Source organism: Kitasatospora sp. NPDC054768, from assembly GCF_053612025.1.
The window spans coordinates 1-57,313 of record NZ_JBSHBN010000043.1 but is presented as its reverse complement, the minus strand read 5'-3'; the positions used below and the strand labels follow the sequence as shown (position 1 = coordinate 57,313).

47 protein-coding genes and 3 riboswitches (1 of these 50 cut by a window edge) are annotated in these 57,313 nt (G+C 74.2%); of the genes, 25 read left to right on the top strand and 22 right to left on the bottom strand.

Features of this window, described 5'->3' with window-relative positions:
* Positions 1-716, top strand: the 3' portion of a protein-coding gene (polX, locus tag ACWGKU_RS15970) for a DNA polymerase/3'-5' exonuclease PolX (RefSeq protein WP_452178267.1). It extends 1,015 nt beyond the left edge of the window; 716 of the gene's 1,731 nt are visible here — the last part of the coding sequence; its start codon lies off the left edge, out of view; the stop codon is at positions 714-716.
* A gap of 9 nt (positions 717-725) precedes the next feature.
* Here the strand turns inward: polX and ACWGKU_RS15965 are convergent, their stop codons facing one another.
* Positions 726-1,604: a carbohydrate kinase family protein gene (locus ACWGKU_RS15965; RefSeq protein WP_452178266.1), complete on the bottom strand. Its 879-nt coding sequence runs from the start codon at positions 1,602-1,604 to the stop codon at positions 726-728.
* 3 nt (positions 1,605-1,607) lie between these two features.
* Positions 1,608-2,600 (bottom strand): pseudouridine-5'-phosphate glycosidase, encoded by a 993-nt coding sequence (locus ACWGKU_RS15960; protein ID WP_452178265.1) that lies wholly within the window; start codon positions 2,598-2,600, stop codon positions 1,608-1,610.
* Positions 2,601-2,738: 138 nt separating this feature from the next.
* Here ACWGKU_RS15960 and ACWGKU_RS15955 point away from each other — a divergent pair, with 138 nt between their 5' ends.
* The gene (locus ACWGKU_RS15955) at positions 2,739-3,641 is read left to right on the top strand and encodes a LysR family transcriptional regulator (RefSeq protein WP_452178264.1); all 903 of its coding nucleotides are present in this window, start codon (positions 2,739-2,741) and stop codon (positions 3,639-3,641) included.
* A 236-nt stretch (positions 3,642-3,877) separates the two neighbouring features.
* Positions 3,878-5,527: a peptide-N4-asparagine amidase gene (locus ACWGKU_RS15950; protein ID WP_452178263.1), complete on the top strand. Its 1,650-nt coding sequence runs from the start codon at positions 3,878-3,880 to the stop codon at positions 5,525-5,527.
* Between the two features lie 389 nt (positions 5,528-5,916).
* On the opposite strand, the gene ACWGKU_RS15945 is transcribed toward ACWGKU_RS15950, so the two are convergent.
* On the bottom strand, positions 5,917-6,606 hold the full coding sequence (locus ACWGKU_RS15945; RefSeq protein ID WP_401046018.1) for a response regulator: 690 nt from the start codon (positions 6,604-6,606) through the stop codon (positions 5,917-5,919).
* 88 nt (positions 6,607-6,694) lie between these two features.
* Between ACWGKU_RS15945 and ACWGKU_RS15940 the strand changes: the two genes are divergently transcribed.
* Complete coding sequence (locus ACWGKU_RS15940) at positions 6,695-8,278, top strand: purple acid phosphatase family protein (RefSeq protein ID WP_452178262.1); 1,584 nt, start codon at positions 6,695-6,697, stop codon at positions 8,276-8,278.
* Between the two features lie 170 nt (positions 8,279-8,448).
* Here the strand turns inward: ACWGKU_RS15940 and ACWGKU_RS15935 are convergent, their stop codons facing one another.
* Positions 8,449-9,756 carry a sensor histidine kinase gene (locus ACWGKU_RS15935; protein ID WP_452178261.1) on the bottom strand — a complete coding sequence of 436 codons (1,308 nt, stop codon included), beginning with the start codon at positions 9,754-9,756 and terminating at the stop codon, positions 8,449-8,451.
* 226 nt (positions 9,757-9,982) lie between these two features.
* Between ACWGKU_RS15935 and ACWGKU_RS15930 the strand changes: the two genes are divergently transcribed.
* Both ACWGKU_RS15930 and ACWGKU_RS15925 read left to right on the top strand, forming a co-directional pair.
* Positions 9,983-10,597, top strand: coding sequence for a hypothetical protein (locus ACWGKU_RS15930; protein ID WP_452178260.1), 615 nt, complete (start codon positions 9,983-9,985; stop codon positions 10,595-10,597).
* Positions 10,598-10,775: 178 nt separating this feature from the next.
* Positions 10,776-11,510, top strand: a complete 735-nt coding sequence (locus ACWGKU_RS15925) for a (2Fe-2S)-binding protein (protein WP_401048896.1) — start codon at positions 10,776-10,778, stop codon at positions 11,508-11,510.
* 40 nt (positions 11,511-11,550) lie between these two features.
* On the opposite strand, the gene ACWGKU_RS15920 is transcribed toward ACWGKU_RS15925, so the two are convergent.
* Together ACWGKU_RS15920 and ACWGKU_RS15915 are read right to left on the bottom strand one after the other, a co-directional pair.
* Positions 11,551-12,372, bottom strand: a complete 822-nt coding sequence (locus tag ACWGKU_RS15920; protein WP_452178259.1) for a cache domain-containing protein — start codon at positions 12,370-12,372, stop codon at positions 11,551-11,553.
* Positions 12,373-12,423: 51 nt separating this feature from the next.
* Positions 12,424-13,176: a FadR/GntR family transcriptional regulator gene (locus tag ACWGKU_RS15915; protein ID WP_401048900.1), complete on the bottom strand. Its 753-nt coding sequence runs from the start codon at positions 13,174-13,176 to the stop codon at positions 12,424-12,426.
* A gap of 265 nt (positions 13,177-13,441) precedes the next feature.
* Here ACWGKU_RS15915 and ACWGKU_RS15910 point away from each other — a divergent pair, with 265 nt between their 5' ends.
* From ACWGKU_RS15910 to ACWGKU_RS15900, 3 genes are read left to right on the top strand one after another with little or no spacing between them, the layout of a single operon-like run.
* The gene (locus ACWGKU_RS15910; protein ID WP_401048902.1) at positions 13,442-14,965 is read left to right on the top strand and encodes an APC family permease; all 1,524 of its coding nucleotides are present in this window, start codon (positions 13,442-13,444) and stop codon (positions 14,963-14,965) included.
* A complete protein-coding gene (locus ACWGKU_RS15905; RefSeq protein WP_401048904.1) occupies positions 14,962-16,212 on the top strand; it encodes a CaiB/BaiF CoA transferase family protein in 1,251 nt (416 codons plus the stop codon). Before ACWGKU_RS15910 ends, ACWGKU_RS15905 begins: the two co-directional genes overlap by 4 nt.
* Positions 16,209-17,399, top strand: a complete 1,191-nt coding sequence (locus ACWGKU_RS15900) for an acyl-CoA dehydrogenase family protein (RefSeq protein WP_452178258.1) — start codon at positions 16,209-16,211, stop codon at positions 17,397-17,399. The genes ACWGKU_RS15905 and ACWGKU_RS15900 overlap by 4 nt, the downstream gene beginning before the upstream one ends.
* A 136-nt stretch (positions 17,400-17,535) precedes the next feature.
* Here the strand turns inward: ACWGKU_RS15900 and ACWGKU_RS15895 are convergent, their stop codons facing one another.
* From ACWGKU_RS15895 to ACWGKU_RS15875, 5 genes are all read right to left on the bottom strand, one after another.
* Positions 17,536-18,597, bottom strand: coding sequence for a hypothetical protein (locus tag ACWGKU_RS15895; RefSeq protein ID WP_452178257.1), 1,062 nt, complete (start codon positions 18,595-18,597; stop codon positions 17,536-17,538).
* Positions 18,598-18,767: 170 nt separating this feature from the next.
* Positions 18,768-20,372 (bottom strand): alpha-amylase family glycosyl hydrolase, encoded by a 1,605-nt coding sequence (locus tag ACWGKU_RS15890; protein ID WP_452178256.1) that lies wholly within the window; start codon positions 20,370-20,372, stop codon positions 18,768-18,770.
* A gap of 252 nt (positions 20,373-20,624) precedes the next feature.
* Positions 20,625-21,353, bottom strand: a complete 729-nt coding sequence (locus ACWGKU_RS15885; protein WP_452178255.1) for a bifunctional 4-hydroxy-2-oxoglutarate aldolase/2-dehydro-3-deoxy-phosphogluconate aldolase — start codon at positions 21,351-21,353, stop codon at positions 20,625-20,627.
* A complete protein-coding gene (locus ACWGKU_RS15880; RefSeq protein WP_452178254.1) occupies positions 21,350-22,996 on the bottom strand; it encodes an N-acyl-D-amino-acid deacylase family protein in 1,647 nt (548 codons plus the stop codon). Before ACWGKU_RS15880 ends, ACWGKU_RS15885 begins: the two co-directional genes overlap by 4 nt.
* The gene (locus ACWGKU_RS15875) at positions 22,996-24,297 is read right to left on the bottom strand and encodes an amino acid deaminase (RefSeq protein ID WP_452178253.1); all 1,302 of its coding nucleotides are present in this window, start codon (positions 24,295-24,297) and stop codon (positions 22,996-22,998) included. The genes ACWGKU_RS15880 and ACWGKU_RS15875 overlap by 1 nt, the downstream gene beginning before the upstream one ends.
* A gap of 230 nt (positions 24,298-24,527) precedes the next feature.
* Between ACWGKU_RS15875 and ACWGKU_RS15870 the strand changes: the two genes are divergently transcribed.
* The 4 genes from ACWGKU_RS15870 to ACWGKU_RS15855 all read left to right on the top strand — a co-directional run bounded on the left by ACWGKU_RS15870 (position 24,528) and on the right by ACWGKU_RS15855 (position 27,759).
* A complete protein-coding gene (locus ACWGKU_RS15870; protein WP_401048843.1) occupies positions 24,528-25,667 on the top strand; it encodes a sugar kinase in 1,140 nt (379 codons plus the stop codon).
* A 31-nt stretch (positions 25,668-25,698) separates the two neighbouring features.
* Positions 25,699-26,448, top strand: a complete 750-nt coding sequence (locus ACWGKU_RS15865; RefSeq protein ID WP_359907796.1) for an IclR family transcriptional regulator — start codon at positions 25,699-25,701, stop codon at positions 26,446-26,448.
* A gap of 34 nt (positions 26,449-26,482) precedes the next feature.
* Positions 26,483-26,911 (top strand): RidA family protein, encoded by a 429-nt coding sequence (locus ACWGKU_RS15860; RefSeq protein ID WP_359907799.1) that lies wholly within the window; start codon positions 26,483-26,485, stop codon positions 26,909-26,911.
* 128 nt (positions 26,912-27,039) lie between these two features.
* Positions 27,040-27,759 carry a DUF2470 domain-containing protein gene (locus tag ACWGKU_RS15855; protein WP_452178252.1) on the top strand — a complete coding sequence of 240 codons (720 nt, stop codon included), beginning with the start codon at positions 27,040-27,042 and terminating at the stop codon, positions 27,757-27,759.
* A 63-nt stretch (positions 27,760-27,822) separates the two neighbouring features.
* On the opposite strand, the gene ACWGKU_RS15850 is transcribed toward ACWGKU_RS15855, so the two are convergent.
* Positions 27,823-29,373: an APC family permease gene (locus ACWGKU_RS15850; protein ID WP_452178251.1), complete on the bottom strand. Its 1,551-nt coding sequence runs from the start codon at positions 29,371-29,373 to the stop codon at positions 27,823-27,825.
* Positions 29,374-29,760: 387 nt separating this feature from the next.
* Positions 29,761-30,753 carry a M23 family metallopeptidase gene (locus tag ACWGKU_RS15845; RefSeq protein WP_452178250.1) on the bottom strand — a complete coding sequence of 331 codons (993 nt, stop codon included), beginning with the start codon at positions 30,751-30,753 and terminating at the stop codon, positions 29,761-29,763.
* Positions 30,754-30,755: 2 nt separating this feature from the next.
* Positions 30,756-30,893: riboswitch (cyclic di-AMP (ydaO/yuaA leader) on the bottom strand.
* Positions 30,894-31,247: 354 nt separating this feature from the next.
* On the opposite strand from ACWGKU_RS15845, the gene ACWGKU_RS15840 reads away from it, so the two are divergent.
* Positions 31,248-32,789, top strand: a complete 1,542-nt coding sequence (locus ACWGKU_RS15840; protein WP_452178249.1) for an MFS transporter — start codon at positions 31,248-31,250, stop codon at positions 32,787-32,789.
* A gap of 7 nt (positions 32,790-32,796) precedes the next feature.
* On the opposite strand, the gene purB is transcribed toward ACWGKU_RS15840, so the two are convergent.
* Positions 32,797-34,236, bottom strand: coding sequence for an adenylosuccinate lyase (purB, locus tag ACWGKU_RS15835; protein ID WP_359907812.1), 1,440 nt, complete (start codon positions 34,234-34,236; stop codon positions 32,797-32,799).
* A gap of 109 nt (positions 34,237-34,345) precedes the next feature.
* Between purB and ACWGKU_RS15830 the strand changes: the two genes are divergently transcribed.
* Entirely contained in the window at positions 34,346-36,475 is a 2,130-nt protein-coding gene (locus ACWGKU_RS15830; RefSeq protein WP_452178248.1) for a HelD family protein, read from the top strand.
* 49 nt (positions 36,476-36,524) lie between these two features.
* On the opposite strand, the gene ACWGKU_RS15825 is transcribed toward ACWGKU_RS15830, so the two are convergent.
* The 3 genes from ACWGKU_RS15825 to ACWGKU_RS15815 form a co-directional block, all read right to left on the bottom strand.
* A complete protein-coding gene (locus ACWGKU_RS15825; protein ID WP_359907818.1) occupies positions 36,525-36,980 on the bottom strand; it encodes a MarR family winged helix-turn-helix transcriptional regulator in 456 nt (151 codons plus the stop codon).
* Between the two features lie 82 nt (positions 36,981-37,062).
* Complete coding sequence (locus ACWGKU_RS15820) at positions 37,063-37,479, bottom strand: DUF3037 domain-containing protein (protein WP_401048041.1); 417 nt, start codon at positions 37,477-37,479, stop codon at positions 37,063-37,065.
* Positions 37,476-38,231: a HipA family kinase gene (locus ACWGKU_RS15815; RefSeq protein ID WP_359907824.1), complete on the bottom strand. Its 756-nt coding sequence runs from the start codon at positions 38,229-38,231 to the stop codon at positions 37,476-37,478. The genes ACWGKU_RS15820 and ACWGKU_RS15815 overlap by 4 nt, the downstream gene beginning before the upstream one ends.
* 203 nt (positions 38,232-38,434) lie before the next feature.
* On the opposite strand from ACWGKU_RS15815, the gene ACWGKU_RS15810 reads away from it, so the two are divergent.
* Positions 38,435-39,793 (top strand): NAD(P)/FAD-dependent oxidoreductase, encoded by a 1,359-nt coding sequence (locus ACWGKU_RS15810; RefSeq protein WP_452178247.1) that lies wholly within the window; start codon positions 38,435-38,437, stop codon positions 39,791-39,793.
* Between the two features lie 80 nt (positions 39,794-39,873).
* Here the strand turns inward: ACWGKU_RS15810 and ACWGKU_RS15805 are convergent, their stop codons facing one another.
* Together ACWGKU_RS15805 and ACWGKU_RS15800 are read right to left on the bottom strand one after the other, a co-directional pair.
* Positions 39,874-41,064 (bottom strand): GDSL-type esterase/lipase family protein, encoded by a 1,191-nt coding sequence (locus tag ACWGKU_RS15805; protein ID WP_452178246.1) that lies wholly within the window; start codon positions 41,062-41,064, stop codon positions 39,874-39,876.
* A gap of 273 nt (positions 41,065-41,337) precedes the next feature.
* On the bottom strand, positions 41,338-42,675 hold the full coding sequence (locus ACWGKU_RS15800; protein ID WP_452178245.1) for an aminotransferase class I/II-fold pyridoxal phosphate-dependent enzyme: 1,338 nt from the start codon (positions 42,673-42,675) through the stop codon (positions 41,338-41,340).
* 34 nt (positions 42,676-42,709) lie between these two features.
* Here ACWGKU_RS15800 and ACWGKU_RS15795 point away from each other — a divergent pair, with 34 nt between their 5' ends.
* The 6 genes from ACWGKU_RS15795 to ACWGKU_RS15770 all read left to right on the top strand — a co-directional run bounded on the left by ACWGKU_RS15795 (position 42,710) and on the right by ACWGKU_RS15770 (position 48,441).
* Positions 42,710-43,381, top strand: coding sequence for a pyridoxamine 5'-phosphate oxidase family protein (locus ACWGKU_RS15795; protein WP_452178244.1), 672 nt, complete (start codon positions 42,710-42,712; stop codon positions 43,379-43,381).
* Positions 43,382-43,395: 14 nt separating this feature from the next.
* Positions 43,396-44,145: an FMN-binding negative transcriptional regulator gene (locus ACWGKU_RS15790; protein ID WP_401045551.1), complete on the top strand. Its 750-nt coding sequence runs from the start codon at positions 43,396-43,398 to the stop codon at positions 44,143-44,145.
* Positions 44,146-44,262: 117 nt separating this feature from the next.
* Complete coding sequence (locus tag ACWGKU_RS15785) at positions 44,263-45,675, top strand: sugar porter family MFS transporter (RefSeq protein WP_401045554.1); 1,413 nt, start codon at positions 44,263-44,265, stop codon at positions 45,673-45,675.
* A gap of 57 nt (positions 45,676-45,732) precedes the next feature.
* A complete protein-coding gene (locus ACWGKU_RS15780; RefSeq protein WP_401045556.1) occupies positions 45,733-46,434 on the top strand; it encodes a dienelactone hydrolase family protein in 702 nt (233 codons plus the stop codon).
* A gap of 110 nt (positions 46,435-46,544) precedes the next feature.
* A complete protein-coding gene (locus ACWGKU_RS15775; RefSeq protein ID WP_401045559.1) occupies positions 46,545-47,813 on the top strand; it encodes an MFS transporter in 1,269 nt (422 codons plus the stop codon).
* A 100-nt stretch (positions 47,814-47,913) separates the two neighbouring features.
* Complete coding sequence (locus tag ACWGKU_RS15770; protein ID WP_359907848.1) at positions 47,914-48,441, top strand: HAD domain-containing protein; 528 nt, start codon at positions 47,914-47,916, stop codon at positions 48,439-48,441.
* On the opposite strand, the gene ACWGKU_RS15765 is transcribed toward ACWGKU_RS15770, so the two are convergent.
* Together ACWGKU_RS15765 and ACWGKU_RS15760 are read right to left on the bottom strand one after the other, a co-directional pair.
* A complete protein-coding gene (locus tag ACWGKU_RS15765) occupies positions 48,419-49,207 on the bottom strand; it encodes a CPBP family intramembrane glutamic endopeptidase (RefSeq protein WP_380352367.1) in 789 nt (262 codons plus the stop codon). The genes ACWGKU_RS15770 and ACWGKU_RS15765 overlap by 23 nt on opposite strands.
* A 106-nt stretch (positions 49,208-49,313) precedes the next feature.
* Positions 49,314-50,819 carry a glutamate--cysteine ligase gene (locus ACWGKU_RS15760; protein WP_401045569.1) on the bottom strand — a complete coding sequence of 502 codons (1,506 nt, stop codon included), beginning with the start codon at positions 50,817-50,819 and terminating at the stop codon, positions 49,314-49,316.
* A gap of 378 nt (positions 50,820-51,197) precedes the next feature.
* On the opposite strand from ACWGKU_RS15760, the gene ACWGKU_RS15755 reads away from it, so the two are divergent.
* Positions 51,198-51,770 (top strand): hypothetical protein, encoded by a 573-nt coding sequence (locus ACWGKU_RS15755; protein WP_401045563.1) that lies wholly within the window; start codon positions 51,198-51,200, stop codon positions 51,768-51,770.
* Positions 51,771-52,226: 456 nt separating this feature from the next.
* On the top strand, positions 52,227-52,418 hold the full coding sequence (locus tag ACWGKU_RS15750) for a DUF5999 family protein (RefSeq protein ID WP_188300053.1): 192 nt from the start codon (positions 52,227-52,229) through the stop codon (positions 52,416-52,418).
* A gap of 120 nt (positions 52,419-52,538) precedes the next feature.
* Here the strand turns inward: ACWGKU_RS15750 and gcvP are convergent, their stop codons facing one another.
* Complete coding sequence (gene gcvP / locus ACWGKU_RS15745; protein WP_452178243.1) at positions 52,539-55,439, bottom strand: aminomethyl-transferring glycine dehydrogenase; 2,901 nt, start codon at positions 55,437-55,439, stop codon at positions 52,539-52,541.
* Positions 55,440-55,542: 103 nt separating this feature from the next.
* Positions 55,543-55,675: riboswitch (glycine riboswitch) on the bottom strand.
* A 1-nt stretch (position 55,676) separates the two neighbouring features.
* A riboswitch (glycine riboswitch) is annotated at positions 55,677-55,780 on the bottom strand.
* A gap of 226 nt (positions 55,781-56,006) precedes the next feature.
* Here gcvP and ACWGKU_RS15740 point away from each other — a divergent pair.
* Entirely contained in the window at positions 56,007-57,263 is a 1,257-nt protein-coding gene (locus tag ACWGKU_RS15740) for a PRC and DUF2382 domain-containing protein (protein WP_452178241.1), read from the top strand.
* Positions 57,264-57,313 lie beyond the last annotated feature (50 nt).

The following is a 57,313-nucleotide window of genomic DNA, read 5'->3' as shown; positions in this document are numbered from 1 at the left end:
GCGGCGACCTGCACACCCACACCGACCTGACCGACGGGCTGGCCACCCTGGAGGAGATGATCGACACCGCGGCCGCCCGCGGCTACTCCTACTTCGCCGTGACCGACCACGCCCCGGACCTGGTGATGCAACGGATGACGGACGAGAAGATGCTCGCCCAGCGCGAACAGCTCCGGCAACTCGCCGGCCGGCACAAGAAGTTGCGCCTGCTGCACGGCACCGAGCTGAACATCGGCCCGGACGGCGGGGTGGACTGGCCACCGGAGTTCCTGGCCGGCTTCGACGTCTGCGTGGCCTCCGTGCACTCGCACTTCACCCTGGACCGGGCCGCCCAGACCCGTCGGCTGATCCGCGCCTGCGAGAACCCGTACGTGCACGTCATCGGGCACCTCACCACCCGCCGGATCGGCCGGCGCGGGCCGATCGACGTCGACCTGGACGCGGTGTTCGAGGCCGCCGCGCGCACCGGCACCGCGATCGAGATCAACAGCTCCCCGCAGCGGCTCGACCTGCGCGACGAGGACGTCCTGCGGGCCCGGCGGCACGGCGTGCGCTTCGCGATCGACAGCGACGCCCACGCCACCGGCCAGCTCGGCTACCCGCGCTACGGCATCGGCACCGCGCAGCGCGGCTGGCTCACCGCCGAGGACGTGGTCAACACCTGGACCTGGCAGAAGCTGAAGCACTTCCTCCGCAAGGACGCGGTGCCCGGGTAGCCCCGAACGTCACTCCCCGCCGCAGGAGGCCCCGGGCGAGGCCAGCACCCGGGCCGCGCTGCGGTGCCCGAGCCCGGCCGCGCGCCCGGGGTCCCCGGTGTCCAGGAAGCCGGCCAGGAACCCCGCCGCGAAGGCGTCCCCGGCCCCGGTGAGGTCGCGCACCTCGGCCACCGGCGGCACCGGCACCATGACCAGCGGCTCGCCGGGCACGTCGACGGCGGTCGCCTCGGCACCCGCCTTGGTGACCACCGTGGTGGCCGCCAGCCGGGCGCGCTCCGGCCCGGGCAGACCGCCGACCAGCAGCCCGAGGAACTCCGACTCGGAGCGGTTGGCGAACACGAAGGTCGGCGCCAACTCGGCCAGCAGACCGAGGAAGCGCTCCCGTCCGAACCGCTCCAGCATGCCGGTCGAGGAGGCGTCCACCGAGGTGGTGCCGCCCGCCCTCCGGACCCGGGCGAGCGCGTCCACCGCCGCACCGCCGACCGGCTCTCCGTCGAAGGAGTAGGCCGGCACGTGAAGGTGGGTCAGTCCGGTCAGCCACTCGTCCGGGACCCGCTCCAGCAGGGTGGCGGCGCCCCGGTCGGGCAGCATGGTCCGCTCGCCGTCCTGGTCGATCAGCACCACGACGCTGCCCGTCCGGCCGCGCCGGGAGACCCGCACGTCGACGCCGTGGCCGGCCAGTTCGGCGACCACGCCGTCCCCGACCGCGTCCTCGCCGACGCAGCCGAGGAAGCGGGCGGGGTGCTGCCCGGCGGCGAAGCAGGCGACGTTGGCCGCGCTGCCGCCGCGCCGCCGGAAGATCCGGGCACCGGAGTCGGTGCCGTGCCGCAGCGGGCCGTCGGCCCAGACCACGATGTCCTCGACGAGGTCGCCAAGCACCCCCAGCACGGCTCAGGCCCCGCCGTCGGCGACGACGGCCGAAGCGGCGTCACCCGCTGCGGCGTCACCGGCACCGGCCCCCGCAGCCAGCGCGGTCGCGATCTCTCCGCCGAGCCGGACGTTGCCCCGGTACACCTCGACGTTGACCTCCAGGCTGCGCCCGCCGGTGTCCCGCTGGATGAAGTCGAGGAGGAACGGCGTGGAGGCGTTGCCGGTGACGCCCCGGCGCTCGGCCTCCGCCCAGGCGCGGGCGAGGATGCCGTCCAGCTCCTCGGGCGGCAGCTGCTTGGCCGGGTCGACCGGGTTGGCGATCAGGACGGCCTGCGGCAGTTCGAGCCGGTCCCGGGACTCGATGATCCTGGCGGCCTGCTCGGGCGACTCCACGCTGAAGTTGATCTCGTGGCCGGAGTCGGTGACGTAGAAGCCGGGGTACTTGCGGGTGCGGTAGCCGATGACCGGGATGTTGTAGGTCTCGAAGCGCTCCAGGGTGGCCCTGATGTCGAGGATGGACTTCACGCCGGCGCTGATCACGGTGACCGGGGTGGCGGCCAGGGTGGTCATGTCGGCCGACTCGTCGAAGCTCTCCGAGGCGCCGAAGTGCACGCCGCCGAGGCCGCCGGTGGAGAAGACCCGGATGCCCGCGCGGTGGGCGAGGAAGGCGGTGGCGGCGACGGTGGTGCCGCCGTGCCGGCCGAGCGCGGCGACCACCGGGAGGTCGCGCAGGCTCACCTTGTCCAGGCCGTCGACGGCGGACAGTTCGGTGATCTGCTCGGTGCTCAGCCCGACCGTGGGCACCCCGGCGTGCACCCCGATCGTGGCCGGGACGACGCCCGCCGCCCGCAGCTGCCGCTCGGCCTCCAGCGCGACGGCCAGGTTGCGCGGCCGCGGCAGTCCGTGGGTGAAGATGGTCGACTCCAGGGCGACCACCGGCCGGCCTTCGGCGAGGGCCCGGGCGACCTCCTCGGAGACCTGGACGGCGGGAGCAGTGGGGCGAAGTCCGGTCATGATGCGAACTCTCTGTGAGGTTGCCACTGCGGTGGGGCAACGTGCTGCTCAGCGTATGGACGGCTCGCGTCGGAATCCAGAATGAGTCCTGAGGTTTCCGATAGGCCTGCGCCTATTGGCTCGTCCACCCTGACAACCATGGGTCTCACCTTGCGTCAGCTCCAGGTCTTCCTGACCGTCGCCGAGACGCTGCACTTCGGGCGGGCCGCCGAGCGGCTGCACATCTCGCAGCCGACGGTGAGCCAGGAGGTCGCCCGGCTGGAGCGGACCGTCGGCGTCGAGCTGTTCGACCGCAGCCGCCGCTCGGTGGCGCTCACGGAGGCCGGCGAGGTGATGGCCACCGAGAGCGCCCGACTGCTGCGGCAGGCCGAGACGCTGCTGACCCGGGTACGGCTGCACGAGGAGTCCCGGCTGGGCACCGCTCGGATCGTCGCCTCGCCGAGCGTGGTGAACCGGCTGCTGCCCGCCGTGGTCAGCCGGGCCGAACAGGAGCTTCCCGCGCTCGACACCACCGAACTCGCCGTGGACACCGGGCAGGTCTCCGCCACCCTGGCCGCCGAGCCGGCCGACATCGGGCTCGGCCGCTTCCTCGACGAGGTGACCGGCTACCGGCTGGAGCGGATCGCCGACGAGCCGGTCCTGGTGGCGCTCGGCCGGGACCATCCGCTGGCCCGCCGGAGCAGCCTGGGCCTGGCCGAACTGCGCGACCTGCCACTGCTGTTGTGGCCGCGCGAGCAGCACCCCCGCTACTACGACCACGTGCTCGGCCTCTGCGCGGACCACGGCGTGGACCCGCCGGTGCTGGTCAGCCCGCCGCGGATCGTCGGCTCCCGGCTCTACCTGCTCGCCCGCAACCGCGCCTTCTCGCTGGTGCCCGGCTCGATGACCGGCCACCTCACCGAGGACGTGGCCACCGTACGGCTGGAGGGGCGGGCCACCCTTCCGCTGGAGATGCAGTGGCGGACGGACGACCGGCGGCCCCGGCTGGCCTCGCTGCGGGACCTGATCCGGCAGGAGGCCGCGGAGCTGGAGGACGTCTGACCCGCCCCGTCGCGCGGCCCGAGCCCGGGTCCGAGCCGGGTCCGAGCCGGGTCCGAGCCGAGTCCGGGTCCGGGTCCGGGTCCGGGTCCGGGTCCGGGTCCGGGTCCGGGTCCGACCGAACGGAATCCTTGACGCTGGCATGCCACCACCGGAAGGATTCCCGGATCATCCGACCGGCCCGCGGCACCCGCCCGCGGGCCGCCGAACCCCGGGAACCCGCCTTGACCCTGCGCCCGTTGCTCCGCCACGCCGCCGGTCTGATCGGCGCCGCCGTCCTCACCCTGGCCGGCACCCTCACCGCCGCCGGCCCGGCCCACGCCGACTTCGGCACCGACTACCACGACCCGGTCACCGCCACCAAGCCGCTCACCCGCCCCGACACCCGCTCCTGCACCGTCGAGGCGATGCACGAACGCGAGTTCCGCAACGGGTACGGCAACCCGCCGGACACCCCGTACACCACCACCCTCACCCCGCCCGCCGACTGCGCCGGCCCCTGGTCCGCGGTGGTCCTGGACCTCCACGGACAGGTCGCCGGACGGCAGTTCGACCGGATCTTCAGCGTCCGCGTCGGCGGCGTCCAGGTGCTGCTCTCCTCCACCCCCGAGCCGTCCAAGGACGGCATCGCCTGGAACGTCGAGCACGACGTCACCCGCTACGCCCCGCTCTTCACCGGCGGCCCGCAGGAGTTCTCCTTCGACCTCGCCAACGTCACCGACGCCACCTACACCGGCGTCTTCACGATCAGCGCCAACCTGACCTTCTACACCGCCGACGCCCACTGGCCGGCCGCCCGCGCCGCCGACCGGCTGCTCACCACCGGACCGTTCGGGCTCACCAGCACCTCCCCCGCCGCCGGGCGCGACCTCACCTTCCCGCAGAACCTCGAACGCCTCACCGCCGAGGTCTACGCCCGGGGCGGCGGCGCCTGCGAGGAGTTCGCGTACGCCTCGGCCCCGGACGCCTTCGCCGCCGCCAACCCGGGCACCGGCATCTGCGGCAAGGGCCCGTTCCGCGAGCTGCGGCTGACCGTGGACGGCCGGGTGGCCGGCGCGGTCTGGCCGTACCCGGTGATCTACACCGGCGGCTGGGACCCGCTGCTCTGGCGGCCCGTGCCCGGCGTCTTCGCCTTCGACCTGCCCGCCTACCGGCTCGACCTCACCCCGTACGTCGGGCTGCTGCTGGACGGCCGGCCGCACGCCGTGGGCGTCACCCTGAACACCGCCGAGGCGCAGAGCAACGACGCCTGGACCGGCCAGGTCAACCTCTTCGCCGAGACCGACCACGGCGCCGCCCGCACCACCGGACAACTCACCGACCACCGGGTCGCCCCGGACGCCACCGTCGCGACCGACCTCGCCGACCACGGCGGCGGCAGCGGCGACTGGACGGTCACCGCTGCCCGGAACGACCTCGCCCGGGGCTGGGTGCAGACCTCGCACGGCCGGATCACCACCGAGGTCCGCGACGAACTCGCCTTCCGCTCCACCCAGCGACTGCGCGACGCGGGCAACGACGTGACGCTGCACAACGGTGCCGACCTCACCCGCACCACCGCCACCTGGGGCGGCGGCCCGCACCGCACCACCACCGTCCACGAGGGCGAACCGCTGGACGTCAGCTACCGGGTGAGCCGCGACGCGGCCGGCAACACCGACCAGACCACCGCCATGGACCTCGGCTACCACCGCGACACCACCGCGGCGACCGGCGGCCACGTCACCGAGCGCTCCACCGTCGACCACACCCTGCGCCCCACCGCCACGCGGCACGACGGGGACCGCACCGTCCGGACCGGCAGCAGCGCCGAGGAGTACCGGAGCACCGGGCCCGAGGGGCCGTACCGTCGGACGCTGAGCTTCGTGGACGGCTGGCCGCGGCCCTGACGGCCGCCGCTCGCCGTGCCTCTGCGGCACGTCGCCGCCGCTCGCCGGCACGTCGACGCCCGAGTTGCGAAATTGGTCGGATTCATACCGTTCACCCCTGGTGCACGGCCCGTAGGAGGCGCATGATGGGAGGTGGACCTGCGAGGTAGCTGAAGGAAGTTCGACCGCAGGAGGCAGTGGCGACGGATCGAGACGGATCAGGGTCTGCCGCTGGGACTACCTCGGTCGACGATCGAACTACCGGCCGGAGGACGTCACGTCCGGAGGCCACCCCCACCTCGTAGGTTCCGCGCGTCCACGGAGCATCCCCTCGGCCCGTGGACGCGCACCTTTTCCCGCGCGCCGCGCCTCCCGTGTCCTGTCCCCGCGCCGCACCTCCCGCGCCCCGGCTACCGCGCGCCCGCCCAGCCCATCTCCCAGGCGTGCACCGCGATCCCGACCCGGTTCGCCACCCCGAGCTTGCGCTGGATGCTGGCGACGTGGGTCTTCACCGTTCCCGGCGAGATGAACAGCTCCGCGGCGATGTCCGCGTTGGTGCGGCCCGCCGCGACGTGCCCGGCGATCTCCACCTCCCGCTCGGTCAGCGGCACCACCGGCGCAGCCCGCCGGCGCTCCGGGCGGAGCGGCTGCGTCACGTGCCGCAGCAGCCGGACCGTGACCGACGGACTGATCAGGCTCTCCCCGTCCGCCGCCGCCCGTACCGCCTCGGCCAGCAGGGACGGGCCGGAACGCTTCAGCAGGAAGCCGGACGCCCCGTGCCGCAGGGCCGGGTACACGTACTCGTCCAGGTCGAAGGTGGTCAGCACCACCACCCGCACCGGCTCCGCCACGTCCGGCCCGGCCAGCCGCCGGGTCAGCTCCAGTCCGTCCATCCGCGGCATCCGGATGTCCACCAGCGCGACGTCCGGCCGCAGTTCGGCCGCCAGCTCCAGCGCGGACAGCCCGTCCACCGCCTCGCCCACCACCTCGATGTCCGGCTGGGCCGTCAGGATCCGCCGGACACTTCGCCGGACGGCCTCCTGGTCGTCGGCGATCAGGGTGCGGATCACCCGCCGGCCCCCACCGTTCGCACTCGTCACGCCCAGCAGTGTGGCGCACGGGTGGCGGACGGGAAAGTTCACGCGGTGGAACCGGCCCGGTTCACCTTCGTCCGGTGAGCTGGCCGCCATGAACGATTCCAGTGGACGTCCCTCCGTCAGCAGGCGCGGGCTCCTGGCCGGCGCGACCGGCGTCGGCCTCGGCGGTGCCGTGTCCCTCGCCGGCGTCCAGGCCACCCCCGCCGCCGCCTCCCCGGTGCTCTGGCAGCGCCCGGACCGCTCCGGCGCGCCCCGCGTGGCCGGCCTGCACCTCCAGTTCGGCTCGGACGCCTCGCGCGAGGTGGTGGTCTCCTGGCACACCACCAGGTCCGTCGGCAACCCGCGTGTGATGTACGGGACTTCGAACAACGGCTTCGGCCGGACGGTCCAGGCCTCGACCCGCACCTACCGGGACGCCGCCTCCGGCACCGAGGTCCAGGTGCACCACACCCGGCTGACCGGCCTGCACGCCGACACGGACTACGTCTACGCCGCCGTCCACGACGGCACCACCCCCGAGCTCGGCACCGTCCGCACCGCACCACGCGGCCGGTCCGCCTTCACCTTCACCAGCTTCGGCGACCAGGGCACCCCCACCCTCGGCAGGAAGACCGCCAACGGCTACGTGAACGACAACCTCGGCAGCCCCGCCGCCGGCGACACCACCGCCGGGGTCGAGCGGATCGCCCCGCTGTTCCACCTGCTCAACGGCGACCTGTGCTACGCGAACATCGCCACCGACCGGGTCCGCACCTGGTCCGACTGGTTCGAGAACAACAGCCGCTCGGCCCGCCACCGCCCCTGGATGCCCGCGGCCGGCAACCACGAGAACGAGAAGGGCAACGGCCCGATCGGCTACGGCGCCTACCAGGCGTACTTCGAGCTGCCGGACGCCCGCTCCGACGCGGAGACCCACGGCCTGTGGTACTCGTTCACGGTCGGTTCGGTACGCGTGATCAGCCTCAACAACGACGACGTGGCCTACCAGGACGGCGGCAACAGCTACGTCCACGGCTACTCCGGCGGCGCCCAGCAGCGCTGGCTGGAGCGGGAGTTGATCGCGGCCAACGCGGACCCGGGGATCGACTGGATCGTGGTCTGCATGCACCAGGTGGTGATCTCCACCGCCGACAGGTTCAACGGCGCCGACCTCGGCGTCCGCGAGGCCTGGGTACCGCTGTTCGACAAGTACGGCGTGGACCTGGTGGTCTGCGGCCACGAGCACCACTACGAGCGCTCGCACCCGATCCGCGGCCAGCAGCCGACCGACACCCGCACGCCGATCCCGGTCTCCACCGGCACCGAGACCATCGACACCACCAAGGGCACCGTCCACATGGTCATCGGCGGCGGCGGCACCTCCGCCCCGTCCAACCAGCTCTTCTTCAGCCCCGCCAAGGCGCGGGTGATCACCGGCGTCGGCGCCGTCGATCCGGCCACCGGCAAGCGCCCGCCGGTGTACGTGATCGAGGACGCCCCCTGGTCCGCCTTCCGGGACGCCGACAACCCGTACGGCTTCGCCTCCTTCGACGTCGACCCGGGCGGCCGCAACGGGCAGACCACCATCGGCGTCACCTACTACTCCGTCAGCGGCCCGTACGGGGACCTCGTCCCGGTCGACCGCTTCACCCTGACCCGCCCGCGCGGCACCCGCGGCGGCGGCCGGGGCCACTAGGGCGGGGCCACCGGGCGTACTCGGCGGCAGCCGTCCGACCGGCGGAGACCTCCGGTACGCCCGTACGCCCGCCCCACCCGGTAGCCCCTCCGCCGCACGCGCACGCGGTGCACGGACACAGCGCACGGACACGGCGCCGACTCGATCGGATCGGCGCCGCGGGGCGCGCCTCAGCGCCCCGGCAGGGAGCAGCCGACCCGCCAGCCCGCGGGCGTGCCCGGGCCGGCGGTCAGCGAGCCCCCGTGGGCGGCGGCCCGGGCGGTGAGTCCGGCCAGGCCGGTGCCACCGGTGCCCGGGCGGCGGCGCAGCAGCGGCTTGCGGGCGGGGCCACCGTCGTCGGTGACGGTCAGCTCGACGGCGCCGCGCTCACCGGGGGCCACCCGGACGGTGACCTCGGTGGCCTGCGGGGCGTGCCGGCGGATATTGGTCAGCGCCTCCAGGACCACGGCGTACGCGGTCGCCTCGGCCTCGGCGGAGAGCCGGCCCGCGGTGCCGGGCGCCAGCTCGACGGTGGCGCGCAGGGCGCCGGTGGTGCCGAAGCGGGCGACGAGCTCGGGGAGGTCGGCCAGGCCCAGCCGACGCGTGGTCGCTCCGCCCGCCCGGTCCGACCCGTCGGAGCGGTCGCCCTTGAGGTCCTTGCCACCCTTGCCACCCTTGCCACCCTTGCCGTCCCGGCCCTCCCGGCCCTCCCGGCCCTCCCGGCCGCCCGGCTCGCGCAGGGCGCCGACCATCTCGTCCATCGAGTCCAGTGCCCGCAGCCCGGCCTCCTCCAGGCGGCGCAGCAGTGCGGTCGTCTCCTCCGGCTCCTGGCCCGGGAGTTGGCCGGCCTGGGCCTCCAGCACGATGCCGGTGATCTCGTGGGCGACGAAGTCGTGCAGTCCCCGGGCCACTTCCAGCCGCTGTTGGCGCCGGGCCCGGGCCACCGCCCGCTCCCGGCGGGCGTCCAGGACGCGCAGGTAGAGGGCCGCCGCCGCGACACCGAGCAGTGGCAGCAGCGAGAGCAGCACCCCGACCACCGGCCCGGCCGCACCGCCCTGCGGCGTCCGCAGGGCGAACCGCAGCGGCAGCAGCACCGCCGCCAGCCCCACCAGCCCGCCGACCGGACCGGCCGACCGGTCGGGCAGCCGCCGAACGGCCCGGAAGAGCAGTCCGAGCAGGGCGAGCCACTCGAACGGCAGCCAGAACGCGGGCAGCCGGTACGGCCCCGGGTAGACCGCGTCGACCAGCAGCGAGGCCCCGGCCACCGCTCCGGCGGCCGCACCGAGCGTGATCCGACCGGCGGGCCAGGGCAGCAGCGCCGCCACCGCGGCGAGCACCGCCGTCAGGGCGAGCAGCGCGGCCGCTCCCCGGGCGTCCGGTTGCGCCAGCAGGACGGGCGCCAGCAGGGCGAGCGCGGAGACGGCGGCGAGCGGCCGACGGATCCGGGCCGGTCGCGGCCGTGCGGGCTCGGGGTGAGCGAAGGGAGAGTCGGTGGGCACCCGGCCGAGCCTACGGGCAGCTCTCCCGGGGGAGGCGCGGTCCTCCTCAGGAGGGAGCGGTCCGCCGTCAACTCCCCTCCGCAGCAGGAGGTCTGCGCGACCGGGCGGGAGCATGATCGGTGGCATCGGAACACCCGCAGAGGACACCCGAACCGGACGCCCACGCCGGCCCCCGCACGGGAACAGTCACCCGTGAACACCCGCGCCGAAGGAGACCCGAACCGCCATGAACCGCCGCCTCGCCACCGCCGCACTCTCGCTGCTCCTGCTGGCCGCGACCGCCGCCACCGCCGCACCGGCCGCCGTCGCGGAGCCGGCCCCCGCCGCACCGGTCACCGCCCCGGAACCGGCCCCCGCCGCACCGGTCACCGCCCCGGAACCGGCCGCCCCAGCAGGCGACTTCGGGCCGGTCGGTGTACGCGGCACCGGCAACACCGTCCTCACCACCGGGTTCCAGGGCTTCGAGGGCGACCCGGTGCGGATCTCGGTGGACGCCCGTGCCACCACCAACACCGATCCGCGCGGCACCACGGGCCACTTCCACGTCCGTCACGTGCACACCGACGGCCGGCTGGTCGCCGACTTCGAGGGCGACATCACCTGTCTGGCCGTCGGCGGCCGGGAGGCGATCGCCACCGGGGTGGTCACCAAGGGCGACGCGCCGTGGTTCCCGGGCCTGGAGCTGATCGGCCGGAAGGTCTCGCTCTCGGTGGAGGACGACGGGCGGCGCGGGGACCGGATGGGCTGGGTCTGGGGCGCGCTCGGCCAGCCGGTGTCGGACTGCCAGGGCACGGTACCGTTCATCCGCGCGACCAGTGGTGACTTCTCCGTGCGCAGCTGACACCCGACCGACCGGGCCGACAGGACCGGTCAGGGCCTCCCGGGCCGACCGGGCGACGGCCGGGGCTGCGCACCGCCACCCGAGCACCCGCAGACCTGGAGGCCCCGTTGTCCCTCGACCGTCCGACCGCTCCGCCACCGCCGGGCGCGGGGTTCAACGACCTGACAGGGGAGGGCCGTTGAACCCCGCGCCCGACCGGCATTCGCCCGACTACGCCCGGCTCGCCGCCGTCGGGCCGTACTTCGCGCTGGACACCTCGCCGGCCGGCCGGCCGCCGGAGGGCTTCCGGCCGCTGGCCGAGCTGTACGGCACCGGACCGGACGCGCCGTTGGCGGCGCGGCTGCGGGTGGTGGCGCAGCGGCTCGGCACCGGGGAGCCCCGGGTCGCCGCCTCGATCCTGCACCTGGGGCTGGCCGCCCGTTTCTGGTCGGTGGGGCTGGGCTCGGCGGTCCTGCTGGGGACGGTCCCGACCTTGGAGCACGCCTGGGTGCGGATCCCGGACCAGGGCCCGCTCGACCTGTGGGCACCGCCGGAGCCCGCCCGCCCGGACGCCGGCTCGCTCACCGACCAGCTCCACGAGGCCGTCCTGCTGGGACAGTTGACGCCGCTGGCGGAGGCCGTCCGGGCCGCCGCCCCGCTCTCCCGCCGTCTGCTGCTCGGCAACGCCGCCTCCGCACTGGCCGGGACGCTGCGGGTGCTGGACGCCCACGCGCCGGACGCCGCACGGGCGTTGGCCGCGGAGCTGCTGGACCGTCCGCCACTGGCCGGGTCGGGCATCCTGCGCGCCGGGCCGGGTGGCACGGCGTTCCGGCGGAACAGCTGCTGCCTCTACTACCGGGTGGGTCCGGGTGCCGGGCTCTGCGGGGACTGCTGCTTCAGCACGCCGCCCGGCCGCGGGAAGCGGAACGAGTAATACCTTCACAAATGAAGGTCATACAGATCTCCGGCCGCCGTCAGCCGCGCACCACCGCCCAGTCCACCGCCGCGGACGGCACCCCGGCCCGCTCGGACGCCGGGTCCGCGAGCAGTCCGCGCGCCAGCGAACCCACCGGCAGGGCCGGGGTGGTGGCGGCCAGCACCCTGCCCTCGCCGTCGAGCAGCGCCGCGTCGCCTGACAGCGCCCGCAGCGGGGGCACCAGCAGCCGCTCCAGCACTGCCAGCGGGACGTCCCCGGCCACCACCCCGACGAAGCCCGCACCCGGGACGACCACCGGCCGGGCGCAGCACAGCACGTACCGGTCGGCACAGAGCAGGTCGACCTGCGGCCCGGCCACCGCGGCCCGCCCCTCGTCCCGGGGCCGGGCGAACCAGGGCAGCACCCGGTAGTCGTAGAACTCGGCGTCCGCCGGGTCGAGCGCGAGCCGCAACCGCCGCTCCCCCGCCCCGCGCGCACCGCGGCACCACCACTCCACGTGCAGGTCGGCGTCGGCGAGCGCGCCGGGTGCCACGACCGCTCCGCAGCCGAACCAGCGCGAGCCGGGCCGCGCCAGCAACTCGCTCACCACCCCGTGCACCACGGCGAGTTCGGCCACGGCGGGCCGGCGCCCCTCGGCGGCCGCCCGGGCCCAGCAGCCCGCCGCGGCCGCCCGCAGGCCGTCCAGTTCGGCGAGCACCGCGTCGACGGCGGCGGCGACCTGCCGGGCGCACCGCTCGACGGCGGCAGGGTCACCGGCGGCGGGCCCGCCCAGGACGGGCCCGCCGGCGGCGGACTCACCGGCAACCGGCACACCGGCGGATCGGGCCACGGGCAGGGTGGTGCTGAACGCGCTGGTCATGACGGCTCCGGCGGCGAGGGAGGGATCCGGGAACGGTGGCGCGGCCCCGGCTCAGCCGTCGTCCGCCAACTCCAGGTGCCGCCGGACCAGATGGTGCACGCAGGCCACGGCGTGCGTCTCGGCGGCGGCCCGGGCGCCGGCCGCGTCGCCGGCCAGCACGGCGACCAGGATCTCCCGGTGCTGCTCGGCGAAGCGCTCCTGGTCCGGCCCGTGCGGGGCGGGCAGCCAGAGCAGCGGGCCCAGTTCGGCCTGGAGCCGGACGGCGAGCTGGGTGAGCCGCACCGACTGCGCGGCGACGGCGAGTTCGATGTGGAAGCGGGCGTCGGCGCGGCGCTGCTCGGCGGGCCCGGCGGCGTCGCGCAGGTCGTGCACCAGTCGGGTGAGCCGGGGGCCGAGGTCGGCCGGGGCGCGCTCGGCGGCGAGCCGGGCGGCGGTGCCGAAGACGGCCAGCTCCTCGTCGCCGAGGTCGCGCAGGTCGACGGTGGCGAGGTCGCGCAGCCGGGCGAGCTGGAGGTGTTCGGAGCCCTCGGCGGGGATGCGGACGAAGCTGCCGCCGTTGCGGCCGCGCCGGGTCTCGATCAGTCCGGCCTCGCGGAGCAGGGCGAGGGCCTCGCGGACGGTGCCGTTGGCGACGCCGAGCTGGTCGGCCAGGTCGTTCTCGCTGGGCAGCTGGTCCCCGTCGGCGACCAGTCCGAGGGCGATCGCCTCGGTGATCCGGCGGGCCACCGCGTCGGCGCGGCCGAGGTCGGCGAGCGGCGCGAGGACGGCACTGAGCAGCGGGGTCGCACTGCCGATGGTCGTCACGCCGTTCCCCTCCCCGATCGCCGTCGCCGGATCCTCGCCGGATCGCCGCCCGATCACTGCCCGATCGCCGCCGGATCGCCGCCGGATCCTCGCCCGATCACTGCCCGATCACTGCCCGACCGGATGTTTCCCGCAGGGTACCTCCAGGTCCGACGCGCACTCTTGCCCCTAGAAACTCAATCTCGTATGTTTTCCCGCAACCTCGGCCCGAGCCGCACCCCGCAGTGCTCCCCCACGCATCACGACACGTTCCCAGGAGCAGGTCATGACCGATGCCAGTGCACGTGCCACCGTCCACTCCCCCGACCCGGACGCCGAACGGCTGGCCGCCCTCGGCTACACCTCCGAGTTCAAGCGCGACATGAGCCTCTGGGCGAACTTCTCGCTCGGCTTCACCTATCTCTCCCCCGTCGTTGGCGTGTACACACTCTTCGCCACCTCACTTCAGACCGCCGGGCCGCCGATGGTCTGGAGCTTCCTGATCGCGGGCCTCGGCCAGCTGCTGGTGGCCCTGGTGTTCAGCGAGGTGGTCGCCCAGTTCCCGGTGGCCGGCGGGGTGTACCCGTGGGCGCGCCGGCTCTGGGGCCGCACCTGGGGCTGGCTGACCGGCTGGACCTACCTGCTGGCACTGATGTCCACCATCGCGGCCGTCTCCTACGGCGCCGGCCCGTACGTGGCCGCCCTGCTGGGCGTCGAGCCGAGCACCGCGACGACCGTCTGGTGCGCACTGGGCCTGCTGGCGCTCGCCACCGTGATCAACCTCGGCGGCACCCGGGTGCTGTCGGCGGCGGCCGTGTTCGGCTTCGCCGCCGAGTTGCTCGGCGCCCTGGCGGTCGGCGCCTGGCTGCTGCTGACGCACCGCTACCACGGCCTCGGCGTGGTCCTCGACCGCTTCGGCGCGGGCGGCGACGGCGACTACGCCGACGCCTTCCTGGCCGCCGGGCTGATCGCGGTCTTCCTGTTCTTCGGCTTCGAGGCCTGCGGCGACGTCGCCGAGGAGGTGCCGGACCCAGGTCGACAGATCCCCAAGTCGATGCGGCGCACCATCTACGTGGGCGGCGCTGCGGCGATCGGGGTCAGCCTGGCCCTGGTGATGTCGATCCAGGACATCGGCGCGGTGGTCTCCGGCGACGACAAGGATCCGGTCGCCAAGGTGCTGCACGACGCCTTCGGCGCGGTCGGCGCCCGGGTGGTGATCGGCGTGGTGCTGATCTCCTTCCTGTCCTGCGTGCTCAGCCTCCAGGCGGCGGCGAGCCGGCTCGCCTACTCCTTCGCCCGGGACCGGATGATCGTGGGCAGCCGGCTGCTGGCCACCGTCTCGGACCGGCTGCGGGTGCCGCCGTACGCGCTGCTGCTCGCCGCGGCGCTGCCCGGTGTGATCATCGTGGGTGCCTCGGCGCTCTCCGAGGGCGCCCTCACGAAGATCATCTCCTTCTCCAGCATCGGCATCTACCTGGCCTTCCAGATGGTGGTGCTGGCCGCCCTGCGGGCCCGGCTGCGCGGCTGGCGCCCGAGCGGGGACTTCCGGCTCGGCCGCTGGGGCCTGGCGGTGAACATCGGCGCGCTGGTCTACGGCGTCGCCGCGATCGTCAACATCTGCTGGGGCCGCACCCCGGACGCCGCCTGGTACGACAACTACCTCGTGCTGCTCTCGGCGGTGGTCGTGCTCGCGGCCGGCGGCCTCTACCTCCTGCTGGCCCGCCCGCACCTGCGCGGCGACGCCCCCTCGGGCGACGCGACGGCCGCGCCCGGGGCCACCTCCGCCGAACCGGCCCGGGGGCGGGCATGACCGGACTCCCGCTGGACGGCGTCCTGGTCGCCGACTTCGGCCGGGTGCTCGCCGCGCCCTACCTGACCATGCTGCTGGCCGACCTCGGCGCCGACGTGATCAAGGTCGAGCAGCCCGGCACCGGCGACGACACCCGCGCCTGGGGCCCGCCGCACGCCCAGGGCGAGGCCACCTACTTCCTCTCCGTCAACCGCAACAAGCGCTCCCTCACCCTCGACCTGCGCGAACCGGCCGACCATGCCCGCGCCGTCGAACTCGTCCGCCGCGCCGACGTGCTGGTGGAGAACTTCCGCCCCGGCACGATGGCCCGCCACGGCCTCGACCCCGACCGCGCCCAGGCCCTCAACCCGCGGCTCGTCTACTGCTCGATCACCGGCTTCGGCCCCGGCAAGGGCGCCGAACTGCCCGGCTACGACCTGCTGGTGCAGGCCGTCGGCGGTCTGATGTCGGTGACCGGCCCGGCCCCCGGCGAACCGGTGAAGACCGGCGTCGCACTGGTGGACGTGCTGACCGGGCTGCACGCGGCGGTCGGCGTGCTGGCCGCACTGCGCGAGCGCGAGACCACCGGCCGGGGCCAGCTGGTGGAGCTGAACCTGCTCTCCACGCTGCTCTCCGGCCTGGTCAACCAGTCCGCCGGCTACACCCTGGCCGGCGCGGTGCCGGGCATCCTCGGCAACCGCCACCCGTCCATCGCCCCCTACGAGTTGTTCACCGCCGCCGACCGCCCGCTGGTCGTCGCGGTCGGCAACGACCGGCAGTTCGCCGCGCTCTGCCGGGGCGTGGGCGCCCCCGAGCTGGCCGCCGACCCCCGCTTCGCCTCCAACTCCGACCGGGTCGCGCACGTCACCGTGCTGGCCCGCGAGCTCACCGCCCGGCTCGAACGCCGCACCGCCGCCGAGTGGTTCGCGGTGCTCACCCCGCTCGGCGTGCCCTGCGGCCCGGTCAACGACCTGGCCGAGGCCTTCGACCTCGCCGACTCGCTCGGCCTGCGGCCCCGGGCACCGCTGCCCGGCCCGGACGGCCGCCCGCTGGACCTGGTCGCCAACCCGATCGGCCTCTCCCGCACCCCGCCCCGCTACCAGCTGCCCCCGCCCCGGCTCGGCGAGCACACCGCCGAACTCACCGCCTGGCTGGACACCCCGCACGACCGGCCTCCGCACGGCGGGTCTCCCTACGAGCAGCCTCCGCACGACCGGCCGCCGCACAACCCTCCCCCGCACGACCAGGACTTCGAGGACCGCCCATGAGCACCCCGCACGGCACCGGCACCGCCATGTCCGACCCGCTCGACCTGATCGACTTCGCCACCCTCCTCACCGAGGAGGAGCGCGAGATCCAGGCCACCGTCGCCCGGTTCCTCGCCGACCGGGTCCGCCCGCACCTGCCGGAGTGGTTCGACAACGCCCACTTCGCCCGCGAACTCGCCCCCGAACTCGGCGCGTTGGGCCTGCTCGGGATGCACCTGGAGGGCTACGGCTGCGCCGGCACCAACGCCGTCTCCTACGGCCTGGCCTGCCTCGAACTGGAGGCCGCCGACTCGGGCTTGCGCAGCTTCGTCTCGGTCCAGGGCTCGCTCTCGATGTACTCGATCCACCGGTGGGGCTCGGAGAAGCAGAAGCAGGAGTGGCTGCCCGGGCTCGCCGCCGGCACCGCGATCGGCTGCTTCGGCCTCACCGAGCCGGACTTCGGCAGCAACCCGGCCGGAATGCGCACCCGCGCGGTGCGCGACGGCTCGGACTGGATCCTCGACGGCACCAAGACGTGGATCACCAACGGCGGCATCGCGGACGTCGCCACCGTCTGGGCGAACACCGAGGACGGCGTGCGCGGCTTCCTGGTGCCGCGCGGCACGCCCGGCTTCACCACCCGCGACATCGGGCGGAAGCTGTCGCTGCGCGCCTCGGTCACCTCCGAGCTGCACCTGGACGGCGTCCGGCTGCCCGCCGAGGCCCGACTGCCGGGAGCGAAGGGGCTGCGCGGCCCGCTGTCCTGCCTGAACGAGGCGCGGTTCGGCATCCTGTTCGGCGCGGTCGGCGCAGGCCGGGACTCGCTCCAGGCGGCGCTGCGGTACGCGGACTCGCGGGTCCAGTTCGACCGGCCGATCAGCGGTTTCCAGCTGACCCAGCGCAAGTTCGCCGACATGGCGCTCGCGCTCGGCAACTCCGCGCTGCTGGCCGTCCACCTCGGCCGGCTCAAGGACGGCGGGCGGCTGCGTCCCGAGCAGGTCAGCGTCGGCAAGCTCAACAACGTGCGGGAGGCGCTGGCGATCGCCCGCGAGTGCCGCACGGTCCTCGGGGCCAACGGCATCTCGCTGGAGCACTCGCCGATCCGGCACGCCAACAACCTGGAGTCGGTGCTGACCTACGAGGGCACCAGCGAGATCCACACGCTGGTGGTCGGCCAGGCGCTCACCGGGCAGGCGGCCTACCGGTAGGGACGCCCCGGGCCGCCCCCTCCCCGGGACGCGCCGAGGCCCGCGTCCGGCTTGTCCAGAGCCGGGCGCGGGCCGCCCCGTTCCCACCCGGTGCCGATGCCCGTGGCGCCGGGTGGAGTCTCTCCGGGGAGTCCGGTCAGACCGCGACCGTCTCCTCCATCTCCTCCTCGGCCTCCTCGGCCTCCTGCGGCGTTTCCACCGGACGGCGCCCACGCCCCTCGTACATGGCCGCGGCCACCAGGGCGGCCCCGCCGAGCAGCAGCCAGACCAGCAGGGTCACGACGTGCCCGCCGAGGCCCGCGCCGCCGTCGAAGTACATGATGCTGCGAGCGCCCTCCAGGAAGCCCGCGCCCGTCCAGAAGCCGTGCAGGCCTCCGAAGAATCCGTTCTGCAGTTCGGGCCGGTAGATGCCGCCGGAGGAGGTGAAGTTCAGCATCACGAACAGCACCATCAGGGCCAGCGTGGTCCACTTCTTCAGGAAGCTGTGCAGGCCGATGCCGATCAGCACGATGCCCGCCGAGTAGAGCCAGCCGAGCGCCCAGATCGCCGCGCAGTCGTGGTCGACCACGTGGAAGACCGGCCCGGCGGTGACGATCCCGATCACGCTGACCACCAGCGAGACGGCCACTCCGACCAGTGCCCGGATCTTCACACTCAGCCCCGCGCCGGCCGCGCCGATCGCCGCGACGCTGGCGTAGGAGCCGATGCTCAGCGCGACCAGCAGGAAAAACAGGCCCTGTCCGGTCGGGTCGCCCTTGGCCGGGGTGGTCAGGTCGGTCACGTGCAGCGGCACGCCCTGCCTGTCGGTGACGTTGGTGAACACCGCGGTGGCGGCCACCACGGAGGTGTCCGAGTTGCCCTTGGCGACGATCAGTTCGGGGCTCTTGGCGTCCGGGACGAAGGCGCCCACCAGGTCCCGGTCGCGCAGTTGCTGCTCGGCGGCGGCCCGGTCGTCCACGGTGCGGACGTCGAGCGCGTCCCCGGCCTTGCCCTGGATCGCCTGCGCCAGGCCCTGCGCCTGCGGCGTGGTGCCGACCACGGCCACCTTGAGGTGGTGCGGCTCGGGCTGGTGGAAGGCGCCCTGGTAGGCGAGCGCCATGCCCAGGCACATCAGCAGCGGGGTGATCAGGTGGGTGGCCAGGTGCTTGAGCGAGTGCCCCAGGGTGGGCGCTGCGGCGGGGTTCCGGGGTGTGCTCATGGCGTTCGTACCGTCCTCCGGTGGTGTTCTCTCGGTGAGGAGAAGGTGGGAAATGCAACCAATGCAGGTGGTAAATGCAACCATCTATCGATGTAGCTTACAACTATCCGACATCATTCGGAAGCCCGGCCGGCGACCGACCGGCGGCCAGGCCCTGCCCGGGGCGACCGTCAGCCCAGCTCGAACACCCCGTACGAGAACCCGTCCGCCCGCAGCTCCCCGTCCACCAGCCGCACGCCCTGCACCTCCAGCGGCCGGACACCCCGCGCCCACCGGTCACCCTCCGGCAGACCCGGCAGCCGTACGGACGCCGGCTCCCGGCCCGGGTTGACCGCCACCAGGTACCGCCCGGCCCGGGTGTACACCAGCGGGTAGCCGGCGTGGCGGACCTCCAGCCCACCGGCCGCACCCAGCCCCGGGTGCGCCCGGCGCAGTGCGATCAGCCGCCGCACGGTGTGCAGCAGCGAGGTCGGGTCGGCGCGCTGGGAGAGCACGTCCGGGCGGTGCGGGTCCGGGTCCACCGGCAGGTACAGCCGCTCGGGCGGGGCGCTGGAGAAGCCCGCGGTCGGGCCGGGCGTCCACTGCATCGGGGTGCGCGAGCCGGCCCGGTTGAACCGCGGGCCGAGCACGCTGCCCTCGGTGTCGGGCAGGCCCGGCAGGTAGCGCATACCGATCTCGTCGCCGTAGTAGACGGCCGGGAGGGTGGGCCAGGTGAGCAGGAAGGCGAAGGCCGGGGCGAGTTGCTCCGCGCCGCGCGGGCCGGTGGCCAGGCGGGAGAAGTCGTGGTTGGCGGTGGGCAGCACGATGTGCCCGCCGCCCTCGGTGAGTTCGGCCGCCGAGCGCCAGGCGTCCAGGAAGGGCTGCGGGGTGCCGCGGCCCTCGGCCTCGAAGTAGCAGGCCTCCTGGTGCCAGAACTCCTCGACCGTCCCGCCGTTGTTGTTCCAGAGCGAGCGCAGCGGCAGGCCGTGGTCCTCCCCGCCGAAGTGCAGGAAGAAGTCCGCATGGAAGCCCGCCGCGACGGCGGCGGCCGGGTCGCCCCACTCGGCGAGCAGGGCGGCCTCGGGGTGGCCGCGGTCCAGCCAGTCGCGCAGCTCGGTCCAGAGCTTGGCGGTCTCCACCTTGCCCGGGTCGTCCTTGACCAGCGAGTACGCCATGTCCACCCGGAAGCCGGACACCCCGAGGCCGAGCCAGTGCGCCATGATCGCGCGCAGCGCCGCCCGGTTGGCGCGCGGGCCGTCCGCGTCCACCGCCTGCCGCCAGGGCTCCTCCGAACTGCTGCGCGCATAGCCGAAGTTGAGCGCCGGCTGACAGTCGAAGAAGTTCGGCCGGTACCAGCCGGGGCGGCTGCCGGGCGAGGCCACGAAACCGTCCACCGGGCGGTCGGACCAGATGTAGCGGTGGTCGGACGGGTCCTCGGCGGACGCCAGGAACCAGGGGTGGCGGTCGGAGGTGTGCCCGGCCACCAAGTCCAGCAGGACCCGGACTCCCCTGCGGCGGGCGGCCTCGACCAGGGCCACCAGGTCATCGGTGCCGCCGTAGCGCGGGGCGGGGGCGAGGTAGTCGGTGACGTCGTACCCGGCGTCGCGGAACGGCGAGGCGAAGCAGGGGTTGAGCCAGACGGTGTCGATGCCGAGCCAGGCGAGGTGGTCCAGGTGCCCGGCGATGCCGGCGAAGTCGCCGATGCCGTCGCCGTCGGAGTCGGCGAAGCTCTGCGGGTAGATCTGGTACAGCACGGCGTCGGCGAGCCAGTCGGGGCCGGGGCGGGTCGAGGTCATGGGGGGTTCCTCCTGCCGGGGTCCGGGGGCCCGGGGCTGACCGGGCGGGGCTGAGCCGGGACGGGCTCGGCCGGGGCCGAGCCGGGTGCCCCCGATTCTCGTCCAATCCCGGCCGTCCCGACAGCCCGCCTCGCCCCGTCACCGCCTTCTTCACGGGGCCCGCACCCGCGCCGCCTTCTTCACGGGACCCGCGCCGCCTTCTTCACGGGACCCGCACTGCCTTCTTCACGGGCCCCGCGGCGACGGCGCCCCCTACGAGGCCGCCGCCGCGCAGGCCGACATGAACGCCCGGGCCCGCCGGGTGATCTCCGCCCAGTCCCCCGCAGCGACCACGTCCGGCGGCACCACGTCCGTCCCCGCGCAGACCGCGAGCGCGCCGTGCGCCAGGAACGCGGCGGCGTTGCCCGCGTTCACCCCGCCGGAGGCCACCAGCGGCACGTCGGGGTAGGGGCCGCGCAGGTCCTTGAAGTAGCCGGGGCCGAAGGCCCGGGCCGGGAAGATCTTGACGGCGGCGGCGCCGAGGTCCACCGCGTGCGCGACCTCGGTCGGGGTGAGCGCCCCGAGCACCACCGGCACCCCGGCGGCGGCCGCCGCCTCGGCGACCTCGGGCCGGCAGCCGGGGGTGACCAGGAAGGCCGCCCCCGCCTCGACCCCGCGCCGGGCCTGCTCCGCGGTCAGCACCGTCCCGAGGCCGACCCGCCAGCCGGCCTTCGAAGCCTTCAGTAGATGGTCCGTCACATCCGGTGTGGTGCAGGTGAATTCGGTGAGGTTGATGCCTCCCTCGGCGAGGGCGGCGCAGAGCGCGGCGGCGTCCGGGATCCGGGGTGCGCGGACCACCGCGATCACCGGTTCGTCGCGCAGGAAGGAGCAGCCGGTAGCGGCGGCGGAACCGGTCGCGGAGAGATCGGCGGTCGCGGACGGACCCGTCTCGGACGGACCGGCCGGGGCCGGGAGATCGGTCGGGGCGGAGAGCTCGGTCATATGGCCAGGGTTCCTCGATCGGTGCGGCGCAGGGCGCGCCCGGGGCGGGCGCCGGTGGTGCGACCCTGCCGGACGACGGCGGTGCCGTTGACGTACACGTACTCGATGCCCTCGGCGGGCAGCCGGGGGCGCTCGAAGGTGGCGGCGTCCCGGACCTTCCCGGGGTCGAGGAGCACCAGGTCGGCGTGGTGGCCGGGGGCGATCCGGCCGCGCCGGTCCAGCCCCAGCCGGGCTGCCGGGCGGCCGGTCATCCGGGCGATCGTCTCCTCCAGCGTCAGCACGCCCAACTCCCGGCTGTAGTGGCCGAGGTAGCGGGGGAAGGTGCCCCAGGCCCGCGGGTGCGGCCGGGCCCCGACCAGCAGTCCGTCGCTGCCGACGGTGTGGGCGGGGTGGCGCATGATGGCCCGGACGTTCTCCTCGTGCCCGACGTGCTGGAGGATCGTGGTGGAGAGTTCGTCCCGGCGCAGCAGGTCCAGGAACACCTCGGTGCCGGTCCGTTCCTCCTCCTCGGCCAGTTCCGCGACGGTGCGGCCGACCGCGCCGTCGAGCGCGGCCGAGCGGACGCCGGAGATCTGGATCGTCGTCCAGTCGGTGACCACGCCGTGGCAGCCGTCGCTGCCCTTCTCCTCCACCTCGTACCGGATCCTCGCGCACTGCGCGGGGTCGGCGAGCCGTGCCAGCGTCGCGGCCGGGCCGCCCTCGGTGGCCCAACTCGGCAGCAGGGCGGCCAGGGTGGTGGATCCGGGCAGGTAGGGGTAGCTGTCCAGGGTGAGGTCGACGCCGTCGGCGAGCGCCCGGTCGAGAAGCTCCAGCAGCTCGCCGGCCCGGCCCCGGTTGACCCCGAAGTTCATCGTGGCGTGGGTCAGGTGCAGCGCGCAGCCGCTCCGCCGGGCGATCTCCACCATCTCCGCGTAGCCCTCCAACGCCCCGGCGCCGTAGGAGCGTTGGTGCGGGGCGTGGAAGCCGCCGTAGGCCGCGACGACGGTGCACAGCTCGATCAGCTCGGCGGTGTCGGCGTACATCCCGGGGGTGTAGCTGAGGCCGCTGGACATGCCGACAGCGCCGTCCAGCAGGCTCTTCGCCAGCACCTGCCGCATCCGGTCGAGTTCGCCCGGGGTGGGCGGACGGTCGGCCCAGCCCATGGCGAGCATCCGCAGCGTTCCGTGCGGGACGAGGTAGCAGGCGTTGACGGCCGTTCCGGTGCGGTCGATCCGGTCCAGGTAGCCGGCGACGTCCCGCCAGTCCCAGTCGAAGCCGTCCGGATCGCCGTTCCAGCCCGCTGTCTGGCGGCGCAGCGCGGGCAGCGTGACGTCGTCCACCGGGGCGTAGGACAGGCCGTCCTGGCCGAGGACCTCGCAGGTGACGCCCTGGGTGACCTTGGCCGGGTGCTCGGGTTCGAGCAGCAGGGCGAGGTCGGAGTGGGCGTGCATGTCGATGAAGCCGGGGGCCAGCACCAGGCCGTCGGCGTCGACCTGGTCGGGCGCGTCGAGGCCCTCGCCGATCTCGGTGATCAGACCGTCGGCGATCCGGACGTCGGCCCGGTAGCGCTCCGCGCCGGTGCCGTCCACCACGGTGGCGCCCCGGAAGACCGTCGCGCCGCCGCCGTCCCGCCCACCCCTGGCGGCCGTTCTCTCCCCGGGCATCAGAAGAACGTCCTGACCAGGCCGGTGACCTTCGGCTCGGCCGCGTCCGCGGAGTCCAGCACCGGGATCGCCGTCCACTTGTCGAAGGCGGTGCACGGGTGCGAGACGCCCAGCCGCAGCACCGCGCCGATCGGCGCGAGGTCGCCCGCGTCGCGCAGGAAGGCGTGCTGGTCGTTGAGCGCGGTGATCCGCGCCGCCGTTCCGGCCAACTCCACTCCGCCGCGCACCCGTTGCGGCTCGGGCAGGCCCTCGTCGAAGGGCAGGTCGCGCTTGCCGGCGTCCAGCAGCGCGAGCTGCGGCTCGGGCCGGGACACCACCCGGGCCCAGCCGTGCAGCGCACCGCGGAACGGCGTCCGCCCACCGTCCCGGGCGAGCGGCGAGATGCCGCGGTAGAAGCCGTCGTCGTGGGCGATGTACGCGCCCGAGCGCAGCACCGTGAACGCCTCCGGCAGGTCCGCCAGCTCCTCGACCACCAGGTCGAAGTAGGCGCTGCCGCCGGCCGAGACCACCGGCCGGGTGCCGTCCGGGTAGGCGCTCGCCAGCCGGCCGTGCAGGTCGCCCAGCTCCCGCAGGTAGCGGCGGACGGCGGCGAGTCCCTCGGCCGAGGCGTCGTGCGCGATCGCGCCCTCGTACCCGCCGACGCCCGCCAGGCGCAGGGTGGGGGCGCGCAGCACGGCGGCGGCGACCTCGACGGCGGCGTCCACGCCGCGGGCGCCGGTCCGTCCGCCGGGGCCGCCGAGCTCGACCAGCACCTCGACCGGCCGCTCGGCGCCGGCGGCGCGCAGCGCCTCGTCCATCAGCCGGACGCTCTCGGTGGAGTCGACCCAGGACAGGAAGGCGAAGTCCGGGTCGGCGGCGAGTTCGTCGGCGAGCCAGGCGAGGCTGGCCGGGTCGAGCAGGGTGTTGGCGAGCAGGATGCGCTGCACCCCGAAGGCCCGGGCGACCCGCACCTGGGGCAGGTTGGCGAGGGTGATGCCGTGGCTGCCGGCGTCGAGCTGCGCCTGCCAGAGGGCGGGCGCCATGGTGGTCTTGCCGTGCGGGGCGAGCGCGACGCCCGCCTTGGCGCACCAGTCGGCCATGGTGCGGACGTTGTGGTCGACGGCGGCGCCGTCGAGGGTGAGCATCGGGGTGCCGAGCGAGGAGAGGGTGGGGCCGGTGACGAGCCATTCCCGGGTGCTGCGGCCCCACGACTGCGGTGGAGCGGCCTTGAACCGCCAGTCGAGCGGTTCGTCGGCCAGGGCGGCCACCGCGCCACGGGCGATGCCCGGTCCGGTGACACTGCTTGCGAAGGTCTGCTCCACCGTGTTCCTCCATCCGCACAGGTTGCAACATGCGCAACGAGGGTTGCACATGCTGGCAACACGGTTCTAGCATCGGCGCCGGATCAAGGTCAACGGACCCGACTCCCGGTCAACGGGGTCGGCTCACGTGAGCGCTCTCGGACGACGCGGCACTCACACGCTCACACGCAGCGGAGTCGGCCCGGTGGGCCCGCTCTCGACGGAACGGCCGCAGACGAGGAGCCCCGCACATGCCGCGACAGGACACCCAGGGCCCGACCCGCCCCGGTCCTCCCCCGACGGCCGTGTGCGTGGGCGAGTCGATGGCCGTCCTGCTGCCGGACCGCCCGGGCCCGCTGGAGTCGGTGGAGAGCTTCCGGCTCTCGGTCGGCGGAGCGGAGTCCAACGTGGCGGGCGCACTGGCCGCCCACGGCGTGCCGACCGCCTGGATCAGCCGGGTCGGCGACGACGGCTTCGGCCGCCGGCTGCTCGCCGAGGTGGCCGCCCGCGGCGTGGACGTCTCGGCGGTCGCGGTCGACCCGCACCGCCCGACCGGCCTCTACCTCAAGGAGGTCGGCGGAAGCACCGGCGACCACCACGACCTCGGGCCCGGCCGCAGCAGGCTGCACTACCACCGGCGCGGCTCCGCGGCCGCCGCGCTCTCCCCCGACCTGCTCGCCGACCCGGCCGCCGCCGCCCTGCTGGCCGGCGCCCGGCTGCTCCACCTGTCCGGGATCACCGCCGCGCTCTCCGACGACTGCCTCGCCCTGCTGCGCGCCCTGCTCGCCGACCGCCGCCCGCACCGCCTGGTCAGCTTCGACCTCAACTGGCGCCCCTCGCTCTGGCGCGAGCGCGACCCGGCCGTGCTGCCGCCGCTGCTGAACGCCGCCGACCTGCTGCTGCTCGGCGCCGACGAGGCCGAGGCCGCCTTCGGCACCGGCGACCCGGCCGCCCTGCGCCGCCGCTTCCCCGCCCCGGCCACCCTCGTGGTCAAGGACGCCGCCCGCCAGGTGACCGCCCTGGAACGGGACGGCACGGCGGTCACCGAGCCGGCCCTCGCGGTCGAGGTGGTCGAGGCGACCGGCGCGGGCGACGCCTTCGCGGCCGGCTACCTGGCCGGCACCGTCCGGGGCCTGGACCAGCGGCGCCGGCTGCGGCTCGGCCACCTGAGCGCCGCCTGCGCGCTGACCGCCCACGGCGACCAGGCCGAGCTGCCGGACGCCGCCGTGGTGGCCGCGCTGCTCGACGCCTCCCCCGCCCAGTGGGCCGCCACCCGGGTCACCGCGGAGGGCATCACCGGCCCGGCCCTGCCCACCGACGGCGCGCGCCCCGCCGACCGCACACCGTCCGCCGGACCGCCACCGTCCGCCGACCGGGCCCGGGCACAATGAGCGGGAACCCCGGCCCTCGAAGCGGAGCACGATGAGTCAGACCGTCACCCGCGCCCTGCGCATCCTCGCCGAGCTCGGCGAGGGCGAGCGTTCCCTCGACCAGCTCGCCGAGGTGCTCGGCGTCCACAAGACGACCGTCCTCCGACTGCTCCAGAGCCTCGAAGAGGAACGATTCGTCTATCGCGACGCGAGCTACCGCTACCACCTGGGCGCCGGCCTCTTCGCACTCTCCGGCCTGGCCCTGGAGCAGCGCGGCGTGCGCCGGATCGCCGCCCCGCACCTGGCCGAGCTGAACGCCGCCACCGGCCAGACCGTGCACCTGGCCGCCTACGAGGGCGGCGAGGTGGTCTACATCGACAAGTTCGACTCCCGCCACCCGGTGCGGATGTACTCCCGGATCGGCCTGCGCGCCGCCCTGCACAGCGCCGCCGTCTCCAAGGTGCTGCTCGCCGACCTGCCGCTGCCCGAGCGGCGCCGGGTGGTGGCCGGGATCGACTTCACCCCGCACACCGCGCGTACCCTGACCACCCCCGAGGCCCTGCTCGCCGAGCTGGAGAAGGTCGCCGCCCAGGGCTGGGCGCAGGACCACGCCGAGCACGAGGCCTTCATCAACTGCGTGGCCGCGCCCGTCCGGGACGCCAGCGGCCGGGTGGTGGCCGCCGCCTCGATCTCCGTTCCGGACGTCGTCCTGCCGTACGAGCAGGTGCTGGACCTGCTCCCGCAGCTGCTCGCCACCACCCGCGCCGTCTCGGCCGACTGCGGCCGCCCCGACCACAACTGACGAACCGTCGACACAGTTAAGGAATCCGAATCCCATGACCTCCGAGCACCTCCGGAACGGCGAGAAGACCGAGATCCGCACCGACGGCGCCCCCGCTCCCGCCTGGATGTTCTCCCAGGGCGTCCGCAAGGGTCCGATCCTCCAGGTCTCCGGCCAGGGCCCGCAGGACCCGGCCACCGGCGAGTACCTGCACCACGGCGACGTGAAGGCGCAGACCCGCCGCACCCTGGAGAACGTCAAGGCCATCGTCGAGGCCGGCGGCGCCACCGTCGAGGACGTGGTGATGTTCCGCGTCTACCTGACCAAGCGCGCCGACTTCCCGCTGATGAACGAGGTCTACGCCGAGTTCATCGACGAGAACATCAAGCCCGGCGGCGTGAAGCCGTGCCGCACCACCGTCTTCGTCGAGCTGCCGCAGGAGCCGATGCTGGTCGAGATCGACGCCCAGGCCGTCGTCGGCTGACGCACCGCCGCACCGAAGGGCCCGGACGCCGCAGTCGCGTCCGGGCCCTTCGCCCGTCCGGCGGCCTGCTTGCCACACCCCCATCCGCACATTAGGTTAGGCTCACCTAACTAACTGGAGGTCCGTCCATGAGCCTGCCCACCGGCGACACCGAGGTCCCCGAGCCCACCACCGCCGAACGGATCCACAGCCTGCTCGGCACGACCTCCTCACTCACCGTCCGCGCCCTCGGCGAGCACCACCACCTGAACACCCCGGTCTCCGTGCACGGCTCCCGGCTGCGCCTGCGCACCGCCCTGGACGACCCGCTCACCACGGCCGTCATCGGCGCCGCCGACGGTCTCGCCGTCGTCCTCGACGTCACCGACATCGCCCCCGTCGCCGTCCGCGACCGGGTCCGCGCCCGCCTCACCCTGGCCGGCCGGCTCCACCTGGCCCACCTCGCCGACGACGGCCTCGGCGTGCACCTGCGGGTGGACGTCGCCCACGCCGTCCTCGCCACCCCGTACGGCACCGGCGCGATCACCGCCGCCGACCTCGCGCTCGCCGGCCCCGACCCGCTGGCCCGGCACGAGGCCGCGCTGCTCACCCACTTCGCCGACGACCACGCCGAGGCGCTCGACGTCCTGACCCGGCTGCTCGACCCGGCCGTGCTCACCCACGACCCCGAGGTCCGCCCGCTCGCCCTGGACCGCTACGGCCTGGTGCTGCGCCTGGACCACCCGCACGGCCACCGCGACGTCCGCCTGGTCTTCCCCGAACCGGCCCGGGACACCGAGGACTTCGGCCACCGGATGCACGCGCTGCTGGCCGCCGCCCAGTACGGCCTGCCGGTCCACCGGCGCTGAACCCGGCGCACCGCGAGCGCCGGCCGGTCACCCCTCGACCGCGCCCCAGCACCACCCGCCCGGTCACCGCTCGACCGCGTCCTCCAGCACCACCCGCCCGATCCGCGCGTACAGCTCCGGCCGCCAACGGCGCACCGCCAGCGCCAGCCCGACCCCGCCCGCGAACACCCCGATCACCAGGTACGGGATCAGCCGGAACAGCAGCGTGTGCGCCGCCGCCCCGGCCGCGGCGTCCTTGTTGAGCACCAGCAGCACCACCACCCCGGCCATCGCCACCCCGCCCACCAGCGGTGCGGCCAGCGTCCGGAACCAGTGCGCGGTCTCCGGGTGCCGCCCCCGCACGTGGAAGTACCCGACCACGGCGAAGGAGCAGAGCGTCTGCACGACCAGGATCGCCATCGTCCCGAGCAGCGCCAGCAGCGTGTACAGGTGCACGTACGGGTCCATCCCGGCCGCCAGGAACCCCGCCACCAGCCCCACCGCGATCACCGACTGCACCACCGAGGCGACGTGCGGCGAACCGTGCCGCGCATGGGTGCGGCCGAGCGCCGGGTGCAGCAGCCCCTCCCGGCCGATCGCGTACAGGTACCGGGCCGCGCACTGGTGGAAGGCCATCGCGCAGGCGAACGAGCCGGTGACGACCAGCCATTGGAACACCTTCACCGCCCAGGCCCCCAGGTGCGCGCCGAGCGGGTCGAAGAACAGGCTGTTGCCGTCCTTGCCCGGCACGGCGCCGCTCGCCACCGCGACCGCCCGCCCGACGCCGTTGCCGGACACGATCATCCAGGACACGAAGACGTAGAGCAGCCCGACACCGATCACCGACACCAGCGTCGCCCGCGGCACCACCCGCTTGGGGTCGCGGGACTCCTCGCCGTACATCGCGGTGGACTCGAATCCCACCCAGGACCAGAACGCGAAGAACAGGCCGAGCCCGGCCGCCGCCGCGCCCGAACCCCCCACCCCCCTCAGCGCGTTCAGCGGGTTCACGGCCTCGACCACGATCCCGTCCGGCCCGCCGCCGGAGAACAGCACCGCGAACGAGACCGCCCCCAGCACCCCGATCTCCAGCACCAGCGCGACCCCGAGCACCTTGGCCGTCAGGTGCAGGTCGAACCAGGCCATCACCCCGATCACCGTCGCCCCGAACAGCGCGTACCAGCCCCAGCCCAGGTCCACCCCCAGCTGCGAACGGACCAGTCCGCGCAGCGAGTACGCGAAGAAGCCGAGGGCCGAGGCCTCGGTGACGACGTACGCCAGCACCGCGAGCAGCCCCGAGGCCATCCCGACCACCCGGCCCAGCCCGTGCGAGACGTAGCCGTAGAACGCGCCGGCCGCGGTGATGTGCCGGGCCATCGCCACGTACCCGACCGAGAACACCGTCAGCACCACGGTCGCCACGATGTACGCGGCGGGCGCGCCGACGCCGTTGCCCTGCCCGACGATGATCGGCAGGTTGCCCGTCATCGCGGTGATCGGGGCGGCGGTGGCGAGTGCCATGAACACCACGCCGACCAGGCCGACCGAGTCCGCCTTCAGCCGGTCGACGCCGCCCGTCCCCGGCCGCTCCCGCCCGGCCCTCTCCCCCGCCACGTCCCCGCTCCGGACCGCCATCCGGCCTCCTCGCCTCCCGGACCCGCCCGACCGCCGGACCGGCCGGACGCTGACCGTCCGACAGCATGGCGCGCCGGAGCAGCCCAGCGATCGGGCCGACGGCCCGCCGGAGCAGTCGAGTTGACGCCACGTTCGACCGGTCGAACGACGCTCCGGAACCCGCCGGACGGCCGGGGCACGACCGGACGGGCCCGGAAACGGCAGCGGCCGGCCCGGCTGCACGAGGAGGTCCTCGTACGGCCGGGCCGGCCTGGGCGTGTCCCGCGCCCATGTCCGCCGTGCGGCGATCACCCGGTCGAGCGGTCACCCGACATGACCATCCCGGAGGATCGATTCGCCCCGCAGCAGCGGTGGTTCCGAAAACCCTCGGGGCTCAGCGGCCCCGGGTCAGAGCGCGACGCCGTGCGCGCGCAGGTAGGCGACCGGGTTGATGTCCGAGCCGTACTCCGAGCCGTTGCGGATCTCGAAGTGCAGGTGCGGGCCCGTCACGTTGCCGGTGGCGCCGGAGAGGCCGATCTGCTGGCCGACGGTGACGGCCTGACCGATCCTCACGCCGATCGAGGAGAGGTGCGCGTACTCGGCGTAGTGGCCGTCGGCGAGCTTGATCTCGACCTCGTTGCCGTAGGCGCCGCCGTTGCCGGCCTTGACCACGACGCCGTTGGCGACGGCGCGCAGCGGGGTGCCGGTGGAGGCGACGAAGTCCTGGCCGGTGTGGTGGCCGGAGGCCCACATCGAGCCGGCCACGCCGTAGGCGGTGCCGAGCTTCGGGTTGGCCAGCGGGGCGACGAAGCCGGAGGTGGCGGCGGCGACCGGAGTGGCGGTCACGACCGCGGCCGGAGCGGCGACCTGCAGCTGGGTCTGGAGCTGGGCGGAGGGCTTGGCGGCCTCGGTCTTCACCTGGACCTGGGCCTGCGGCTTGGCGGCCTGGGTCGCCGGAGCGGCCGGCTGGGCGGGCTTCGCCGGGGCGGCCGGCTTGGCCGGGGCGGCGTCGGCGGCCGGCGCGGCGGCGTGGCCCGACAGCGCGAGCTGCTGGCCCGGGAAGATCAGGTTCGGGTTGGCACCGACGACCGAGCGGTTCTGCTCGTACAGCGCGTGCCAGCCGCCCTCGACGTTCTTGGCGTCGGCGATCTTGGACAGGGTGTCGCCGCTGACGACGCGGTAGCTCTCCTGCGCGGCCGGGGTGGCCGGGGCAGCGGCCGGCGCGACCGACTTGGCGTCCGTGGAGGCGGCGGCCTGCGCGGCCGGGGCGGCCGCAACGGTGTGGGCCTGGGCGCTCACCGCGGTGACGAGCGGGAGGGCGAAGGAGACACCGGTGACGGCGGTCGCGATGCCGATACGGGCGGCGCGGGGCAGGGCGATACGACGAGCCTGAGCAGGCATGGAATTTTCCTCTCCGACGCCTGCGAGGTGAGCTGTCGGGTTCGGGCTGGAGTTGCCCGGCCGCATGCGCGGCTTCACCCCTAGCCGGTCCTGGACGCCCGCGCCCTGAGGCGCGAACTCCGGTCCGGCGACTTACCTGTGGGTCCCCCGCTCCTGCCGTACAGAGTTCGTTTCGAACCACCGGGCAGCGGCAGGACTCGGCGTTCCACCCGGTGGATCCGTCCGGACTGGCCGGGCGGTCGCTGAACTAAAACCCATCCGTTCGGGTGAAGCAATGTCGATCTCTTGAAAGGGCAACCATCTCCCCCGTTCCGGTGACCCTCCGCAGACCGGACCCCACGGTGCGTACACAACCCATTCACCCCCCGCCACTGATCCACGACCCTGCGCCGAGATCGGCGACGGACCGCAGCCACCCGTTCACGCACCGCCGACCGTCAACACACCCACCGGTGACCCTTGTCACGTGCGCCCCGGCAGCGCAGGATTCGCCCGTGGCCACCTCCGAGGCCGGCACCCTGCGCCTGGGCACCGCGCAGGGTCGCTGGGTACTACTGGCGACCGTGCTCGGCTCCAGCATGGCGATGCTCGACGGCACCGTGGTGAACGTCGCCCTGCCCCGGATCGGCGCCGACCTCGGCGCCTCCCTGGCGTCCCTGCAATGGACTCTGAACGCCTATCTGCTCACCCTGGCGGGCCTGATCCTGCTCGGCGGCGCGCTCGGCGACCGGTACGGGCGGCGCAAGGTCTTCCTGATCGGCGTGGTCTGGTTCGCCATCGCCTCCGCGGCCTGCGCCGCGGCGCCGAACATCCACGTGCTGATCGCCGCCCGCGCCGTCCAGGGCATCGGCGGGGCGCTGCTCACCCCCGGCTCGCTCGCCATGCTCCAGGCCGTCTTCCACCCCGACGACCGCTCGGCCGCGGTCGGGCTCTGGTCCGGCCTCGGCGGGGTGTCCGCCGCGATCGGCCCCTTCCTCGGCGGCTGGCTGGTGGACGGCCCCGGCTGGCGCTGGATCTTCCTGTTGAACCTGCCGCTCGCCGCCGCCGTGATCGCGGTGACCACCCGGTCGGTGCCGGAGACCCGGGACGAGGCCGCCACCGGCCGCTTCGACGTGCTCGGCGCCGTGCTCGCCGCCCTCGCGCTCGGCGCGATCACCTACGCGCTGACCGCGGCGGGCGAGGGCCTGTCCCCGGCGGTCTGGGTCAGCGGGGTGATCGGGGTGGTGCTCGGCGTCGCCTTCGTGGCCGTCGAGCGCCGGGCGCCCGAACCGATGCTGCCGCTCGGGCTGTTCTCCTCCCGGCTGTTCACCGCGGTGAACCTGGTCACCCTGTGCGTGTACGCGGCGTTCAGCGGCGTCTTCTTCCTGCTGGTGGTGCAGCTCCAGATCGTGTCCGGGTTCTCGCCGCTGGTCTCGGGCTTCGCCCTGGTGCCGATCACCGTGCTGATGCTGGCGCTGTCCGCGCGCGCCGGGCGCCTCGGCAAACGGATCGGCCCGCGCGTCCCGCTGACCGTCGGCCCCCTGCTGTGCGCCGCCGGGGTGCTGCTGATGCTGCGCATCGGCCCCGACTCCTCGTACTGGGTGGACGTGCTGCCCGCCGTCACGGTGATGGGCTGCGGGATGACGCTGCTGGTCGCGCCGCTGACGGCGACCGTGCTGGCCGCCGTCGAGGTCCGGCACGCCGGCATCGCCAGCGGGGTCAACAACGCCGCCGCCCGCGCGGCCGGCCTGCTCGCGGTGGCCGCCCTGCCGGCGCTGGCCGGGCTGAGCGGCGACGCCTACCGGGTGCCCGCCGCGGTCGACTCCGCCTTCCACACCGCGATGCTGATCTGCGCGGGCCTCCTGGTGGCCGGCGGGCTGATCGCCTCCGCGACCGTACGGGGCAATGTGCTCGCCCCCGAGGAGCAGCCGGTGGCCGAGCCGAACTGCGACTGGCCGTGCGGACCGACCGCCCCGCCGCTCGACCCCGGCCACGTCCCCACGACGCGCGAGGACCCCGCCACCGGTCCGGCGGCAGGGCCCTCGACTCTGAACTGACCGAGCGTCAAAGGATGTCGGCCGGCGCGTACTTGGCGGCCTCCGGGTAGGCGGCCGCGACGGCCTCCACCTGGCGGACGACCTCGGCGACCTGGGCACCGGCCGCGCCGGTGAAGGACAGCCGGTCGGCCAGCAGCGCGTCCAGCGCGGCCCGGTCCAGCGGGATCCGCTCGTCGGCGGCCAGCCGGTCCAGCAGCTCGTTCTCCCGGGCGCCCGCACGCATCGCCAGCGCGGAGGCGACGGCGTGCTCCTTGATGACCTCGTGCCCGGTCTCCCGGCCGACGCCCGCGCGCACCGCGCCCATCAGCACCTTCGTGGTGGCGAGGAACGGCAGGTAGCGGTCCAGCTCGGCCTCGATCACGGCGGGGAAGGCGCCGAACTCGTCGAGGACGGTCAGGAAGGTCTCCAGCAGGCCGTCGAAGGCGAAGAACGCGTCCGGCAGCGCGACCCGGCGCACCACCGAGCAGGAGACGTCGCCCTCGTTCCACTGGTCGCCGGCCAGCTCGCCGGTCATCGAGGCGTAGCCGCGCAGGATGACGGCCAGGCCGTTGACGCGCTCGCAGGAGCGGGTGTTCATCTTGTGGGGCATCGCGGAGGAGCCGACCTGGCCCTCCTTGAAGCCCTCCGTGACCAGCTCGTGGCCGGCCATCAGGCGGATGGTCTTGGCCAGGCTGGACGGCGCGGCGGCCAGCTGGACGAGGGCGGTGAGCACCTCGAAGTCCAGCGAGCGCGGGTAGACCTGGCCGACGCTGGTCAGCACGTTCTCGAAGCCGAGGTGCCCGGCGACCCGGCGCTCCAGCTCGGCCAGCTTGTCGGTGTCGCCGCCGAGCAGGTCCAGCATGTCCTGGGCGGTGCCGACCGGGCCCTTGATCCCGCGCAGCGGGTAGCGGGCGATCAGCTCCTCCAGGCGGCGGAAGGCGACCAGCAGCTCGTCGGTGATCGATGCGAACCGCTTGCCCAGGGTGGTGGCCTGCGCGGCCACGTTGTGCGAGCGGCCGGCCATGACCAGCTCGGAGTGCTGGGCGGACAGCTTGGCCAGACGCACCAGGACGGCCACCGTGCGGTCGCGCACGTGCTCCAGGGACTGGCGGATCTGGAGCTGCTCGACGTTCTCGGTCAGGTCCCGGGAGGTCATTCCCTTGTGGATCTGCTCGTGCCCGGCGAGGTCGCTGAACTCCTCGATCCGGGCCTTGACGTCGTGGCGGGTGACCCGCTCACGGGCGGCGATCGAGCCGAGGTCGACCTGGTCGATCACCCGCTCGTAGTCGGCGACGGCGGTGGCCGGCACCTCGACGCCGAGGTCCTGCTGGGCCTTCAGGACGGCGAGCCACAGGTGGCGCTCGAGGACCACCTTGTGCTCGGGGGACCACAGCTGGGCCAGGGTCGCCGAGGCGTACCGGGAGGCCAGGACATTGGGGATCTGGGGCTTCGCGCTCACGCTTCGCAAGAGTAACAGCCGAGGTCACGCCGAACGTCGGCGGCCGGGGTAGGCTGGGTCAATTGAGCGCCTTTCAGATGGCGCACCACAACCTTCTCACCGCAAGGATACCACACCGATGAGCGAACATCCAGCGGCCGCGGGAAACCCCGGCGACGCCCTCGCCGCGGCCCTGCGCACCGAGCAGGCCCGCCTCACCCGGCTCTACTCCCGGCTCGACACGGTGCGCGAACGGGCCCGCCGCATCGCCGACGGCGCCCACGACGGAGCCACCCCCGGCGGCACCCACCAGGCCCGGCTGGAACGCGAGGTGCGCGCCCGCGAGGCCGCCCGCCACGCGGCCCGGCTGGACGCGGTCGAACGCGGCCTGTGCTTCGGCCGCCTCGACGAGCGCGACGGCACCGTCCACTACATCGGCCGCACCGGCCTGACCGACGACGCGTACGAACCGCTGCTGCTCGACTGGCGCACCCCGGCCGCCCGCCCCTTCTACACCGCGACCCCCGCCCGTCCGGGCCCGGTCGTGCGCCGCCGCCACCTGCACACCCGGGGCCGCACCCTCGCCGGTCTGGACGACGAGGCGCTCGACCTCGCCGGGCTGGACGAGTCCGGCCGGCGCGGCCTGGTCGGCGAGGCCGCACTGCTCGCCGCCCTCGGCCGCGAGCGCACCGGCCGGATGGGCACCGCCGTCGCCACCATCCAGGCCGAGCAGGACCGGGTGATCCGCTCCCCGCTGCCCGGCGCCCTGGTGGTCCAGGGCGGCCCCGGCACCGGCAAGACGCTGGCCGCCCTGCACCGCGCCGCCTACCTGCTGTTCACCCACCGCGCCGCACTGGAGCGCCGGGGCGTGCTGGTGATCGGCCCCAACCCCGGCTTCCTGCGGTACATCGACCAAGTGCTGCCCGCCCTCGGCGAGACCGAGGTGGTGCTGCGCACCGTCGGCGAGCTCCTCCCCGGCGTCACCGCCACCCGCACCGACGCGCCCGCCACCGCCCTGGCCAAGGGCGGCCCCTGGATGGCCGGGGTGCTCCGCCGCGCCCTGGCCGCCCACCAGACGGCCCCCGACGACGGCCTGGACCTCGGCGACGGGCTGCGGGTCTCCGCCCGGGCCTGCGCCGAGGCCCGGGACGCCGCCCGCGGCCTGCGGCTGCCGCACAACCGGGCCCGCCGCTTCTACCTGAGCACCCTGCTCGACGCCCTCGCCATCGCCCAGGCACTCACCCTCGGCCGCCCGTACGACGACGAGGAGGCCCACTACGCCCCGCGCGAGCTGTGGGAACGGCCGGACGTCCGCGCCGCGCTCGACCCGCTCTGGCCCCGGCTCACCGCCCGGCAACTGATCGAACGACTGCTCACCGACCGGGAGTTGCTCACCGACACGGCCCCCGACCAGGCATCCGCCCTGCTCCGCCCGCCCGGCTCGGGCTGGACGGTCGAGGACGTCCCACTGCTCGACGAGGCCGCCGAACTCCTCGGCACGACAGGGGAATCCACCCCGACCGACGACGACCCGGACGAACTCGCCTTCGCCCAGGGCGTGCTGACCATCACCGGGCAGACCGACGACGCCCTGCTGGACTCCGCCGCCCTCGCCGAGCGCTTCCGTGACAACGGCCCGTACCGCTCCACCGCCGAACGCGCCGCCGCCGACCGCACCTGGGCGTACGGCCACGTCGTCGTGGACGAGGCGCAGGAGCTGTCCGCGATGGCCTGGCGCGCCGTCCTGCGGCGCGTCCCGACCAGCTCGCTCACCATCGTGGGAGACCTCGCCCAGACCGGATCGCCCGCCGGCGCCCGCAGTTGGGCCGACATGCTCGACCCGCACCTGCCCGGCCGCTGGCGCGAGGAACGGCTGACCGTCAACTACCGTACGCCGGAGCCCGTCATGGCCCTCGCCACCGCCGTGCTGCGCACCGCCCTGCCCGACCACCGGCCGCCCGGGTCCATCCGCCCGGGCACCGAGCGGCCCCGCGCCGTCCCCGTCCCGGACGGCGACTTCGCCGCGGCGCTCACCCGGCTGCCCGGCGGCCCGGGCACCCTGGGCGTGATCGCCCCGGCCACCCTGGCGGCCGAGCTGGACGCGCTCACCGTCGCGGACGCCAAGGGGCTGGAGTTCGACGCGGTGGTCGTCGTCGAGCCGGCCGGACTCGCCCCGCGCGACCTCTACGTCGCCCTGACCCGGACCACCCGCTCACTCACCCTGCTCCACCACCGGCCGCTGCCACCGGAACTCGCCGGGCTGCTCTGACCGGGACGGCGCGCGGGCGGCGCGGGCGGCGCGTTCTCTTCTGCGCGCGCTACTGCGCGCCGCCCGTACGGCCGGCCAGCACCGGCAGCACCTGGGCGCAGATGGAGTGCAGCGCGATCCGCTGCTCGTCGTCCATCGCCTCGAAGGCCTGGTGGGTCCGGGCCATCTCGCCGCGGATGCGGTTGAGGATCTCCCGGCCCTCGGCCGTGATCACCACGATCTTCACCCGGCGGTCCCCGGCCGCCGCCTCCCGGTTGGCCAGACCCAGCGACTCCAGCCGGTCCACGATCCCGGTGACGTTCGACGCGTCGCAGCCCAGCCGGCCGGCCAGCGCCCGCATCGGCACCGGCTCCTGCACCGCGCCCAGCGCCTTGGCCTGCGAGGAGGAGAGCCCGTGCCGGGCCGCGGCCGCCGCGAAGTCCTGGAAGTACGCGGCACCGACGGCGGCCAACGCCTCCATCAACTCGGCGTTGGTCGGTACGGTCGTCGTCGCTGTCGAACCCATGGGGCCAGCGTACGGCCAGGTGCTTCAGTATCTCAAGCTTTGACCAGGGCAACCGTCGACGAACCGCCCCGGCCCCCAGGTGTCAGAGCACCAGTTGGTCGAACAACCGCCGCAGCTCCGCCTCCGGATCCGCGGTCAGCCCGGTGTGCACGGACCCCGGCTGGACGATCGCACTGCGCGGCGCGGTCAGCCAGCGGAACCGCTGCCCGGGGCTGTCCCCCGCCGCCGGACCGGCCTGCGGCCCGCCGTGGCAGACCGCCTCGATCCCGTGCAGCGCCCGCCGCACGCCCTGGACGTCCGCCACCGGGTCCAGCGCCAGCAGCCGGGCCTGGTCCAGATGGGTACGGGCCGCCAGGTGCGAGCTCTGCCGGCAGTACAGCAGCACCCCGACGTTGACGCACTCGCCGCGCTCGACCCTCGGCACCGCGCGGATCACGGCGTACTCGTAGTCGTGCAGTTCGACGGTGGCCGGCAGCGCGGACAGCGCGGGCTCGGTCATGCGGGCACCTCCGGCAGCCAGTCGCGCGGACCGGCCAGTCGCTCGGTCAGCTGGGCACGGTACGCGGCGCGCACCTCGTCGGGCGAGTCGAAGCCGAACTCGTCCACCAGCCAGACCTCGGGGATCTGCGCCACCGCGCCCTCGATCGCCGCCTCGGCGAGCGGCGCGAGCGCCTTGTCGGCCGCCGCCAGGTCCGGCCGGGCCCGCAGCAGCGCGTGGTCGGAGGCGTCGTACGGACGGCGGACCCAGGACGCGGCGCCCGGCCAGTTGTGGTGGAAGATCAGGCTCGCGCCGTGGTCGATCAGCCGCAGCCCACCGGTGGCCACCAGCAGGTTGGGGTTGCGCCAGGAGCGGTCGACGTTGCCGATCAGCGCGTCGAACCAGAGCACCTGCCCGGCGAGCTCCGGCTCCACCTCGAAGCAGAGCGGGTCGAAGTTGAGCGCGCCGCTGACGAAGGCCATCCCGAGGTTGGTCCCGCCGCTGGCCCGCATCTGGTCCTGGACCTGGTGGTCCGGCTCGCTGCGCGCGAGCACCGGGTCCAGGTCGATCGTCACCAGCTCCGGCACCGGCAGCCCGAGCCGCCGGCCGAGTTCCCCGGCCAGCACCTCCGCGACCAACGCCTTGCGGCCCTGCGCCGCACCGACCCATTTCAGCGCGTACAGCCGCCGATCGTCGGCCTCGACCAGGCCCGGCATCGAGCCGCCTTCTCGCAGTGGCGTCACGTACCGGATCGCCGTCACCTCGGGTAGCACGGCCGACAGCCTATCGGTGTCACCGCCCCACCCGCTCCGACCCCACCGCCGCGCCGCCGCTCTCCCCCACCCGCCCCGCTGCTCCCCCACCGCCGCACCACCGCTCTCCCCCACCCCCACGGCCCCACCCCGGTGGCAGCCCCCGCTGCTCCGTGCGAGTGTGGCGGACAGTAATGGGGACCTTCACGGCAAAGGGATGAGCGATGGAACGACCTCGGATCCTGATCGTGGGCGGTGGCTTCGCCGGCCTGGAGTGCGCCCGCCGACTCGAACACAAGCTGTCACCGTCGGAGGCCGAGATCTCGCTGGTCACGCCGTTCAGCTACCAGCTCTACCTCCCCCTCCTCCCCCATGTCGCGGCCGGCGTCCTGACCCCGCAGTCCGTGGCCGTCTCCCTGCGCCGCTCGCTGCGCCGCACCCACATCGTCCCCGGCGGGGCCATCGGCGTGGACCCGGCCTCCAAGGTGTGCGTCGTCCGCAAGATCACCGACGAGGTGGTCGCGCAGAAGTACGACCACCTGGTGCTCTCCCCCGGCAGCGTCACCCGCACCTTCGACATCCCCGGCCTCACCGACTACGCCCGCGGCATGAAGACGCTCGCCGAGGCGGCCTACGTCCGCGACCACGTGATCGCCCAGCTCGACCTCGCCTCCGCCACCCTGGACCAGAAGGAGCGCGAGTCCCGGCTCCAGTTCGTGGTCGTCGGCGGCGGCTACGCGGGCACCGAGACGGCCGCCTGCCTCCAGCGCCTGACCACCGCCGCCGCCCACCGCTACCCGCGCCTGGACGCCCGGCAGATCAAGTGGCACCTGATCGACATCGCCCCGAAGCTGATGCCGGAGCTGGGCGATCCGCTCGGCGAGGCCGCCCTGGAGGTGCTGCGCGAGCGCGGCATCGAGGTGTCGCTGGGCGTCTCGGTGGCCGAGGTCGGCGCCGAGACCGTCAAGTTCACCGACGGCCGGGTGCTCCCCTGCCGCACCCTGATCTGGACCGCCGGCGTGGCCGCGAGCCCGCTGATCGGCACCCTGGACGCCGAGACGGTCCGCGGCCGGCTCGCCGTGACGGCGGAGATGCGGGTGCCGCAGTTCGAGGGCGTGTTCGCGATCGGCGACGCCGCCGCCGTCCCCGACCTCGCCAAGGGCGACGGCGCGGTCTGCCCGCCGACCGCCCAGCACGCCGCCCGCCAGGGCCGCGCGGTCGCGAACAACCTGATCGCCTCGCTCCACGGCCGCCCCCTGGAGCCGTACTACCACAAGGACTTGGGCCTGGTCGTCGACCTCGGCGGCAAGGACGCGGTCTCCAAGCCGCTCGGCGTGGAGCTGCGCGGGGTGCCCGCCCAGCTGGTGGCGCGCGGCTACCACCTGATGGCGATGCGGACCAACGCGGCCAAGTTCCGGGTGGGCGCCAACTGGCTGCTCAACGCGACCGCGGGCGACGACTTCGTCCGCACCGGCTTCCTCGCCCGCCAGCCCGCCCGCCTGCAGGACTTCGAGTACACCGACGCGTACCTGACGAAGGACCAGGTCCGCGCGCACGCCCAGTCGCTGCTCGCCAAGGGCTGAGCGACGGCCGTACGGCGCCCCCGCGGCCGAGGCTGCGGGGGCGCCGTGTCACAGGGGTCGGTGCGCCGTCGGGCGCGCGGTCACCGAGCGGTGAGGTACATCCCGCCCGCGTCCTGCCCGGCCGTGTTGCGGCACGCGTAGTCACCGCCCGGACGCGCCCACAGCAGCGTCAGGCAGCGCCCGACCGCCTGCTGGCCGTAGTAGTTGGGGTGCATCGACTCCTGCAGCACGCCCTGCGTGGAGTTGAGCCCGCCGTCCAGGAAGCGCGCCCACTCACTGGTGGTCGCGGACGGGCCGGTGCTCGCGGTCGGCTGCTTGGTGGCCGTCGAACAGACCTCGCGGCCCTGCAGCATGTCCGACAGGTCCAGGAACTGCGCGCCCTTGGCAGCGGCGACGCCCGCCAGCGCCCGGGAGATCTGCGGCACCATGGAGTCGCGGGCCCAGTCGGCGTCCCCGTCCCAGAACGGGCAGCCGCCGGTGTTGGAGCGGGTCCAGCCGCTCTCCGGGTAGCGCATCTCGGCGCTGCGCGGGATCGGCGACGGGTAGGACTGCAGCACCAGGCGGTAGTCCGACTGCGCGTAGCCGGCGTCGGCCATCACCGCGCGGACCTCGTCGACCGCCTTGCCGACCCCGGCCATCGCGGCGGGCATCCTGTCGTCGATCTGGGACTGCGCGGAGTAGTGGCAGTAGGAGTACCAGACCAGGTAGTCCTTCACGCAGGTGGAGATGACGTCCGAGAAGCCCAGGTCGTTGCCGCCGATCGACAGGGTGATCAGCTTGACGTTGTTCTGCCGTGCCACGGTGGCGAGTTGGTCGGCCTGCGGGGCCTCGCCCTTGAGCGACTGGCCGCCGTTGGAGGCGCGGAAGACGTTCGCGCTGACGGCTCCGGAGCAGGCCAGGTCGATCTCGTTCTGGGCCCCGGTCGAGGCGCTGAGCACCTCGGAGACGTCCGAGCGGTCGCATCCGCTCGCGGCGGTGGCGCCGTAGACCCGCGAGGCGTCGTACGCGCTGCCGGTCCAGGCCCGGTCGGTTCCGTTGCGGCTGCCGCTGGTGCCGGCCGAGTTGCCCTTCCAGCGGCCGGCCTCGCCGGAGATGTAGCTGTCGCCGAGCGTGACGCTGGCGGTGGGCCCGGACGGCACGGCGGCCGGTGCGGCGGAGGCCGGCGAGGCGACGGCCAGGCCCGCGACGACGAGCGGGAGCGCGAGGGCTGCGGCCAGCAGCCGCCGGCCGGGACGACGGGTACTGCGGGTGCTGCGGGTGTTGCGGGTCATGCTCGAACGGTTCTCGGGCACTGCGGAACTCCTGCGGCTCGATCCTCCCGAGGAATGGGGAACGGGAGGATGCCTGGGTGAGGGTGGGCCGCCGGCCGGTGGCGCGATGAAAGATGACATGCCCGCGCTCGCCACCGCTAGGCATCTGCGGGAGGTTTCCGCTTTTGTTACCGCCGGGTTCAGACCAGGCGGGCGGGCGACGACCGGATGCCGCCCGCGGTTCACGCCCACCACACCTGCCCCACCCGGCCCACGGCGCACCGGCCCACGGGCTCACACCAGCCGCGACCCGCCCCCGCCCGCCCCCAGCACCGCCGCCAGGTCCTCCGCCAGCTCCCGCGCCTGCGCCGCCTCCAGCCGCGCCGTGGTGAACCGCAGCCCGGGCGGCGACTGGATCCGGTACCGCGCGCCGGGCGCCGCGACCCAGCCACGCTGCACCAGGGCCGCCAGCACCGAGGTCTCGTCCGGCACCGGCACCCAGACGTTCAGCCCGCTCCGCCCGTGCGCCTCGATCCCACGGGCCGCCAGCTCGCCCAGCAGCGCGTCGCGCCGGGCCCGGTACGCGGCGGCCACCCGGTCCGCCGGCGCGGCGTCGCCGCGCCACAGCTCGGCGACGGTGCGCTGCAGCAGGTGGCTGACCCAGCCGGCGCCCAGCCGCATCCGGCCGGCCACCCGCCCGATCGTCTCCGCGTCGCCGACCGCCACCGAGACCCGCAGGTCCGGCCCGTACGCCTTGGCCGCCGAGCGCACCACCGCCCAGTTCCGGGTGCCGGGGCCGACCAGCGGGTGGTACGGCTGGTCGACCATGCCGTGCCCGTGGTCGTCCTCGATCAGCAGCACCCCGGGGTGCTCGGCCAGTACGGTCTTCAGCGCCTCGGCCCGCCGCGCGGTGAGCGCCGCTCCGGTCGGGTTCTGCGCCCGGCTGGTGACCACCACGGCCCGGACGCCCTCGGCCAGCGCGGCGGCCAGCGCCTCCGGCAGCGGGCCCTCGTCGTCCAGCCGGACGGGCACCTGCTTCAGGCCCAGCGCGGGCAGCAGGTCGAGCAGGCTGCCCCAGCCCGGGTCCTCGACGGCCACCGCGTCGCCGGGGCGCAGCCGGGCGCCGAGGATCCGTTCGATGGTGTCCAGCGAGCCGGAGGCGACGGCGATCGGGCCGCCGGGCAGGCCGTCGGCCTCGAAGGAGGCGCGGGCGAGCGCGAGCAGCTGCGGGTCGACGGCGGCGTGCCCGTACAGCACCGGGTCGGTGCGCGCGGCCTCGGCGGCGGCCGCGAGGGCCGGGGCGAGGTCGGGCAGCAGGGCCGGGTCGGGGTTGCCGGTGGACAGGTCGCGGGCGTGCGGCGGGACGGGGATGCGGATCTGGTCGCGCGGGGTGAGCGCGGGCCTGGGCAGGATGCGGCTGCCCTTGCGGCCGGCGGTCTCGATCACGCCGCGGTCGCGCAGCAGCCGGTAGGCCGCGGCGACGGTGTTGGGGTTGACGCCCAGTTCGGCGGCGAGGTCGCGCAGCGGGGGCAGGGCGGTTCCGGGGGCGAGTCGCCCGCTGCTCACGCCCTGCTCGATGTGGGCCGCGATTTCGCTGGCGCGTCGCCCCTTCAGCGGATAGTCTCCTAGCACAAAGCAAATTATGCACTAGTACGTAGAGGATGTCATGTCAGCCACCCCGGAAGGGTCGCCCAGCTACTCCCGCACCGCCAGGACCACCCCCACCCGCTACCGGGACCGGGCCACCTGGGAGCAGGAGGCGATCCACGCCATCCTCGACAGTGCCTACATCTGCCACCTCGGCTTCGTGGTCGACGGCGCCCCCGTGGTGCTGCCGACGATCTTCGCCCGGGTCGGCGGCCGGCTCTACGTCCACGGCTCCACCGGCAGCCGCCCGATGCGCAACGCCTCCGGCGAGCAGGGCATGCCGGTCTGCGTCACCGTCACCCAGGTCGACGCGCTGGTGCTGACCAAGTCCGCGTTCAACCACTCGGTGAACTTCCGCTCGGTGGTCGCCCACGGCACCGCGCACCAGGTCACCGACCCCGAGGAGCTGGACATCGCGCTCGCCGCCCTGGTCGACCACGCGATACCGGGGCGCTCCGCCGAGGTCCGTCCGGCCAACGCCAAGGAGCTCGCCGCGACCGCCGTCCTCCGGCTGGAGCTGGACGAGGTCTCGGCCAAGACCCGCGAGGACGGCGCCGACGACGACCCGGAGGACGCCGACCTGCCGTACTGGTCCGGCCTGATCCCGGTCACCGCGGTGCACGGCACCCCCGAGCCGCACCCCGGCACCACCGTCCCGCTCCCCGCGCACCTGCGCGGCTACCCCCGCTGACGGGAGGCGCACCCGTGCTGATCAGATCCTGGGACCGCGGCGACGAGGCCGAGTGGCGGGCCTGGCTCGCCGAGGGCCGCGACTTCGGCCTGCTCGCCGCCAACGGCGGCCCCGGCGAGGGCCCGGTGCTGGTCCCGACCCACTTCCTGCTGGACGTCGAACACGGCGAGATCCTGCTCCACCTCGCCGCGCCCAACCCGCTGCTGGCCGCCGTCCGGGCCGATCCGAAGGTCACCCTCGCGGTCACCGACGGCTACGCGTTCGCGCCGGGCCACTGGCGCGGCGCCCCGGGCACACCCACCAGCTACTACGCCTCGGTCCACTTCCACTGCACCGCCGAGGTGGTGGAGTCCGCGGCCGGCAAGGCGGAGATCCTCAACCGCCAGCTGGCGCACTTCCAGCCGGAGACGCCGGAGGTCCGGGTGGTGCCCGGCGAGGGCGAGTTGGCCCGGCAGCTGCCCGGGCTGCGCGCGCTCCGGCTGACCGTCGACGAGGTGCGGGCCAAGTTCAAGTACGACGACAAGAAGCCGGCCGAGGCACAGTACGCGATCGCCGACCGGCTCGCCGAGCGTGCCGGCGGCCCGGGGCGCGGCCGGGACCAGTACGCCGCCGCCCGCGCCCAGTTGCTCCGCCGTCACCGGCGGCGCACCGACGGACCGCGCACCGCACCGCAGGGCCCCGCCGGCCCCCTGGACAACGCCCCGCACTCCGACCTCCCGCGCACCAGCGGACGGCGCACCGACGGGCCGCACGCCACCGGCTGACCCCGGATCACCCGGTCGGCCGCCAACTCGGGCAGGTCGGCCGCCGCGCTGCTCGAATGTGAGACGAGCCCTGCCCACTCGGCGTCGGAGCGGGCCCGTCGACCCCCGGGAGCGCGCGTGTCCTCAGTCAACAGCCAACGGGCGGCCGGCGAGGCCCACCTCGGCCACGTGGTGTTCATCTCGGCGGCCGCCGCCATGGGCGGCTTCCTGTTCGGCTACGACAGCGCGGTGATCAACGGTGCCGTGACGGGCATCCAGAAGCACTTCGCGGTGGGCCACGGCACCACCGCCTTCGTGGTGGCCATCGCCCTGCTCGGCTCGGCCCTGGGGGCGGTGCTCGCCGGCCGGCTCGCCGACCACCTCGGCCGGGTCCGCACGATGCTGCTGGCCGCCGCACTGTTCGCGGCCAGCGGCATCGGCTCGATGTTCCCGCCGAACATCGAGACCCTCGCCGCCTGGCGCGTGGTCGGCGGCATCGCGATCGGCATCGCCTCGGTGATCGCCCCCACCTACATCGCCGAGGTCGCCCCGACCGCCTACCGCGGCCGGCTCGCCTCGTTCCAGCAGATGGCTATCGTGCTCGGCATCACCGTCTCCCAGCTCGCCAACTGGGCGCTCAACCAGGCCGCCGGCGGCGAGTCCACCAACCACCTCGGCGGCATCCAGGCCTGGCAGTGGATGCTCGGTGTCGAGGCCATCCCGGCCCTGGTGTACGGGCTGATGGCGCTCGCCATCCCGGAGTCGCCGCGCTTCCTGATCGCCGACCACCGCGAGGAGCAGGCCCGCAAGGTGCTGGCGGAGGTGGAGGGCGAGGGCGTGGACCTGGACGCCCGGGTGGCGGAGATCCGCTCGGTGCTGGAGTCCGCCCACAAGCCCCGGCTCAAGGACCTGCTCGGCGGCCGCTTCGGCCTGCTGCCGATCGTCTGGGTCGGCATCGGCGCCTCGGTGTTCCAGCAGTTCGTCGGCATCAACGTGATCTTCTACTACTCGTCCTTCCTGTGGCAGTCGGTCGGCATCAACGAGTCCAACTCGCTGCTGATCAGCCTCTCCACCTCGATCATCAACGTGATCGGCACGGTGATCGCGATGGCCCTGGTGGACCGGATCGGCCGCAAGCCGCTCGCCCTGGCCGGCTCGATCGGCATGGCGGCCGCGCTGGGCACCGCCGCCTGGGCGTTCTCCTACCGGGAGGGCACCGGCAGCACCGCCACCCTGGACAACACCCACGCCACCGTCGCCCTGATCGCGGCGCACGTCTTCGTGCTCTGCTTCGCCTTCTCCTGGGGCGTGGTGGTCTGGGTCCTGCTCGGCGAGATGTTCCCCAACCGGATCCGCGCGCTGGCGCTGTCCGTCGCCGCCTCGGCGCAGTGGATCGCCAACTGGGCGATCACCGTCAGCTTCCCGGACCTCGCCGACTGGAACCTCTCGGCGACGTACGTCATCTACGCGGCCTTCGCCCTGCTCTCCATCCCGTTCGTGGTCTTCTGCATCAAGGAGACCAAGGGCCGTGCCCTGGAGGAGATGGGCTGACCCGGCCCACCCCGCCGAACACCCGCCGCACGCGGCCCGACCCACCGAGAGGAAGCCATGCCTGACGAGGGCGGCTCCCGGCAGAACATCACCTTCCCGAGCAACGGCCGCACCGCGCACGGCTACCTGGCCCGCCCGCCGCAGGGGGTCGGGCCGGGCCTGGTGGTGGTGCAGGAGTGGTGGGGGCTCACCTCGCACATCGCCGACATGGCCGACCGCTTCGCCGCCGAGGGGTTCACCGTCCTGGCCCCCGACCTGTTCGGCGGCGCCACCACCCACGACGGCGCCGAGGCCGCCCGGTTCAAGCGCGAGCTCCCGGTCGACCGGGCGGTGGAGGACCTGGCCGGGGCCGTCGACCACCTGCTCGCCCTCGACGGCGTGGTCGGCGACGCGGTCGGCGTGGTCGGCTTCTGCATGGGCGGCGGCTTCGCCCTGCTGCTGGCCGCCCGGGCCGGCGACAAGGTGGCCGCCGTGGTCCCGTTCTACGGCCTGCCGCCCGATCCGGACTTCGACTACCGCGGACTGACCGCCCATGTGCTCGGCCACTTCGGCGAGTTGGACGGCTCGATCCCGATGGCCGCCGTGGACGAGGCGGCGATCCGGATCGGCGAGGCCACCGACGTCCGCCCGGAGATCCACTTCTACCCGGCCGGGCACGCCTTCATGAACGACGAGAACCTGATCGGCACCCACGACCCGCTCCAGGCCCGGATCGCCTGGCGCCGGACCCTCACCTTCCTCTGGGGCCACCTCGGCTGAGGGGGGCCACCTCGGCCGATGGGGCCGGCTCGGCCGAAACCCCACGCTCCGGGCCCTCCGGGCGGGTAAACCGGATGGACACCCGTACGGCCCCACGGCATAGTCTCCGGGTGCCGACCCCACTCCCGTCCCCGCGCCGCTTCGCCTGGGCGAGCCGCAACTTCCGCATCCAGACCGCCGCCACCGTGATCAGCGGCCTCGGCAACGCCGGCGCCCCCATCGCCACCGCCTTCGCCGTGCTCGGCACCGGCGGCACCACCACCGAGGTCGGCTACGTCACCGCCGCCCGGCTGGTGCCCACCGTGCTGCTCATGGTGGTCGGCGGCACCCTCGCCGACCGGCTGCCGCGCCACCTGATCATGGTCGCCGCCAATGTGTTCAGCGGGGTCTCCCAGGCGGTCCTGGCCGCCCTGGTGCTGACCGGGGAGGTCCGGCTCTGGCAGATGCTGGCGCTCTCCGCGGCTGGCGGGGCCGGCTACGCCCTCTACTCCCCCGCCTCCGGCGGCATGATCATGCAGGCCGTCCCGCAGGAGCACGCCGCCCGCGCCTTCGCGGTCTTCCGGATGGGCCTCAACGCCTCCCAGATCGGCGGCGCCGCCCTCGGCGGCGCCCTCACCGCCGCCGTCGGCCCCGGCTGGGTGCTCGCCCTGGACGCCCTGTGCTTCCTGGCCGCCGCCGCCCTCCGCTTCTTCCTGGAGCCGGAGCAGGGCCCCGCGTCCACCGGCACCAGCATGCTGCGCGATCTGCGCGAGGGCTGGCGGGAGTTCGCCTCCCGCCGCTGGCTCTGGGTGATCGTGCTCCAGTTCTCCGTGCTGGTCGCCTGCATCAACGCGGTGGAGTCGGTGTACGGGCCGACCGCCGCCAAGGAGCGGCTCGGCGGCGCGGGCGCCTGGGGCCTGGCGATGTCCGCCTACGGCGTCGGCCTGGTGGCCGCCGGCGTGCTGATGACCCGCTGGCGGCCCCGCCGGATCCTGCTGGTCGGCAACTGGGGGGTCTTCCTGTTCGGCGTGCCCGCCGTCGCCCTCGCCGCCGAGGTGCCGCTGCCGCTGCTGGTCGTCGCGATGTTCCTGTCCGGCGTCGGTGTCACCGTCTTCAGCGTCAACTGGATGGTCGCGCTCCAGCAGGAGATACCCGAGGAGATGTTCTCCCGGGTGTCCGCGTACGACGAACTCGGCTCCTACTCGCTGGCCCCGGTCGGCACGGCGCTGGCCGGCCCCGCCGCCGTGGCGCTCGGCCTGTCCGGCGCGCTCTGGGCGTGCGCCGTCGCCTGTCTGGTGCTCAGCGCGGTCGTCCTGCTGGACCCACAGGTCCGCCGGCTGAGCCGTCGGAGCACGTCGGACGCACCGGTGCCCGTCGGCGAGCCCGCGCCCACCCCGTGAGCGCCCCGTGCGCCCCGCGTGCGCCCGCCCGCGGGCAACCGGAGGTGTGCGAGGGTCGTCCGAACAGGCAGGAAACACCACCGCATCCGAGGGGCCACCGGTGCCGAAGCCACTGCTGTTCCTGGACGTCGACGGCGTCCTGAACCCGGTCTGCCCGCACCCGGACGCCGGGTTCGACGCCCACACCCTGTTCGGCTACACCGTCCTGCTGTCCGCCCGGCACGGCGCCTGGCTGCGCGAGCTCGCCGGAACGTACGACCTGGTCTGGGCCACCACCTGGGAGGAGCACGCCAACACCCACATCGCCCCCGCGATCGGCCTGGACCCGCTCCCCGTGGTCACCTTCACCGGCTACGTCCCGCAGCCCGGCGACCCGCGCGTCCCGCTGATGGAGCTGTTCTCCGCCGCCAAGTGGGCCCCGCTGCTGCGCTACGCCGACGGCCGGCCGTTCGCCTGGGTGGACGACGTCATCCCGCCGCGGCTGGTCCGCCGCTCCCAGTGGCGCCGGGACCGCCTGCTGCTGCCCGTCGACCCCGGCCAGGGCCTGGAACGCCGGCACGTCGACCGACTGCTCGCCCGTCCGCCGCGCGGCCAGGCGCTCTCGCTCAAGGGGTCGGAAGCCAGCTGACGTGCCCGGCCAGCAGGGCGTACCCGACGAAGGCCACGGTGTCGATCAGCGCGTGCGCCGCCACCAGCGGCATCACCCGCCCCCAGCGCCGGTACAGCAGGCAGAACACCACGCCCATCACCATGTTGCCGATCAGCCCGCCGACCCCCTGGTACAGGTGGTACGAGCCGCGCAGCACCGAACTCGCCACCACCGCGGCGGGCCACGACCACCCCAACTGCCCCACCCGGCGCAGCAGGTAGCCGAGGACGACGACCTCCTCCAGGATGGCGTTCTGCCAGGCCGACAGCACCAGCACCGGTACCCGCCACCACACGTCCGGCAGCCCGGACGGCGCCACCGTGAGGTTGTACCCGGCCGCCTGCGAGGCCAGGTAGAGCGCCAGCCCCGACCCGCCGATCGCGGCCGCGACGGCGGCGCCCCGCCCCAGGTCGCGCAGCTTCTGCCCGAGGTCGAAGCCCAGCACCCGCAGCGTGACGCCCTCGCGCACCAGCAGGTAGCCGACCAGCACCACCGGCATCAGCCCGCGGCCGATGTAGTACAGCTGCCAGACGAGGTCCAGCCAGGGCCGCCCGGGCGCCCGCGAGCCGTTCAGCGTGGCGACCTGCTGGCCGAGCTTGAGCGGTTCGGTGAGCGAGCCGGTGAAGCTGATCAGCGCGCTGATCCCGCTGGCCCCGAGGGAGAGGCCGAGGACGATCAGCAGTTCCGCGCCGAACAGCCGACGGGTGGGCTTCGCGGTCTCCGGCGCGGTCGGGACGGTGGTCACGGGGGCTCCAGCGGAGGGGCGGTCGCTCCGGCCGTCGGCCGACCGCCGGAGCGATCATCCTGACACAGCCGCCGGGACGCCCCGGCGGGGAGGCGGGTTCCGGGGGTCAGCCCACCGGCCAGGTGTGCACCGGCTCCCCGCCGCGCATGTGTTCGGCGTAGCGCCTGGTCATCGCCGCGAGCGCGGCCGGCCGGTCCATCCCGTACTGCTCGCGCAGCCGGTGGAAGGTCGCGACCTGCCAGGACGCGCCGTTGGCGCGGCGCAGGCAGCGCTGCTCGATGATGCCCAGGTAGCGGTCCCGGTCGGCGGGCTCCACGCCCCACTCGTCGAGGCCCTGGTGGGCCATCGGCAGCAGCTCGTTCAGCACCAGGTCGACGGCGGACACGGTCTGCAGCCCGCCGCCGCGCCCGGCCCGCCCGGAGCGCGGCCACTGGAACACCGCGTCGATGCCGTACCGGGCGCCCTGCTGGAAGTTCTCGTCCGCCCGTTCGAACGGGAGCCGGGTCCAGATCGGCCGGGGCTGCTCGGCGAGCACCCGCACCAGCCCGTAGTAGAAGGCGGCGTTGGCCAGGGTGTCGGCCACCGTGGGCCCGGCCGGCAGGGCCCGGTTCTCCACCCGCAGGTGCGCCACCCCGCCCGCGATGTCGTAGACCGGGCGGTTCCAGCGGTAGATGGTGCCGTTGTGCAGCCGCATCTCGGCGAGCCTGGGCGCGCCGCCGGAGGCCAGCACCTTCAGCGGGTCCTCGTCGTCGCAGATCGGCAGCAGCGCGGGGAAGTACCGCAGGTTCTCCTCGAACAGGTCGTACGCCGAGTCCACCCAGCGCTCGCCGAACCAGGTGATGGGGCGCACGCCCTGCGCCTTGAGCTCCGCCGTCCGGGTGTCACAGGCCTGCTGGAAGAGCACCGGACGGGTCTCCCGCCACAGCTCCCGCCCGAACAGGAACGGCGAGTTGGCGCCGAGCGCGAGCTGCGGCCCGCAGATCGCCTGGGCCGCGTTCCACACCGAGGAGAACCGCTCCGGGGTCACCTGGAGGTGCAGCTGGAGCGAGGTGGCGGCGGCCTCGGCCACCATGGTGATCGACTCCAGCTGGAGGCGCTCGACCCCCTCGATGTCCAGGGCGATGTCCTCGCCGCGGGCGGCCAGGATCTGGTCGCTGAGCAGGCTGTACCGCTGGTTGTGGCTCATCGCGTCGAGCCCGGTGTGGGCGTGTTCCAGGGTCGGCAGGATGCCCACCATGACGATCCGGGCGCCCGCCTCGGCCGCCCGCCGGTCGGCGTAGCGCAGCCCGGTGTCGATCTCCTCGCGCAGTTCCTCGAAGACGTGCCCGCAGAGCCGGTGCGGCGTGATGTTGACCTCGATGTTGAAGCGGCCCAGTTCGGTCTGGAAGTCGCTGGAGCCGATCGCGCTGAGCACCTGCGCGTTGTTCATGGCCGGCAGGCCCTGCTCGTCGGCCAGGTTGAGCTCGATCTCCAGGCCCATCACCGCCCGCGGCCGGTCGAAGCGGTCCTCGCGGAGCATCCGTCCGAGCGCTTCGAGACACGCGTGGAGCTTGCGCCGGTACAGGTGTCGGTCCGCCAGTTCCGCGCGAGTCGCCACGACCTTCTCGCCCACGGTCCCCTCCTCCAGAGCCACCCCGTCGAGCACCCGGTCGACCGACCGTGCAACCATCATGCCCACCTCGAAGATCGATACCCGAATGCGCCTACTGGCTTGCATTGCAAGGCATCTGACGGAAAATCAGACGAACTGTAGACTTGCCCGGCGCCACAGCCTGTGATAAACAGATCACCCTGTGCATCTGTTCGAATTGGTACAGCGCTCCGGCCGGTCCGCCTCGCCCCGAAGGCCCTCGTCGACGGCGGCGACCGCGCCGGCACCGCGATCCTGCACAACCGGACACTGCCGGGCCCCGTCACCGAAGACGCGTCGCCCGCCACGCCGGTATGCCGCACTCGCACGCCGATCTCGCTTGGAGAGGCGGACCCCGCCATGACTCTGCAACCCCCCCAGCCCCCGCCGAGCGCACTGCGCGCGGTCCTGGGCGCGCTCGACTCGGAGACCGCGCTGCGCCAGCCCGCCGCCGCAGCACTGCGTCATCCGACCGGCCCGCTGCTCCCCGCCCACCCCCTCGCGGTGCACGTCCTGACCGGCGGGCGCCCGGAGCTCCCGGCCGCCCGCCGCACCGGCTGGCGCTTCCTGATCAAGGACGGCGCCGAGGTGGCCGCCGCCGCCGAGGTGGTGCAGAGCGCCGAGGGCCACACCTTCTCCCACTTCACCGCGGGCCCCTACCTCGACTCGACGGTCCGGGCGCTGCGCGAGGCCTGGCAGCTCGCCCAGACCTCCCGGACCCGCCAACAGCCGCGGCTGCTGACCTTCCCCGGCCAGTACGCCACGGCGCTGTGGCTGCACAGCCCCGACGGCGACCCGGCCGCCGACCTGCTGATCCCGCTGGCCCCGGCCCCGCTCGGCGTCACCGCGCACCGCGCGTGCCCGGCCGCCGAACTGCTGCCGCTGCTCGCCCGCGCCCCGCTCGCCAGGCCGCTGCTGCTCGGCTCCTCCTGACCCACCGACGCCCCCTCGGGCCGCCGGGCCCCCCCGGCCGGGGGCGCGGGGGCGTAAGCGACCGCGCCCACGGCGCCCCGCGGGGCCCGGCACAGGCGGGCCACCCGCCCCCGCGGCTCCTCACCCGAACGGCGACCACCCGTCCGGGCCATCCGGCATGGCCTCATCGGGCCATGCCCCGACTCACCCACTGGTGCGCCTTTTCCCGTCGGCCCCACCTGAACGGGTGATCTCTACCCGGGAGTTGTGGCGCATGTCACGAAATCCCTGCGCGCGGGTCCCGGGATGCCGACACTGGGAACCAGCGTGGAAGGACCCCCTGTCCTACCCACTTGAACGCCGGTCCACACTTGGCCGGCGTGCGGACAGGATCCGACCACCGCGGCGGTTCCGGACGGCACGGCCTCCGGCGACCGCACCACGGGGAGGATCGCAGAGCGAAGCGAGGGTACGCGTATGTGCCAGCACCGTCCTGAGTGCCCATCGGCCGAGTCCGAGGACCGCGAGGCGGCCGCGTCGGTGGCCCGCCATCCGGAGCAGGGCTGGAGCCTGCTCTGCAACGGCGTCGTCCTGTTCGAGGACACCGGAGAGCTGCTGCCCGACGGCCGGGTGATCGCCCCGCGCCGCCCCGTCGCCCACGCGGCCTGACCACCCGTCCGGCCGTACGGCGGGGGCAGCCGCCGACTCGACGGCACCACGGGCAGGGCCCCGGCGGAAACTCCGCCGGGGCCCTGTCGCGCGGGTCGGACCTCCGAGGGCCCGGTCCGGTCAGACGCCGTACTCGTCCAGCGGCGGGCAGGAGCAGACCAGGTTGCGGTCGCCGTAGGCGCCGTCGATCCGGCTCACCGGCGGCCAGTACTTGTCCGCCGGGTTCACGCCGGCCGGGAAGACCGCCTCCTGCCGCGAGTAGCCGTGCGCCCAGTCGCCGGCCAGCGTGGCGGCGGTGTGCGGGGCGTTGCGCAGCGGGTTGTCGTCGGCCGCCCACTCGCCCGAGCCGACCTTGTCGATCTCGGCCCGGATGGTGATCATCGCGTCGCAGAACCGGTCGATCTCGTACAGGTCCTCGGACTCGGTCGGCTCGATCATCAGCGTGCCGGCCACCGGGAAGGACATCGTCGGCGCGTGGAAGCCGTAGTCGATCAGGCGCTTGGCGATGTCGTCCACCGTCACGCCCGTCTCCTTGGTCAGCGGGCGCAGGTCGATGATGCACTCGTGCGCGACCAGCCCGCCCGGGCCGGTGTAGAGCACCGGGAAGTGCGGCGCCAGGCGCTTGGCGATGTAGTTGGCGTTCAGCACCGCGACCTGGGTCGCGCGCTTGAGGCCCTCGCCGCCCATCAGCCGGACGTACGCCCAGGAGATCGGCAGGATGGCCGCCGAGCCCCACGGCGCGGCCGAGATCGGGCCCACGCCGGTGGCCGGGCCGGCCTCCGCCTGCAGCGGGTGGTTCGGCAGGTACGGCGCCAGGTGGGCGCGCACCGCGACCGGGCCGACGCCCGGGCCGCCGCCGCCGTGCGGGATGCAGAAGGTCTTGTGCAGGTTCAGGTGGGAGACGTCCGCGCCGAACTTGCCCGGCTTGGCGAGGCCGACCAGGGCGTTCAGGTTGGCGCCGTCCACGTACACCTGGCCGCCGGCCTCGTGCACCAGGGCGCAGATGTCGGTGATCTGGGTCTCGTACACGCCGTGGGTGGACGGGTAGGTGACCATCAGCACCGACAGGTTGTCGCGGTGCTGCTCGATCTTGGCCTTCAGGTCCTCGACGTCCACGTCGCCGTCGACCAGGGTCTTCACCACGACCACCCGCATGCCGGCCATCACGGCGGAGGCCGCGTTGGTGCCGTGCGCGGAGGACGGGATCAGGCAGACGTCGCGCTGGGTGTCACCGTTGGCGTGGTGGTAGGCGCGGACGGCCAGCAGGCCGGCCAGCTCGCCCTGCGAGCCGGCGTTCGGCTGGATCGAGACGGCGTCGTAGCCGGTCACCTCGACCAGCTGCTGCTCCAGCTGGCGGATCAGGGTGAGGTAGCCCTGGGCCTGGTCGATCGGCGCGAAGGGGTGCAGCTGGCCGAACTCCGGCCAGGTCACCGCCTCCATCTCGGTGGTCGCGTTGAGCTTCATGGTGCAGGAGCCCAGCGGGATCATGCCGCGGTCCAGCGCGTAGTCCCGGTCCGACAGGCGGCGCAGGTAGCGCAGCATGGCGGTCTCCGAGCGGTGGCTGTGGAAGACCGGGTGGGTCAGGTACTCGTCCTCGCGCAGCAGCGCGGCGGGCAGCGCGTCGGCGGTCTCGGGGACCTCGACCGGCTCGACGCCGAACGCGGCCCAGACGCCGGCCAGGTGCTCGCGGGTGGTGGTCTCGTCGGTGGAGACGGAGATCCGGTCCGCGCCGTCCTGGAACAGGTTGATGCCGTTGGCACGGGCGGCGGCGGCGATCTCGGCGGCGCGGCCCGGGACGACGGCGGTGACGGTGTCGAAGAACTCGCCGTGCAGCAGCTCGACGCCGCCGGCCCGCAGGCCCTCGGCGAGGGCGGCGGCGTAGCGGTGGGTGCGGCGGGCGATGTCGGCCAGGCCGTCGGGGCCGTGGTAGACGGCGTACATCGAGGCCATCACGGCGAGCAGCACCTGGGCGGTGCAGATGTTGCTGGTGGCCTTCTCGCGGCGGATGTGCTGCTCGCGGGTCTGCAGCGCCAGGCGGTAGGCGCGGTTGCCGTCGACGTCGACGGAGACGCCGACCAGGCGGCCGGGCAGCGAGCGGGCGTACTCGGCGCGCACCGACAGGTAGCCGGCGTGCGGGCCGCCGAAGCCCATCGGCACGCCGAAGCGCTGCGAGGTGCCGCAGGCGATGTCGGCGCCCAGCGAGCCCGGGGACTTGAGCAGGGTCAGCGCGAGCAGGTCGGCGGCGACGGCGACGATCGCGCCCAGGCCGTGCGCCTGCTCGATCACCGGGGTGAGGTCGCGGACCACGCCGGTGGCACCCGGGTACTGGAGCAGCACGCCGAAGACGCCGCGCTCGGCGATCTCGGCCGGGATGCCCTCGGACAGGTCGGCGACGACGACCTCGACGCCGGTCGGCACGGCGCGGGTGTTGATCACCGCGACGGTCTGCGGCAGGGTCTCGGCGTCGACCAGGAAGACGCCGCCCTTGACCTTGGTGACCCGGCGGGCCAGCGCCATCGCCTCGGCGGCCGCGGTGCCCTCGTCCAGCAGGGAGGAGCCGGAGGTCGGCAGGCCGGTCAGGTCGGAGACCAGGGTCTGGAAGTTCAGCAGCGCCTCCAGGCGCCCCTGCGAGATCTCCGGCTGGTACGGGGTGTAGGCGGTGTACCAGGCCGGGTTCTCCATGACGTTGCGCAGGATCACCGGCGGGGTGAAGGTGCCGTAGTAGCCCAGGCCGATCATCGGCTGGAGCACCTGGTTGCGGCCGGCCAGCTCGCGCAGTTCGGCGAGGACCTGGGCCTCGGACCGGCCCGCGGGCAGGTCCAGGGCGGTGATGGAGCGGATCGCCTCGGGCACCGCGGTCCCGGCGAGCTCGTCCAGCGAGCCGTAGCCGACGGACGCCAGCATCTTCTCCTGCGCGGCGGCGTCGGGGCCGATGTGGCGGTTCTCGAAGGGGCTGGCCAGCTCAAGCTCGGTGAGGGTCGAGGCGCCGGTGAGGCGTCCCGCGTTCGGCTGGGCGTTCATGGTGGTCGAGGCCTCCTGGTCACGGACCGGCGGGGGTACGCACGCCGGCCGGCTCCACCGCTGCGGGCAGCGGACGAGCCTGGGCGCGCGGACCCGACAGGCCTCCCCCTCTGTCATCGGGACCTGAGAGCTTCACCCGCACGGAGCGCTGTGGGCGCTCCGCCGGCTTGCACCGTCGGTGAGGGTGGTGATCGCCGGCTTCCGTGCCGACGCTCCTGCCCTGCTTTCCAGAGTGACCTACCCCACACGGTACGGATGCCTGAGAGATTCCGGGGAGGAGTTGCTCCTTCGGCGCTCCGACCAGCGGTTTTCGTGATCGGAGACTCTCCCGAGCGGGCTCTGCGGTCGCCGCCCAGGGTACCAGCGGGAGGCCCCCCGATCACGGGTGTGTCTGGTCACTGGAGGTCTACGCGCGTCCCCCGGACGGTCCAGCGCCGCCCCCGGACGGCGCACCCGGGGTCGCGCTCGTCCGATTCATGGCTTTTGGTGTGAAGTGGCGGACGGAATCGGGTGCTCCGGCCGCCTTCCTGCGGGAGTTCCGCAGGTTCAGCGCGCGGGAGGAAAGAAGTGCAGACGGACATCGACCCCCGGGACCTCATCGGCCACAAAGCCGTCGACCGCAACGGAGACAAGATCGGCACGGTCGACGAGGTCTACCTGGACGACGCCACCGGCCGGCCCGAGTGGGCCGCGGTCCGGACCGGCATCTTCGGCCGGGACGCCTTCGTCCCGCTGACCACGAGCGAGTTCGCCGGCGACGAGCTCCGGGTGCCGTACGACAAGTCGCTGGTGAAGGAGTCGCCGGACTTCGGCGTCGGCCAGCACCTGTCCCCCGCCCAGGAACTCCAGCTCTACCGCTACTACGGGCTCGACACCCCGATGGACAGCCGCCCGAACGGCGAGAACGGGAGCCGGCCCAGGCAGCCCGACCTCGACTTCGGCACCACGGCGGCGGCCGCCGCCACGACGACCGCGGCGGCCCCGGCCAAGTCGCTCACCTTCCACACCCCCGAGCGGTCACCCGAGCACTCCCCCGAACCCCCACCGGCCAGGACCCCCGCTGCCGCGGCCCCCGCTGCCGCCGACACCACCAGGAGCGCCCCGGAGGCCGACATGCGGACCCTCAGCACCCCCGCGGCCCCCACGGCCTCCCCGCCGGCCGAGCCCGGCTTCGCCGCACCCGCCGCCACCACCGCCTCCACCGCTCCTGCCGTGGAGCCGAAGCCGCAGCCCGCCGCCACGCCCGTCCCCACGCTCGCCCCGATGGCCACCACCACCGCGGCCGCGACCGTCACCGCCGCCGCGAACGCCGACGCCTCCTCGTCCGCCCCCAGCAGCCCGGTCGAGGTCACCTGCCGCGAGGAGCGACTGGAGATCACCACCGAGTGGCACACCCTCGGCACCGCGAAGCTGCGCAAGTACGTGACGACCGAACAGGTGGAGCGCCGCATCCCGGTGGTCCGCGAGCGCGTCCGGGTCGAGCGGACGCCGATCAGCGACGCCGAACGCGCCACGCTCACCGAGAAGGAGATCTCCGAGGCCGTCGAGGAGGTGACCCTCCGCGAGGAACGCGCGGTGGTGCGCAAGTACCTCGCCCCCGTCGAGCGGGTCCGCCTGATCGTCGAGCGGTACACGACCGAGGAGGTGGTCCGGGAGGAACTCCGCCGCGAGAACGTCGAGATCCACGACGCCACCGCCACCCGGCCCACCGCCTCGGCCACCCCCGCCCCTTCCTCCGCCCCGCCCTCCAGCGCGTCCCCCGACGTGGCCCGTGACATGGCCCACGAGGCGCCCCGGCCGGCCGGCCTGCGGCCGCTCGTCTGACCGCGGGGGCAACGCCCCGCGACCAGGGCCCCGGACACCGTCCGGGGCCC

Bases quoted from the DNA above. Each gene is read 5' to 3' on its own strand.
- ACWGKU_RS15960 (WP_452178265.1), bottom strand. From the start codon at position 2,600: ATGACCGGACTTCGCCCCACTGCTCCCGCCGTCCAGGTCTCCGAGGAG.
- ACWGKU_RS15955 (WP_452178264.1), top strand. From the start codon at position 2,739: ATGGGTCTCACCTTGCGTCAGCTCCAGGTCTTCCTGACCGTCGCCGAG.
- ACWGKU_RS15940 (WP_452178262.1), top strand. From the start codon at position 6,695: ATGAACGATTCCAGTGGACGTCCCTCCGTCAGCAGGCGCGGGCTCCTG.
- ACWGKU_RS15930 (WP_452178260.1), top strand. From the start codon at position 9,983: ATGAACCGCCGCCTCGCCACCGCCGCACTCTCGCTGCTCCTGCTGGCC.
- ACWGKU_RS15920 (WP_452178259.1), bottom strand. From the start codon at position 12,372: ATGACCAGCGCGTTCAGCACCACCCTGCCCGTGGCCCGATCCGCCGGT.
- ACWGKU_RS15910 (WP_401048902.1), top strand. From the start codon at position 13,442: ATGACCGATGCCAGTGCACGTGCCACCGTCCACTCCCCCGACCCGGAC.
- ACWGKU_RS15905 (WP_401048904.1), top strand. From the start codon at position 14,962: ATGACCGGACTCCCGCTGGACGGCGTCCTGGTCGCCGACTTCGGCCGG.
- ACWGKU_RS15900 (WP_452178258.1), top strand. From the start codon at position 16,209: ATGAGCACCCCGCACGGCACCGGCACCGCCATGTCCGACCCGCTCGAC.
- ACWGKU_RS15895 (WP_452178257.1), bottom strand. From the start codon at position 18,597: ATGAGCACACCCCGGAACCCCGCCGCAGCGCCCACCCTGGGGCACTCG.
- ACWGKU_RS15890 (WP_452178256.1), bottom strand. From the start codon at position 20,372: ATGACCTCGACCCGCCCCGGCCCCGACTGGCTCGCCGACGCCGTGCTG.
- ACWGKU_RS15885 (WP_452178255.1), bottom strand. From the start codon at position 21,353: ATGACCGAGCTCTCCGCCCCGACCGATCTCCCGGCCCCGGCCGGTCCG.
- ACWGKU_RS15880 (WP_452178254.1), bottom strand. From the start codon at position 22,996: ATGCCCGGGGAGAGAACGGCCGCCAGGGGTGGGCGGGACGGCGGCGGC.
- ACWGKU_RS15870 (WP_401048843.1), top strand. From the start codon at position 24,528: ATGCCGCGACAGGACACCCAGGGCCCGACCCGCCCCGGTCCTCCCCCG.
- ACWGKU_RS15865 (WP_359907796.1), top strand. From the start codon at position 25,699: ATGAGTCAGACCGTCACCCGCGCCCTGCGCATCCTCGCCGAGCTCGGC.
- ACWGKU_RS15860 (WP_359907799.1), top strand. From the start codon at position 26,483: ATGACCTCCGAGCACCTCCGGAACGGCGAGAAGACCGAGATCCGCACC.
- ACWGKU_RS15855 (WP_452178252.1), top strand. From the start codon at position 27,040: ATGAGCCTGCCCACCGGCGACACCGAGGTCCCCGAGCCCACCACCGCC.
- ACWGKU_RS15850 (WP_452178251.1), bottom strand. From the start codon at position 29,373: ATGGCGGTCCGGAGCGGGGACGTGGCGGGGGAGAGGGCCGGGCGGGAG.
- ACWGKU_RS15845 (WP_452178250.1), bottom strand. From the start codon at position 30,753: ATGCCTGCTCAGGCTCGTCGTATCGCCCTGCCCCGCGCCGCCCGTATC.
- ACWGKU_RS15830 (WP_452178248.1), top strand. From the start codon at position 34,346: ATGAGCGAACATCCAGCGGCCGCGGGAAACCCCGGCGACGCCCTCGCC.
- ACWGKU_RS15825 (WP_359907818.1), bottom strand. From the start codon at position 36,980: ATGGGTTCGACAGCGACGACGACCGTACCGACCAACGCCGAGTTGATG.
- ACWGKU_RS15820 (WP_401048041.1), bottom strand. From the start codon at position 37,479: ATGACCGAGCCCGCGCTGTCCGCGCTGCCGGCCACCGTCGAACTGCAC.
- ACWGKU_RS15810 (WP_452178247.1), top strand. From the start codon at position 38,435: ATGGAACGACCTCGGATCCTGATCGTGGGCGGTGGCTTCGCCGGCCTG.
- ACWGKU_RS15805 (WP_452178246.1), bottom strand. From the start codon at position 41,064: ATGACCCGCAACACCCGCAGCACCCGCAGTACCCGTCGTCCCGGCCGG.
- ACWGKU_RS15795 (WP_452178244.1), top strand. From the start codon at position 42,710: ATGTCAGCCACCCCGGAAGGGTCGCCCAGCTACTCCCGCACCGCCAGG.
- ACWGKU_RS15780 (WP_401045556.1), top strand. From the start codon at position 45,733: ATGCCTGACGAGGGCGGCTCCCGGCAGAACATCACCTTCCCGAGCAAC.
- ACWGKU_RS15755 (WP_401045563.1), top strand. From the start codon at position 51,198: ATGACTCTGCAACCCCCCCAGCCCCCGCCGAGCGCACTGCGCGCGGTC.
- ACWGKU_RS15750 (WP_188300053.1), top strand. From the start codon at position 52,227: ATGTGCCAGCACCGTCCTGAGTGCCCATCGGCCGAGTCCGAGGACCGC.
- gcvP (WP_452178243.1), bottom strand. From the start codon at position 55,439: ATGAACGCCCAGCCGAACGCGGGACGCCTCACCGGCGCCTCGACCCTC.